Genomic DNA, 57,671 nt, shown 5'->3' on the forward strand with positions numbered 1-57,671 from the left:
ATTGAGCGATGCTAACCTGGAAGAAACAGACGGCTACGAGAGATCGAGGCATTCGTAAGGCTGAATTTCAACGATCGATCGCTCCGAGAACGGCTTGTAGAAGATTCCACCGCGCGATCGCCAAGGGTACTGTTCGGGAGTTCGCCATCGACTTGTAATCGTCGTTCGGACAACGCCGCCATCTTCAAATTGCTATCCAGATTCTTCGCAGTACTCCAGCCATAGCTGAAAGCTTGGCTGGAGTACTGCGAAGCACGACCGAGGGGAGTAACCTACAAAAGATTTGCTACAGTTTAGATATGCTAAACATGACATGGGAATTTAAGCTAGAGCCAACGGCGGAGCAGGTTTCAGAGATCGAACACATTCTTGATGTGTGCCGCAATGTCTGGAATTTTGCTCTGCGGGAACGTAAAGACTGGCTAAATTCTCGCAAGTCACCCGTGAATGCGTGCTCGATTCGGCAGGAATTTATCTTGCCAGCAGATGCACCCTTCCCGAACTACCACGTTCAGGCTAAGCGTTTGACCGCTGCCAAGACTGAATTTTCTCAGCTCAAGACGGTCAACGCTCAGGTTCTTCAGCAAGTCCTTAGAAAACTTGAGACTTCTTGGGAGTCGTGGCGGTTAAAACGTTCGGGTCTTCCACGATTCAAAAAGCCGAATCGAATGCGGTCGTTGGTCTTCCCCCAGATGCTCAAAAACTGTGTGTCTGATGAGGGTATAAAGCTGCCGCAACTGGGATGGGTTCGGGTTCGGTGGTCGCGGAAAATTCCTGATTTATTTCAGGTTAAGCAAGCTCGAATTGTGCGTAAGGCATCCGGGTACTTTGTCATGCTTAGCCTTCAGGCTGACGTCGATATTCCTGCTGTAGCCCCTCACGGACATCCGGTAGGGATTGATGTGGGTCTGGAGTACTTTCTTTCAACTTCTGATGGGGAACAGGTCAAGCGACCTCGCTTCTTTAACAATCTGCACCGCAAGCTGAAATTGCTGCAACGCAGGCTTAAGAAAAAGCAGAAGGGGTCAGCTAACTGGCTGAAACTCCAGAAGAAAATTGCCAGAGTCCATCAACGGATTGCCGATACGCGAAAAGACTGGCATTTCAAGCTGGCTCATCACCTCTGCGACGGTGCAGGGATGATTTTTGTCGAAGATCTCGACTTCCGCATTATGGCCAAGGGAATGTTGGGCAAACACACTCTAGATGCTGGGCTGGGTCAATTTGTGAATCAGATCCTTCCCTGGGTGTGCTGGAAGCGCGATGTGTATTACGGCAAGGTGGATGCTCGTGGCACTTCTCAGGAATGTCCCGATTGTGGGGCAGAGGTTCGTAAAGACCTCTCAACTCGAATCCATCACTGCCACAACTGCGGGTCAACAAAGCCCCGTGATGTGGCCAGTGGACAAGTCATCTGTAGCCGTGGGCAACGGCAAATCGAAAATGCCTGTGGAGTCGAGGCGACGGGGGATCGGGTCACTGATTCTAGTTGGCTGGCTGTGAAGCAGGAAATCTTTGGGGCGACCCAAGGAATCTCCCAGCAACCCGTTCCGGGTATGCAGGGAGAGGATGTCAACGGGTTGCCATGCTTTGATGCTCGACCCAACACAACCATGCGTAAGTTTAATCTTTTCCTCGCCAGTCTGCTAGCGGTCTGGTTCGTCAACCAGACGACGATCGATGTTAGAGAAAGACACCCAATACCCCAATTCGGCGTCGAAACAGCCGAAGCTAAACGGAGTAGCGGCGGTCGCAGTCGCGGCGGGTCGTTCTCCCGTCCGAGTCGATCGTCTCCCTCCCGTTCTCGCAGTTCCTCGCCGTCCTCGAGCGGTAGCAGCAGCGGTAGCAGTACGCGATCGCGCACCCCTCAGCCGCGCAGCACTCCAACACCTCAGCCGCGCAGTACTCCAACATCCCAGCCGCGCAGCACTCCGACACCATCTTCAAGTAATAGCGGCCGGACGGGTGGTCGCGTTCGGGGCGGGTCGTTCCAGCGCACGCCGACCCCCGCTCCTACCTCCACACCGAACGCCGTCCCGCGATCGACGCCGACTTCGACGCCGAGACCGGCTCCTACGGGCGTTCCCGATCGCACTTCTCCGACTTACCAGCGTAATAACTACGAGTTAGAAGTCGAAGTCGAACAGCCCTCGCGCAATTACTACACCCCCGTCGTTCCCAACGCGCCGAGTGCGGGACGGGCCGAACCGGCTAACGCCAACACCGAATCCGTTACCACCCCTACAGTCGATCGCCAAACGGACTCAGACGCAGCGATCCGAAGTCAAACTCGCCGGTCTTCGGGGAATTCCTGGGTGAAGTTCTTATTGCTGCTGTTGGTTCTCGGGGGCGTTATCTTCCTCGTTTGGTGGCTGATGTCTCGCCAAGATCGCAACGCGAGCGATCGCACGGCGGCCGGGGTCGCTCGGGAGTTGGAGAACGATATCGTGACTGTCACAAAACTCCAAGTGGCACTGCTGGCGGAAGCGCGAACCGTTCAGTCCGAGTTGACCGATCTGAGCCGCGATGCCGACCTCGACTCCCGCGAGGGATTAGCCCAATACTTACAAGAGTGTGCGATCGCCCTGCTACGTCAACCCGAATATTGGACGCACGCTCGGGCGAGTTCCGAAACCTTCAAGAGTCGGGAAGCGGCCGAACAGGCATTCGGCCGAGAGTCGATCGCCGAACGCAGTAAGTTTAGCGCCGAAACCTTTTCCAATGTCGGCGGTCGCGTCCGAGAACGAGCGGCCGACCTCGACGAAGGAGTCGAACCGGCTGAATATATCGTGGTGACGATGTTAGTCGGAACAGAAGACGACAAGCCGCTGTTTGAAGGGGTCAATTCGGCTGAAGATCTCGAACAGGCGATGCAGAAAATCGCCGCCGTGACGCCGGACTATCTGCTGGTGTTCGAGCTACTGTGGACGCCTCAAGCGGAAACGGACAGTTTGACCGCCGAGGATCTGTTGACGGAGTATTCCGATATGGTTCCGCTTTGATAGGGCGATACTGACGGGGAATCACCGTCTTTCTAGGGCGGTGGGGATGTCAACCACTTCCACAGGTCTTCTAACACCACGTACAACACCGGAACCACGATCGCACTCAACAGCGTCGAGGTCAGCAATCCGCCGATAATCGCCACCGCCATCGGTTGTCGCAACTCCGCCCCCGCCCCCAAACCGATGGCGATGGGCATCATTCCCAAGATCGTCGATGCCGTCGTCATTAAAATCGGACGCAACCGCACGACGCCCGTTTCTAAAATGGCTTGAATGCGGTTTTTCCCGGCTTTCCGTAACTGGTTCGCGTAATCCAACAGCAACAGGGCGTTTTTATCCAGCAATCCCAGCAGAAAAATTAACCCCAGTAGGGAAATAATGCCGAAGTCGCTTTGCGTCACCAGCAACGCCAACAACGCCCCCACCATCGCCAGGGGAAGCGATAACCCCACCACCAGCGGTTCTAACAGGCGTCCGAAGGGTAACACCAGCAACGCCAACATACAGGCGACGGATAACGCCAGAGTTCCCCCGAAACTACGAAAGACTTCGTTACTGCGTTCGGCGTCTCCGCCTAAATCCAACCGCACGTCGTCGGGGATGACGGTTTGGGCGATCGCGACAACTCGATCGGTGGCGTCTCCCAACGCCTGACCCCCGCTGAGGTTGGCTTCGATATAGGCGACCCGCTGTCCTCCCTGACGGGTAATCACCTCGATGTCTCCGTTTTCGTTTCCGCCGATAACCTCCACATCTGCAAGCCCCGGTAACGCCTCCATTTCTTCGGCGATATCTCGGGCGGCTCGATCGAGACTCTCTACATTTTCCCCGAACAGGGCAATTTGTAAGGGTTTGGTGTCGCCGATTTCCACGAATTGGATGTCTTCGACACTGAGTTTCACTCCCTCGAGTTGTGGTAAGTCTTCTCGCAGTTGTGCTTGGAGAGTGGCGGTGTCGGTGGTGCGATCGCCTGCGAGTCGAACGTAGAGTTTTCCTCGGTTTGGTTCGCCACGATAGCCGACGATCGAATACACCGATTCGACATCCGCCACGTCTAACACCACGGGTTCCAATTCGGCGGCCACGTCGGCGGCGTTTTCGAGAACGAACAACCGAGGATCGAAGTCGATTTCTCCCCCTCTCCCCCTCTCCTCTTCTCCCCCTCTCTCGAGATCTTCGGGAATCCCGTCGGCGTCTGTTTGCGGTTGTGGAATTTCCGGTAACGGGGCAGTGTAGAGGATGTTGAACTCGCCGCGATCGAGTTGGGGAATAAAGCCTTTGGGAATTAGGGGAACTAACGCCACGCCAGCGGCGAAGGTCACGACGGCGATCGCCAGCGTCAACAGGCGGTTTCGTAACGACCACTGTAAAATACGACGGTACAAAATCTCGATCGCCCCAGGGGGAATCTCTTTTTTCGCTTGAGATGGCGTCGTTCGGTTTTTGGCTTTCAACCAATACACCGCCAACACGGGGGAAAGGGTTCTCGCCACCAACAGCGAGGTGAGAACCGCCGCTGCTACCGTCAAACCGAAGGGTTTGAAAAACTGTCCGATCGTCCCTCCCATGAACGCCACCGGGAGAAATACCGCCACGATGGTTAAGGTAGAGGCCGAGACGGTCAAGCCGATTTCGTTGGTGGCGGCGATCGCTGCTTCGCGAGGGGTTTTCCCTTCTTCGAGGTGACGGGCGATATTTTCCACTTCCACGATCGCGTCGTCTACGATAATCCCGATCGTCAACGCCAACGCCAACAGGGTAATCGTCTCTAAATTAAAGTCGTATATCGCCATGACGATGAAGGTTCCCAGTAAGGAAATGGGAATCGCCAAGGCGGTAATTAGGGTGGCGGGGACGTTGCGGAGAAAGCCGAAAATCACCACCACCGCCAAGGCGATCGCCAACCACAACGCATCGATGGTAGATTGGGTGGCTTCGCGAATGTAGTCGGCTTGGGTGGCGGCTAAGTCGAATTGAATCTCGGGAAATTGGCTGTCCCAGTCGGCGACGGCGTTCTCGACGCGACTCACCACATCTAAGGTATTGGCGTCGCCCCGTTTGATAATTTGGAGGGCGAGGGCGGGTTCTCCGTTGAATCGCGTTAAGGTGGGAGGATTGGGATCGAAACTCTCGATATTTTCAGCGGTTTCGGCGTCGTTGGGTTGAGATACCACCGCATCGCCGAGTAAGTCGACCCGCAACACCCCTTCGATCGCCTCGAGTTCTAGAAGCAGTTGCGATCGTGCGGTTTCGGCTAACTCGGAAATCTCGAGACTGTCGCTACGCAAGGCGTAACTTATCGCCGCCGATTCGTTGAGGTTGAAGGGGATCGCGTCGTATTCGGCGGAGTCGGGAAGTTGTAACGTGGCGAGACTGTCCTCGACTTCTGCGGTGGACGACTCTAAATCCGTTCCCACGTCGAATAGCAAGTTCACCACCGTTCGCCCTGCATAGGTGGTGGATTTGACATCGTCGAGTCCCGTCACCGACTGTATCTGGGCTTCGATGGGTTCGGTGAGAAGGGATTCTGTTTCGAGGGCGGTGTCGATATCGGCGGAGGCGTTGACGACGACGACGGGGAACGTAATATCGGGAAACAGGGCGTATTTGAGCGATCGATAGGCGAACAACCCCGCTACCGCCACGATCGCCCAAATAGCGATCGTCAGCCATCCGTGACGAATCGCCCATTTAGAAACGTTTAACCGTTCTCTCCACGACACCTGTGACATTTTTGTTCCTAAACTGTTAGCCAATTTGTACGATCGAACCGGGCTTTACTAAAACTTTAAAAAAATAGCGTTCCTATTGTCTCGACCGGATTTCCGAGTGGCAAGTCCGAATAAGGATCGAGTCGATCGCCCCCCAAACACGACATAATGACAAAGTAGGAGGGTGTATCGTCCATTGTCCTCTCAATGGAGATACGCAAGGACTATGACACGCACGACTTCTCAATACCAAGACGATCGATCCCAAATACACTCTCAAGTGTATAAAGGGCATCTCATCGTACCTCGGTACAGTCGATCGTGGTGGTGGGTGACGGTCATCGATCCCTACGGTAACGAACTCAAAACCAACGGGTTCGCCACTGCTGAAGGTCAACCGTCCCTCGAGGCCGCCTTGGCTTACGCCAAGCAAGCGATCGACACCCAAAAAAGATAACAGCCTACAGTAAGAAGCGCGGGGGAGCAAGCCAAAATAGAAGACTGCGTCCGACGGGAGAACCGCTTTCGGGTAACTCGATACCGATGACGCCCGCCTTCTTGACGATCAGTCTTTCCTCCGCATCTCCCCAGACGAGAATTTCTGCCCAATTTCCTAAATCCGGTTGGTGTCCCACCAGGGCGATCGCACCTCGGTTTCCCTTTTCTGCTTTCCAGGTATCCCACCACGCCATCCACTCTTGAATCGCACCTTCGGGAACCAGCGGATCGAAGATTTCCACGTCGTCGCACAACCCCGTGTCTTTCAGGATGTCGGCGGTTTGTCGGGCCCGCACTAAGGGACTCGACAGCAAGAGATCGAATTTCAAATCGAACGCTTTGAGGCGGCTTGCCACTTTTTTCGTTTTTTTCTTACCGATCTCGGTCAAAGGGCGTTCTTCGTCGTTGCTGTATTCGGCGCGATCGGCTGCGATACCGTGGCGGATTAAGTAAAGTTGTGTCATGAGATTTCGTTGACCGTCAGATTTTCGATCTGATGTACGAGCCTATCGCAGTTTGGTGCGATACAGAACCCTCGCTTTGCCAAAGCCTTCGAGTTCTGTGTTGCTATTATACGCTTAGCGAGAGCGACATAAAAACTTAAAATCTTCTCGTATTCGCTGCGTTATTTGTGCTTTGTCGGCTTCTTTGTGTTGTTTTTGGTAATATAGATAAGCGATATCTTCAAATAACGGTGCAATTTTAACTTCGCCAAATTCATCTTTCCATCTTCCTGTTTTATATCGTAACTTATTGTAGAATTCAGTTATTTCTTTTCGCGAACATCTTTGAGCTATCTTTAAGAGTTTTTGAGATTTTTCGTAATTACTCAATACCTCGTCCGGTCGTTCTAGGAACGCTTCTAACATCGATCGGTCATCTCCAGATAATCCTTTCGGTTTTTGGGGAGATAAAAACGACCAGAGAAAAATCAAAAAACCAAACAGCAGTAAAAACTGTTCCATTATCGGTAAATCTCTGCTAAAACGAGACAGTTTGACGAATCGAACTGACACGATGAAATATTGACGATAATCGAGATAGAGAGCGCATCTTAAAAATGTAAATCGATCGCAGATAAGCTCGATCCTTTGATTTAGCTACTACCCCAGACCCATATTTTTACATCCATTGAGATGCACCCATCTTTAAACCCCAATTGATGAAATCAGAGTGCGATCGCGCTGTTTTCCCATTTTTCTAAAGCGTCCTCCTCCCGCTTGAGGAGAAAGATTGAAAGTGAGGACAATTCCCCACCAGGCGGCGTTCTTTGGTGTCTCGCACGATCGCCTCGAAACGCAAACTCCCTTAAAAGGGATAGCGATGTCTACCTAACATAGGGTCTTCGGAGTTTGAGGTGATAAGCGGATTTTATACCCGGTCAAAACCATCCCCCCAACCCCCCGCTGCGTTGGGGGGCTAAGGGGGGATGCGCCCCGGTTCGATTTCGTATTATTCATAACAAATTACACCGTAATCTCAGGAGACTCCCAACATAAGGGATCGACGTGCAAGTTCCGTCTGGTTTTATGGTAGCAACTCCGGTAAAGCGAGCGTCAACGCAAGACATCAAACAAGGCTACGACCCCTAACTTTCGCGATAGGGCATATCTCGCGAGGACACCACGTCAACGCCAGTTCCCAACGCATCTTGTAAAACCACTTCACCCATTTTGACGGGGGCTTTCAGGGTCAACTCGTGCAGTTTCTCACACAAATCCCACATTAATTCTTTCGGAATCGCGTCGGTGGTTTTCACCGGAAGCCTCGCCCAAAGACCGTTTTCGACCCGAACGGTCGTCGTCACCATCCGCTGCGGCGCAATATGTTCTTGCTTGGCGTAGGCTTCTCCTCGCCGACAGCTAAACCCGCGCACTTCGACAATATCGCCGTCGGCTTCTTCGACTTCTAACCGACATCCCATCGGACAGCCGATGCAGAGATAACGACTAATTTCGCGGTCTTGGTGTTCTGCTACAGTTGCATTCATGGTTCGTCCTCAATTGTGACCGAGAAGGGGAGAAGGGGAGAGGGGGAGAAGGGGAGAGGGGGAGAGGGGGAGAAATTGTTTTGTGTTAACTGTCTTCACTCTTCACTCTTCCCTCTTCACTGATAAAGTCTCATCCCTCTTGCGGAACGACATCCAGGCGCAAATTGTCGCCGTGGAAGTTCTGCAAAAACTTCGGACGGACTTTGACGTTGACCATTTCCGCTGGAAAGACGTACCGGATTTTCTTCTCGTAAACGTCGCCGAGACGCAACACGCAGTTTTCCATCGGTTTTCGGACACGCATATAAATCGTGTGGTCGCGATCGGTCGAAATGGTTTGCGGAACGCAGTATCCGACGTTTTCCCCCGGAACTAAACGCACGTTGTCCGGCGGCGGTTGTTGACCCGTGACGTACAATCCCGCGTTGTGTCCGGCCAGTTCCGATTCTTGACTGACGAAATCGACTAAATCGTGGATATGGACGGTGTTTCCACAGGCGAAGACGCCGTTTTTCGAGGTTTCCATAGTACTGCTGACCAGCGGTCCGCGCGTCACTGGGTCGAAGCGCAAGTTTAACTGACGGGCGAGTTCGTTGTCGGGAATTAAGCCGATCGACAGTAACAAGGTATCGCAGGGAATGGTTTGGCTGCGGCTGAGATCGGGGGTAAAGCCGTCTACGGGGGCGACTGTCACGGCTTCGAGGCGATCTTGTCCGTGGATATCGACGACCGTGGTGGACAAATGCAAGGGAATCTCGAAATCGTGCAGACATTGGACGATATTTCGATTTAAGCCGTTGGCGTGGGGCATAATTTCGTAAACTCCCACGACTTCGACGCCTTCGAGGGTCAACCGCCGCGCCATAATTAAACCGATGTCTCCCGATCCGAGAATGACGGCGCGATTTCCAGGGAGAACGCCCATGAGGTTGACGAATTTTTGGGCGAGTCCGGCGGTGAGAACGCCCGAGACTCGTTTTCCGGGGGTGCGAATCGCCCCTCGCGTCCGTTCTCGCGCCCCCATGGCCAATACGGCCGCTTTGGTCTCGATCTCCCGCACGCCATGACGACCGGACATTAGCTTGACGCGGTTGTTTTTGTCGATGTCGAGAACGTAACTGTCGGTGGCGAGGTCGATATCGGTTTCGAGAACCTGTTCGAGATAGCGTTGGGCGTATTCGGGGCCGGTCAGTTCTTCTTTGAAATGGTGCAGTCCGAAACCGGGGTGAATGCACTGCAACAAGATCCCTCCGGCTTCTTTTTCGCGATCGACCATCAACACCTTTTCCGCCCCGGCTTCCTTGGCGGCCAAAGCCGCCCCCATTCCCGCCGGACCGCCGCCGACGACGACGACATCGTAATCCGATCGCAAGCGATCGACGTTGGCTGTTAGCATGAGGCCACCTCCTCTTTGCGTGATCGCACCACCCAAGTCTCGCCGCCCCGTTTGGTAATCTCTGTCAGGGGAATTTCGAGTTCTCGCGACAGCAGTTCCATACAGCGCCCGGTGCAAAATCCTCCTTGACAGCGACCCATTCCGGCGCGAGTTCTAAACTTAATTCCGTCGAGGGTTTTAGCCCCTCGGCGAATGGCGTCGAGAATTTCTCCTTCGCTGACGAACTCGCAACGACAGACGATGCGGCCGTAACTGGGGTCTTTTTCGGCTAGGGCGATTTGTTCGTCCGTGGACAAGCTGGCGAAGTGGATCGGTTTGGGGACGGAGGGGACGAAATCTTCTTTTTCCTCCATCGATAACCCTTCGTCTTTGAGAATGTCCGCTAACATCGTGGCGATGGCGGGGGCGGCGGTGAGTCCCGGCGATTGAATTCCGGCGACGTTAATAAAGCCTTTTTTGGCCGTCGGCCCGATAATAAAGTCTTCGCCGTCGGCGACCGCCCGCAATCCGGCGAATTCGGCGATGCAGTCGCGGGGGCTAATTCCGGGAACCATGCGCGTGACGAAATCGAAGACTTTCTGTCCTCCCTCGGCGGTGGTGGTCAAATCTTCTTTGTCGTCTATCATTTCCGCCGTCGGCCCCACCATCAAGGTTCCGTCGAAGGTGGGAATGACTAGGGTTCCTTTGGAAACGGGGGTGGGACAGGGGAAAACGACCCGTTTGACGAAGCCTTGTAAGCGTTTGTCGAGAAGGTATTCTTCGCCTTTGCGCGGTCGGATGCTGAAGCTGCGAACTCCGGCCATTTCTGCGAGTTTGTCGGCGTAGAGTCCGGCGCAGTTGAGGACGAAGCGGCTGTGTAGGGTGGCGTCGGGAGTTTGTATCGTCCAGGTTTCGCCGTCGAAGGACAAGTCGGTGACGGGGCTGTCGGTATAGAGGGCGACACCGTTGGCCACGGCGTTTTCGGCCAAACCGAAACAAGCTTCGTAGGGGTTGATCACGCCGGTGGTGGGGGCGAAGAGGGCGGCGATCGCCTCTTCTGTGATGTGGGGTTCTTCGGCTTGGATGCGATCGCGATCCCAGCGTTCTAACCCCGGAACGCCTTTTGCTTCTCCTTGGCGTTGCAGTTTGTCTAGAGTTGGCAGTTGGTCGGAATTCAGGGCGACGGTCAGTTCGCCGATGCGTTTGAAGCCGAATCCCAGTTCGTCGCAGAGGTCGTCCCACAGTTGGTTTCCCTCCCATTCCAGTTTTCCCTTGAGGGTGTTTGGAGAACTGTGGTGTCCGCCGTGGATAATGCCGCTGTTGGCTTTACTGGTTCCGAATCCGACTTCGCTTTCTTTGTCGATAAGGGCGGTGGCGATGCGATATCGGCTGAGTTCGCGAGCGATCGCACAACCGATTACGCCGCCACCAACGACGACGACATCGTAATACATGGGTCTGAATAGTGTTTACAATCTACGAGTTACGATTTACGAGTGTTGGATGGAGGTTGAATACTCGATTGTCGTTTCGTTTGGAGCGACAAAGTAACGGACGACTCTCAAAAACAACGGAAATTTTACTTTTTTTTAAGATAGCAAACACCGCAATTTTTCGGATCTCGGTCGAAAAATGCCGAAATAAACGACTTGAATCGATCCGTTTTTTGCCTCTGTTTTCAGTATAGTCATCCTCGCTTTCTAAAGCGAAGCCTTGCGTGTTAAGTGTTTTTAAGATGCGCGATCGCTAAAACCGCCCATCGAACCCTAAGCGATCGCGCCAATTCCTCTCACCGACAGAAATTACACCATCGAACTCCCTTATTTCCTTTTGCTACTTTACTGCAACGAGGCTATTGCCATGTCATTTAACGATCGATGTTGCGATTTTTCGATCTTTTTCAAATAGGCTAAATCCTTCTTTCTTTTCTAAATAATTGAGAAGATTTACTAAGTTTTCTTGAATTTCAACAAGACGTTGATGACTTCCTAAATCGCTAGATGTTCGAGCATCTCGTAGAGCTTTTAAAGTTGTTTGAACGGACAAAATATCTTTGCAAAATGGCTGATTTAAGATTTCGATAAAATCGTAAAGTGAAATACTTTCAAGTGCAATATTTTCCAATTCAACATCGCTGAGCCTTTTCCGAACGACCAATTTTCCTAAATCGATTTGTTCTTGACGTCGAAAACAGAACGGATCGAGAGTCGTATCGCGCATATCGCGAGCGAAAGCCGATCGAATTCGGTTTGTACAAGCAATGACGTTTGGATCTCGGGTATAAGGTCCGTAGCGAAAAATGTAATGTTCCCAACCGAAAAAATGTGCGATGAGATAAAGGGTTTCTTCAGCATATTGACCGTCAGGATAGCGCTCTCGTAAGTATTCTATACCTTGTCGTTCTAGAATGTTATAAATCCGACTTTGTAACTGGTCGCAAGCCACTAAAAATGGATTGATGTAAAGGGCAGCAATTTTATCCCGTTTTTGCTGTTGTTCCCGATTATATTGTTGTCTCCACGTCCAAATCCCCCAAGCCGTTGTAAAGACAAAACTCAAAACAGACGTTACAATGTCGAAATTCTTCATGGCTTTAAAACAATAAAAAAAGCGATCGCAAGCTTCAAAACAATTTTTTACGACACAGTTGCGCTCTCGAAATTCATCGTCTTTCGGAAATATCAAACGTCGATCGCAGCCGTTACCGACTATGTCAGCGCAATTTCACACACAGTTGAAATGCCGTTTCGATGGGTGCGATCGCTCCCATGTTATACGGTTCGAGGTCTGCGATCGCACAAACCCCCCACTCGAGCGAAACCAGGCGATCGTCGTTCACCCGAACCCCCGACCCAGCAATTGCAACAGTTCCCACAACACCGACACGCTGGCGACAATTAACAACACCGCCACGACCACCAACACCAAGCCGAGAAATACCGCAAAGCGCACGTCAGCCGTCGAACTCTCTCGAGGCGCGCGCACGTGAGACTCCAACAGTTCGACGTTCTTGGCGTTGGCTTTCCATGCAAAATCGAACAGGTCTCCCAACACGGGAACCACTCCCAACAACATTTCTAACAGGACGTTGACGAACATTCGCCCCAAACTCGCTTTCGGCAGCCCCAGCCGCGCCGATTGCAGGATAATATATGCCGACAGCAGCGCCCCCACCACGTCGCCACCGCCGGGAACCATACCAATTATCGGATCGAGACCGAAACGATAGGGCGTTCCGGGAATGGCAATCGCGTTGTCGAGGAGGTGACTCAGGCGACGCAGTTGTCGAACCGTTTGCGTGTTATCTCGGTGACGCTGGGGGGGTTTGTGACTCGCTGGCATGGGATTCGTTCGATTTCTATCGATTCAGTGACTTGAGATGCCGTCGGTTCGGTGCGACGCCAGTTCGATCGCCAGTTCGATCGCCGCCACCGTACTCGTGGCACGGGCAATCCCTTGTCCAGCAATATCGAACGCCGTTCCGTGATCGGGGGACGTGCGGACGAACGGCAACCCGATCGTGGTGTTGACCGCCAAATCGAACGCCATGAGTTTGACGGGAATCAACCCCTGATCGTGATATAAGGCTAAATAGCCATCGGCAGCGTTAGCATTGGCATCCTCGAACCAGGCGCGACCGGGATTCACCCATAGGGTATCTGGCGGCACCAGCCCTCGTAACTTGACGGTCGGACGGCGGCGGCGTTCCGCTTCGAGCCAAGGTTGCAACCGTTCGACTTCTTCGAGACCGAGTTTTCCTGCTTCGCCGCTGTGGGGGTTGAGACCGGAAACGGCGATGTGAGGTGCGTCGATCCCGAAATCCCGTTGTAACGATTCCACTAGCAAGTCCAGTTTGCGCGTGAGGAGTTCCGGGGTGAGTGCCTCCGGTACCGATTTCAGCGGAATGTGAGTCGTCGCCAGGAGCGTCCGCAGCATCCATCCCGTGTGGGGAGATTTGGCGGCGAACATCATGCCGAAGCGATCGCTCCCTGCCCCTTCAGCGAGGCGTTCCGTTTGGCCGGGGTAGCAGTGACCGGCGGCGTGCCAGAGAGATTTGGCGATGGGAGCCGTGACGATCGCATCGAAGTGTCCGGCGACTGTGGCGGCGATCGCTTCGCTGAGATAAGCAAAACTGGCGTCTCCCGTGGCTGGCGTTCCCACACCGGGCGTTACGGTATCTGTATCGATATCGACGATCTCGAAGGTCTCGGGGTCGGCGAGGGGGTCGTCCCCGTCCCGCAATCGAGCGTAAGTTTTTTGCAAGAGCGATCGATTCCCGAAAACCGTGATGTCACAGGATGGGAATTCGCGAGCGATCGCTTTGAGTACGATTTCCGGGCCGATTCCAGCCGGATCGCCGAGGGTGATGGCAAGACGCGGTAGATTCATTTTGGGGAGAAGGGAAGAGAGGGGGAGAAGGGGAGAAGGGGAGAGGGGGAGACAAGGAATACCCTATGGAGTCGGTGCGTGACGAGTTGGCCGGTAAGACCGGATACTTTTCTTGTTTTTAGGTCACGCACCCTACGACTGCTGGTGACTGGCGACTGGTGACTGTAAGATCGCTCCCTGCCGCTTTATACTAACTATGAGATTTGTTACAGCGAGTTAAAAAACGATGAGCGGAGAGATTTTCAACGCAGCGATTTTATCGTCTACCCTGATTCTGCTGGGGCTGGCTCTGGGCTTCTTGCTCCTTAAGATCGAAGGTGGCGAAGAAGAAGCCTAAATGCTGACGAGTTGGGGGAAGCACGGCTCGAGTTCGACTTCCCTCAGCCGAAGGCGATCGCCTCTAACCCTCGTCGGGTTCGTCGAGATGTTCGGCCACGTCGCGATACAAATTGAGAACGTGGTGGTCTTTGAGATAGTAAAAAACATTGCGCCCTTGTCTGCGGTATCCGACAATGCGATGGGCCCGTAACGTGCGTAATTGGTGAGAAACTGCCGACTCGCTCATATTCACCACAGCCGCGAGATCGCATACGCATTGGTCTCCCAACGCTAACACCGACAAAATACGGAGGCGGTTCGGATCTCCTAAACAACTAAAGAATTCAGCCATACGTTGGGCTTTATCGACCTCGAGCGTCGCCGATTTGCGGGCGCGCACGTTGTCGAGATCGACGGGATGTCGGACGCTACAGTTGGGAACCTCCGAAGGCTGAGATCGAGATTTAGGCTGGGATTGAGGTTCGGGAGAATTGATGTGAGTCATGACTTCGGAGAAGAGAACGTGCGCTGCAAGGGGGCAGGTCGCTGTCGAACCGTCGGGCGATCGTAGGTTTTTTGCGATCGACAGGAAACGCCCAGGGAGAAAAATGAGAATTTTACGGAAACCCCGTTAATATATGTTAACATTTGACCCAAGCTACAGATTTTGCCATCGCCATCCGTCACGAGTTTCGTCGCCTTGTCTCAAGACGTCGGCTCGTGTGTTCGGACAGCCTGGTCTATCGAACCGGGCGAGCCGGGGCTGAACCGTTCCATTTCTCATTATTCCATTTCTCAAGGTACTGAGAGGATCGACCGTCGTTACCGAGAACTCCATGAGCTTATTAATCGTCGGTGCAACAGGCACGTTAGGAAGACAAATCGCCCGCCAAGCGCTAGATGAGGGCTATCAAGTGCGATGCTTGGTCAGAGGGTTTAACCGCGCTTCGTTTCTCCGAAAATGGGGAGCCGAACTCGTCCGAGGCGATTTGTGCGATCCGAGTACGCTTCCCCCCGCCCTAGAAGGGGTCACTCACGTTATCGACGCCGCCACCGCCCGCGTAACCGATTCTCTCAGCATTCGCCAAGTGGATTGGGACGGTAAAGTCGCACTCATCCAAGCGGCCAAAGAAGCGGGGGTCGAACGGTTTGTCTTTTGTTCGATTCTCGACAACCGCAACTATCCTCAAGTGCCGCTGATGGAGATCAAGCGGTGTACGGAACTGTTTTTGGCTGAGTCGGGACTCAACTATACGGTCTTGCAACTGTGCGGTTTCATGCAGGGATTGATCGGTCAGTATGCCATCCCGATTTTAGACAATCAGACCGTTTGGATTACGGGCAACACCGCCCCCGTTGCCTATGCCAACACCCAAGACGTGGCGAAATTTGCAGTACGCGCCTTGTCCGTCCCCGAAACTGAAAACCAAACCTTTCCCGTGGTGGGAACTCGCGCCTGGAGTGCTGAAGAAATCGTGGCACTGTGCGAGCGGTTATCGGGACGTACGGCGAAAATCACCCGCACTCCCCTCGGTTTGCTGCGAGCCGTTCGTAAAGCTGCTCGCTTTTTCCAATGGGGATGGAACGTCGCCGATCGCCTCGCCTTCGCGGAGGTGTTGGCCTCGGGAACCTCGCTGACAGCGGACATGACCCCGGTGTATCCGGTTTTCGGCATCGATCCTAACGAGATGACGACGTTAGAAGAGTATATGCGGGAGTATCACAGCCGCATTCTCAAGAAGCTCAAAGAGATCGAATACGAGCAAGAACAGGAGAAAGCGCGCAAGAAACGTCAGCGATCGCCTTTTAAGTCTTCCAAGTAAGTCGCGAAAAATGCGAAACTTAAAAGTTAAAGGTGAGTGTAAAGCATATAGGTGGACTTAGAGCGTGCCGAAAGTTGGCATTATCTACAACGATTGCAAGCCCGCTGCCTGTCGGATTTCGATCGAGCTGAAAGAGAAACTCGAAGCCCAGAATTCGGAAGTGAGAACGGCGACGGGAATGGGGGGGATTTTGGGTCACTCAAAGCCCGAAAGTCCCGTCTGTCATACACCCGTTGACGGCTTGGTTCCGCCGGGATTCGATCGCGACTTGGATTTTGGCGTTGTCCTCGGCGGCGATGGAACGGTTCTCTCGGCGTTCCGTCAAGTGGCACCGATCGAGTTGCCGTTACTGACGGTCAACACCGGTCACATGGGATTCCTCACGGAAACTTATATCAGCCAACTCTACCCAGCCGTCGAGATGGTGATGCGAGGAAAGTGCCAAATCGAAGAACGAACCACCATCGCGGTTCGCGTGATTCGCGACGAAACGACGATCTGGGAAGCCCTCTGTCTCAACGAAATGGTATTGCATCGCGAACCGCTGACCAGTATGTGTCATTTCGAGGTGGCAGTGGGACGACACGCTCCGGTCGATATTGCCGCTGATGGTATTATTATTTCGACGCCGACCGGTTCGACCGCTTACGCCCTTTCCGCTGGCGGTCCGGTGATTACGCCGGACGTACGGGTGATGCAGCTGGTGCCGATTTGTCCCCATTCTCTGGCATCGCGGGCGTTGATTTTCTCCGATACGGAGACGGTGCAGGTGTTTCCCGCGACCCGCGAGCGTATGATGATGGTGGTTGACGGTAACGCGGGATGTTACGTTCTCCCCGACGATCGCGTCGTGTTACAGAAATCGCCCTACAACGCTCGTTTTATACGGTTGCGCGCGCCAGAATTTTTCCGCGTTCTCCGCGAAAAGCTCGGTTGGGGCTTGCCCCATATCGCCAAACCCACTTCCGTAGAATTGCCGTAGCATCGGGTGATGGGGCGATACTCTGTCCGTGTCCGAGAAGCGGTAGTAATGAGGAGTAATGCTACTTTGGTTTTTGAATCCTTGCCACGCAAGGATTGTGACTGTTCAGCATCATTAGAGTGCAGCACTACCTCTCGTTTTACAGTGAACCGCGCTCCCTAGGATCCGGGAACGAACGCCCCAATTTCCTCTCCTTCGGGGTTGAGGACGTTTAAAGGAATGCCCGCGTTGAGGCTGATGAGTTCTAAACTGTCGATCGCCCGTTGGATATGTTCGTTGAGTTGGGCTTGGGCTTCGGCGTTGTTCTGACGCGCCGCTTCGAGATCGAGTTGGCGAACCCGTTCGACGTAATCGGGGAGTAGTTTGACGACGATGCGATCGCCGCTGACTTGGTACTGGCACATTTTGGGGGTTCCGCCACAGACTCGCGCTAAATCCCGTTTGGCGCGATCGATGGTCTCGTTAAGCTGTTGGGCGGCGATCGCCTGTACCAGAGCGTTAGTGTAGCCGCGCACTAACGGCGGAATCCGATCGGCGTAGGCGGTTTGACTGGGGATTTGTTGCGTGTAGCCGATGGCTTGCTGCCATTTCACCACGGCGCGTTCCCATTCTTGGCGTTCCTGAGCGGTTTTGGCTTCGTCGGCTAACGCCAACGCGCGATCGTAGAGGTTTTTCGCGATCTGTTCTTGAGTTTGTCGCTGTTGGGCGGTGTTAAGCTGCGGCCCGTAATTGCGAACGAGGTCGCGGGCGGTATCGGCGGAAGTCGTCCCTTTGGGAACTCGCATTAAGGCACGAATTGCCGTGCGCCAGGTGGCGTAAACTTGCTGCCATCCGGCGAGATCTCGAGCGCTATTCTGACGCGATCGCGCCACTTCCGCCGCCGATCGCGCGGCCGCTAACTGTTCTTCTCCCCGTCGTTCGAGGATGGCTCGCCGACGCACGGCGTCCAGGTTGTTCTGGTATTCTTCGGCTTTGGCTTGGGCGAAACCGTGGGCGGGATTGTCTGGGGGAACCGCTTCGAGCTGGGCGATCGCCTGTTCCCACAACCGTTCCATCTGCCGCCACTCGCTCAGGGAATGGGGCGGATTTTGACTCATTTCGGCAGCCCTCATCGCCAAATTAAGGGCGGGGTTGAGGGAGGTTAGTTCTTGAGATCGCGCTTGCAGTCGGTCTTCGAGCTGGCGCGTTTTACCGTTATGGAGCGACCAAGGGGGAATCGGTTCGAGTTCTGTCAGGGCTAACTCGAGTTCCTGACGCGCTCGCACGAACGAGTCGGTCGTGGGTTCGACTTCTAAGAGAGAAAGGGCGTTACGGGAGAGGGTCTCCGCGCGATCGAGGCGATCGCACGACCCCACGACGCAGGGACGGGTCAAGGCGTAAGCCCCCGCCACCAACGCCAGCACTCCCAGCGTTGCAGCCCCCGAGACGAGCGCGACCGTCAGCTGAGAGTCAGTGCGATCGCTCGCGCTTTGGGGTTTCCGCGACAGTGTTGAAGACGGGGGAGACGGACGAAAGGCTTCAGGGGTAGCGGGAGAGCTGTGCATCGACTCAAAACCTAAATTCGACGAGATGTTGAAAGACGCGCAAAAACACGACGAAGACTTGTCTTCGCTATTCTATTACATGGATTTGAATTTGCCCGTCTTTGGGGCGATCGCGGGTTTCTCTAATATTCGTTCAAAGAAAGATTAAACGAATAGCCCAGATCTCAACGACCTGTGCTAGAGTGTGGCAAGACATCTGTTCGGCGGTAAGATTGATTCTGGTGCTTAGTTTTTCCGGTCGTGCAATCTCCGCGAGCCTTTGTCTTTTCGTCTTTTCGGTTCCTGGAGTTGCTCCATGTCAATTTATATTGGAAATCTGTCCTACGACGCCACGCAAGAAGATCTCAGCGCCATCTTTTCTGACTACGGAACAGTCAAACGAACGCAAATTCCAGTCGATCGCGAAACGGGAAGGTCTCGCGGTTTTGGGTTTGTTGAAATGTCTTCTGATGAGGAAGAAGAGTCGGCCATTGAAGCGCTAAACGGTGCAGAATGGATGGGACGACAACTGCGGGTCAATAAAGCTAAACCGCGCGAACGCCGTCCTCGTAATGGGTTCAACGGCTCCGAACGTCGCGCGGCTCGCTACTAAACCGCGCTTTTAGACCGTTAGGGAAACGTTTTGTTTCTAATACAGTCTTTTGAGACTCGCTCCTTGCGGGGCGGGTCTTGTTGTTTGTTTTTCTCGATCGCTCGATTGCAAATCAGTTGTAAAACTGTTATACAAACTTGACGTTCGACGAAAACAACGCTCGATTCAAGTAACGAAATTTATCAAATTTTTTTCGGCGAATATCAATCGAGATATTATAAAAAGTTTGCATTGTCAGCGACTGAGAAAGCTATGACTCGTTTGCACCCCGACACCATCGAGGCGGTCAAACAACGAATGGATATTTACGACGTGGTGTCCGAACACGTCGTTCTCCGAAAACAGGGCAAAGACTTCGCGGGTTTGTGTCCCTTCCACGAAGAGAAAACCCCGAGTTTTACCATCAGTCCGAGCAAGCAACTCTTTTACTGTTTCGGATGCGGGAAAGGGGGAAACGCCATTTCCTTTCTCATGGAAATCGGACAGCGATCGTTTGCCGATGTGGTGTTGAACTTAGCCCAACGGTATCAAGTTCCGGTACGCACCCTCGACGAGCGGGAACAGCGGGACTTTCAAAAGCAACTGTCGCGGCGGGAACAGCTTTACGAGATTTTAGCGATCGCCTGTAGCTTCTACGAACACGCCCTGCGCCAACCCCAGGGAGAAGCCGCCTTAAACTACCTACAACAGCAGCGCCGTCTCAGCGACGCCACCCTCCAACAGTTTCAACTCGGCTATGCCCCCAAAGGCTGGGAAACCCTCTACGGCTACCTCGTCAAACAAAAAGGCTATCCGGCAGAGTTAGTCGAAGCGGCGGGGTTGATTCTCCCGAGGAAAAAGGGCGGGGGCTATTACGATCGCTTCCGCGATCGCATCACCATCCCCATCTGCGACGATCGCGGACGAGTTATCGGGTTCGGCGGACGCACCCTCGGCGACGAACAGCCGAAATATCTCAACTCTCCAGAAACCGAACTCTTCGACAAAGGACATACCCTGTTCGGCTTAGATAAAGCCCGTCAAGCCATTGCCAAAGGCGATCGCGCCGTGGTGGTGGAAGGCTATTTCGACGTTATCGCCCTCCACGCCGCCGGAATCTGCGAAGCTGTCGCCGCCTTGGGAACCGCTCTGAGTCAGGGACAAGTCAAACAACTGCTGCGCTACACCGAATCGAAACAAGTCATCTTAAACTTCGACGCCGACGCCGCCGGAACCCGCGCCGCACAACGGGCGATAGGCGAAGTGGCAGACTTAGCCTATCGGGGGATGGTGCAGTTGCGGGTGTTGAACCTCCCCGATGGGAAAGACGCCGACGAATTCTTACAAAGCGCCTCCCCCGAGGCGTATCGAGAACTCCTCGAGGCGACGCCGCTGTGGATCGACTGGCAAATCGAGGAAATCGTTGCCGAACGAGACTTGTCTCAGGCGGATGTCTATCAAAATATCGTGCGGGAGTTGGTGAAACTCCTCAGTCAAATTCAAAACAGCACCACCCGCACTTATTACGTCAACGCCTGCGCCCAAAAACTCAGTCAAGGGGATTCTCGGCGGGTTCCTCTGCTGGAAGAAAACCTCATCGCGCGGTTGCGACGAACCGTCAAACGGGATGTTAAACGGGATGTTAGCGGCGAGGTTGGAAACGAGGGAGACTGGGAAACCTCCCTGGAAGTCGAATCTCACGATGAAGACATTCCCGTTCCTGTTTTCGATAGCGATCGCAGCTTGCTCGAACGGGCGGAATCGCTATTGTTGCGCGTGTACCTCCACGATTGCGAAGCCCGAGCGATCGTGATTAGCGCCGTTGGCGAACTCGAAGAACAGGACATTTACTTTAGTTTGTCTCACCACCGCTGGCTGTGGCAGAGTTTGAGCGAACTGCAACTGACTCCCAGAGACGACGCCGCCAGCATTTTGGGCAAACTGCAAGAATGGGAAACCGAGGCGTCAGGACGGTTACAGCAAGTCATACCGCTGTTTCAAGCTGACGAGTTGCAAGAAATCGACATCTCTAGAGCGCCCTTAGCGGTGCGGGCTGCTGCTTCGGCGATCGAGCGAACGATTTGCCAAAAACGCTATCGTCAAATTTTACAGTTGTGGGAAGTCACCGATCCTCGCGAAGACCCCGAAACGGCGCGATCGTACCAAGAGCAACTGTACGCCGAAAAACGCCACATCGACGAACTCGATCGCCGTCGCAACACCGACTTAACCGATCTCGTCAGCCTTCCCTGGCAAGCGCCCCCAGCACAGTTATCTCCGGCCGACGACGCGATCGACGTATAATCGTGAAGTTCAACTAAAGGTTCGATCTGTAGCTGCCACCATGCCCGAAGCCCTCGAAACTAAAGAACAGCAATTTGCCGTCATCGAAGCCAACGCTCCGGACATCGGTGCCTGTGCCTATCGCGGCTACTCAGAAACGGGCGAAAAGGGAACTGTCGTCATCCTGCGCCAGTTGGACAACAACTCCACAGAACTCGAAGACTGGCAGTTACAATATCGTCCCATGAGTCGCCTAGACAGTATGCTGTCCGATTGGAAAGACGTGGGTTTGCAGGACATGATAGTTCGCTACAACCCGGAAGTCTCAGTGGTTTGTACGTTTCTCTATCCCAACGGCGCTCACGCCAGTTACCATTTCGCCCCGGAACCCGACCCCCCCCAACTGGCACAGTAACGCCCTCGTAGGGTGCGTGACTCGAAAAATAGGGTGTAAATCCTGAGACCGATCGCTCTGTCACGCACCGCCAATGTACACCGCCAACATACAAGGTTGCGTGACTCGAACAATAGGGCGTCGAACGCGAGACCGATCGCTCTGTCACGCACCGCCAATGTACACCGCCAATATACAAGGTTGCGTGTTTATCAGTTTAGAGTGCAGAGGGCAGAGTGTAGAGTGGGAATTCCTCTTTAACTCTTCACTCTAGACTTTTAACTCTTCCCTGAAAGAGGCGCACCGACTCATCATCCCATCACCTCATCACTTCCCGGTTGGGGGCAGTGCGTGACGCGGGAACAACATTAACCTGACTTCGACAGCATTTTCTGGCTGCGTCACGCACCCTACGGCACATCTCCCAAATCGTCCGTAAGAATTTCTGTGACGACATCGCCGCCGCTGACAACGAAGGTACGATCTTCGAGTTTCCCTTCTGCGCGAGGTCCCCGGAGATGGAACGGCGGATCGACTTGACGGTACACCACGTTTCCCTCCGCTTCAAACCGCTGAGAATCCACGAACCAAGTGAGGCTGTTCGCCGTCATTTGCGCTTCGTTAGCTTGTCCCAAGGCTTCGATTCCGTCTTTGAGATAAAAGGTTTCCTCGACGAAGTTCATCCAGCCGCGATTTCCGCTGAGGGTGACTTGGTTGTCTCGGTGAACGACGCGAATGGGAACGTCCGAGGACATCATTTCCCCTTCGAGATCCCAGTTCAACTCGTTACTGACGATATCGAGGGGCGGTTCCACGACGGCGATGCGGGCGTTTTGTTGCAGGGTGGCGATTTGGGTTTCTAAATCGACACGAAGGCTTTCGGAGGTGGCGCGATCGGTAATTTCTTCGTCTTCGTAGCGAGCCACTTGCACGGGAACTTCCCCGAGGACGAGTTGTTCGGGCATTTGCCACAACAGCCGTTCGCTGCTGATTTGTAACGGCGGCTCTTTGAAATTGGCGACGATGCTTCCGATGAGTTCGATATGTTGCGGGTCGCTGAGAAAGACGGCTTCGGCGGCGGTGATGTCCGCTCGTTCGTGGGTGGCGCTGACGTTTCCGCGCACGACGAGGCGATCGTCGTCAGGCGCCCAGTCCATTTCGTCCCCTCGCGCCACAGTTCCGTTTTGTTTGTCGATAATGACGACGTTGTCGCGCAGAAAAACCTGTTGTCCTTCTTGTTGAATTTCGCCGTAGGCGGCTTCGACTTCGTAAACGAGTTCGCCGTCGCGATAGAGTTTACCGCTGGGGTTTTCCAGACGGCCGATTTGACGGTCGTTGCTGTAGGTGACGCGATCGGCTTTGACTTCCCACAGTACCACCCCGTCGTCGTTGACTTGTTCGAGGGAGACGTTTTCAAAGGTGAGGCTGGGATCGATTGTTTGGGATGTGGGAGCGCGATCGGGGGTGGGTTCGAGAGTTGGTTCGTCGGAGCAGGCGTTCAGGAACAGTGCGAACACGGCAGCAAGAAGTAACGCCCAGAGACGGCGACCGCTGCGATCGAGAAGGAAACGGACACTCGAGGCGGGGAGAGGAGGAGTCATCACGAAAACGGGACGAGAGGACTATTTGGTTGAAGGTTTTCCTTCAGTGGGTTGGTGACTGACTCCGGATAGGGGGCGGTAGGTGTACGGATGGTGTCTCGGGCTTTTTTGAATGTCCTCTTTGATGCTTTCGAGGTCGATGTAGCGATCGGCTACGTTGATGAGGCTGTCGCTGGTCATCGATCGCAGGCTGACCACTTCGACGCGCACGCCGCGATAGCTCACTGCATCGACTGCGTAGGCGAGATCGCCGTCGCCGCTGACGAGAACGGCGGTGTCGTACGCCCCCACCAACGCCATCATGTCTACAGCGATTTCCACATCTAAGTTGGCTTTTTTAGAGCCGTCGGGCAGTTGAACTAGGTCTTTGGCGATGACGCGGTAGCCGTTGCGCCGCATCCACAACAGAAAGCCCTGTTGTTTTTCGTTGGAGCGATCGACCCCCGTGTAAAAGAACGATCGCAACAAACGAGATCCGGCGGTCAACCGACAGAGTAACTTGGTGTAGTCGATTTCCATGCCCAGTTGCATGGCAGCATAAAACAGGTTAGAACCGTCGATGAAGATGGCAACGCGACCTCGATTTTCCAGAACCTGTTCTGGGGTAAATATAGAGTCATGCTCGAAGTCGTTTATCATGGTTTGTTATCCTCAGTTTGTTATCAGTAATAAAATCCCTATGGAAAATGCCGCGATCTAGCTCGAGCGAGATCGGGCTACATTTTATATTATAATTTCTCTCTTGCCATCTGTTTGCTTTGCGATCTTTGGAAAATTCGACGCGTTGTCGGGGATCGCGAAGGGGTAGGCGATTGAGGGGATTTGTAAGACGCGATCGCTATTTCACCTCCAGTTCGATTCGTTGGAAAACTGGACTCGGCTGGTTCAAAATCTGCCCCGATCGTAGCGCTCCCCAACGGCCGTGAACCTCAAACGAGGCCGTTTTGAGAACTCGATCCCAGCGATCGAAATCGGTCTCGAATCCGAGTTGTCGGTAAATTTGGGTACTCAACTGCGGCACGACGGGAGAGAGGAGATAAGCCGCCAATCGTACCGATTCGAGAACGACGTAAAGAACTTCTTCAACGGCAGCTTGTTCTCCGTGTTTATACAGAGTCCACGGAGCGCGATCGTCGAGATATTTGTTACAAGTTCTAACTAAAGTCAAAATGGCTTCGCAGGCACGGTGAAATTCAAGGGCTTCATATGCCGATTTCACGGTTTCTGAAAGAGGGAGTCCCAACTCTTTCGGCGTGCAATCCTCGCCGAGACGATCGATGGCGATCTCGGGAAGGACACCTCCACAATACTTGTGCGCCATTTTCAAGGTGCGGTTGAGAAGGTTGCCTAAATCGTTGGCGAGATCGGCGTTGACGATATTTACGAAACGGGTTTCGTTGTAGTCACCATCGCGACCGAACTCGATTTCTTTCATGAAATAGTAACGAACGGCGTCAGCACTGAATCGATCGACTAACTCGCTGGGATCGATGGTGTTACCGAGACTTTTACTGATTTTGTGACCGTCTTTAGTTAAAAAGCCGTGACCGAACACCTGTTTGGGAAGGGGCAAGCCCGCAGAGAGGATCATCGCCGGCCAGTAGATGGCGTGAAATCGCAGGATGTCTTTTCCAATTAAATGAAGGTTAAACGGCCACCAGTATTTGACGGCGTTTTCTAAGGTAGCCTCCTCTTCGGGATCGAGTAGTCCGGTGACGTATCCTAAGAGGGCATCGAACCACACGTAAAGGGTATGGTTGGGATCGTTGGGTACGGGAAATCCCCAATCCATATCGACCCGCGAAATGGAAAAGTCTTTTAAGCCCTGTTTGACGAAACTTAAGACTTCGTTCCGGCGCGTTTCGGGTTGGATGAAATCCGGTTGGCTCTCGTAGAGGTCTTCGAGGGTTTGTTGGTATTTCGAGAGGCGGAAAAAGTAGTTTTCTTCGTCGCGCCATTCGGCTTCGAGGTTGGGATGAAGGGGACAGTGACGGTTTTCGAGCAGTTCCCGTTCGTCTTTGAATTCCTCGCAACCGACACAGTAGTATCCCTGTTGTTGTCCGAGGTAGATGTCGCCGTTGTCCCAAACTCGTTGAAAAAAGTCGCGCACGATCGCCTCATGACGGTCGGCGGTGGTACGACTGAAGCGATCGTAACGAACGTTCAGTTTTTTCCACAGTCCGTCGAAGGCTGCGACGACTTCGTCACAGTATTCTTGGGGATCGCGCCCTTTTTCTCGAGCCGTTTGCTGGATTTTTTGACCGTGTTCGTCCGTTCCCGTTACGAATAACACAGGTTTTCCCAACAAACGTTGAAACCGAGCGATCGCGTCGGCGGCGATCGTGGTATAGGCACTGCCAATATGGGGCAGCGCGTTGACGTAGTACAGCGGTGTCGTCAGGGAAAATCGGTTGTCTTCGGTCGGGGTAACAGTCATGGACGCAGTAGCCAAACAGATGCCAGCATTATTCATCATACACGGGTCAGTTTACACTTCTTTATCGTTTTGTGAGGCACTACCCCAGCCGAAACGAGACAGTCTCAGAAACGCGATCGAGCTAGCCAAAACCGATCTCGCGCGAGGTCGGGTTCCCCGTTGAGGGGGATCGTCTTTCATCTCATCGGAACTTTTTGACTTTGGAGGTTAAGAAAATCTTCCAAACTTGGAGATCGGTTGTGGAAAATTGAGAATAAAACTCAGTACGACCTCGGGCGATCGCAGGCGATCGAAGAAACGTTAAAATATGTAAAGCGAGCTTAAGCAAAGATTGCGCGATCGCGCAAACTCTCCCTAAACGCACTTGAAACGAAATTTCCCTGACGAACGCCCTGTATGTCTTCTCAACATCCCATCTATCTCTCTCGCTGGTTGTTATCGAGTTTGGGAACTCGGATGTTTGTCGAAGGCGAAGATCGGATTCCCCGCCACGATTCGGTGTTAGTCGCGAGCAACCACCGTAGTTTTATGGACGCTCCGGCGTTGATGGCTGCCCTCGATCGCCCGTTGCGGTTTGCCTGTCACCACTACATGGGGGAAGTTCCCGTAATGCGGGAAATCGTCACGGGAATGGGCTGTTTTCCCCTCGATACCCCCGAACGTCGCAACCAGAGTTTTTTACGGCAAGGGACAGAACTCCTCAGCGATCGCGAGGCGGTGGGGGTGTTTCCTGAAGGCACGCCGCCGATGGTGACACCGACGCATCCGGCACAGGTAGGGAAGTTCCATCGCGGCTTCGCTCATTTAGCCCTTCAGTTTGCCTGTCAGCATCCGCGCAACGCGATCGCCGTGCTACCTGTAGCGTTGGTGTCCCTGCAAGAAAGCAACTTTCGATCGATTCCGATTCGCCTGTTGAGCTTTTTCGACCCCAGCGAACCCCTGTTCGATCGCTCGGGATTGCATCCGGTGGTGGTGTACCACCATCTCGTCGTCGCCGTGGGACGTCCTTACTGGATTACCCAGCGCGATCGCCAACGCTATCGCGGCACCGAAGCCAGACGAGTCGTCTCGATGCTGGCGACAACCTGCCGAACGGAAATCGAACAGTTACTCGCCAAACACCGAGGAGAGGACGCGCTCCCCACCTCATAACCGAAATCGACGTTTTCTTCTGTCAACCTTTAACGTTCAGCAAATTGCCCGTTCACGATAATGCGCCTAATTGCTCCGACTGCGATCGCTTCTGACTTACCGCTGTTTGTCTATTTACCGGGAATGGACGGTAGCGGCCACCTACTGCGCTGGCAACTGCCCAAACTGTCGAGAGCCTTCGACGTGCGTTGTTTGCAGATTCCGCCGAACGACTTGCGCGGGTGGGACGAACTGACGCAACACACCATCGAACTCATCGAACGGGAACGGCGAAAAACCGAGCAACCGGTGTATTTGTTCGGCGAGTCGTTTGGGGGGTGTTTGGCGTTACAAGTGGCCATGCGATCGCCGCGATCGTTCGATCGTCTCGTGTTGAGCAATCCCGCTTCGTCTTTCAACCGCCGCCCTTGGTTAACATGGGGATCTCATCTCGTCGGCTGGATGCCCGATTTCCTCAACACCGTGTCTGCGTTAGGCTTGTTGCCATTTCTCGCCGCCTTAGAACGGATTCCCAGCCACAATCGCCAAGCCCTCGTCGATGCCATGCAGCACGTTTCGCCTCAGGCCGTCGCTTGGCGCATTCAGATGTTGCGGGAGTTCCAATTGGATTGGGAACGGATCGATCGCATCGAACAACCGACGTTAGCTATTGCCAGCGCCCGCGATCGCCTGTTACCCTCTGTCACCGAAGTTCGAGAATTGGTCGATCGCCTTCCCAACGGCCGACTGCGCGTTTTGCCCGAAAGCGGACACGCCTGTTTGCTCGAGAAAGGGGTAGATCTCTACCACATTTTACAAGAAGCGAAATTACTACCCGAGCCGGTTTGTGATGGGGTAATGAGGGGGTGATGGGGCGATGAGTTGGCCAGAGGCGATCGACCAACTCCGATACAATAACACTCGTACAGAAGAAATCGCCCTCTGTGTCCTCAAGCCCTGGGGTGGTGAAGGCAGCAGCATCAAAGTTTTTCACGTTTTTAAATTATGCTCGACCAGCATTTGGATATCGATATCGCCCCATTTATCGACCATTCGCTCCTCAACCCCTGCGCCACTCAACAATACGTCGGCCAGTGGTGCGAAGAAGCCGATCGCTTCGGCTTTGCCTCCGTTTGTATTTATCCGTCTTACGTGCGCTTTGCCCGAGAACTCCTCCAAGGAAAACGCCCCAAAGTCTGCACGGTTATCGGATTTCCTACGGGAGCCACCACGTCTACAATGAAGCTTTACGAAGCACAAGAAGCGGTGGAAAATGGCGCGGAAGAACTCGATGTGGTAATTAATCTTTCGTGGTTGAAAATGGGTAAAACCAACGAGGTACATCGAGAAATAGCAGAAATTTGTGAAGAAACCAACGTGACAGTTAAGGCGATTATTGAAACCAATTTATTGAGCATCGAAGAAAAACGCATCGCCACGGAAATCTGTATCGATTCGGGCGTTCAGTTCGTGAAAACCTGTACCGGGTGGAACGGCGGCGCGAAAGTCGAAGACGTTCGGCTGTTAAAAGAGTTTGCTAAAGGACAAATTGGTATTAAAGCATCCGGTGGAATTCGATCGTTTGAAGATGCAGTTGAGTTAATTGAGGCGGGTGCATCTCGGCTCGGTACGTCTTACAGTATTCAGGTTTTGAAAAGTCGAAGAAAAGAGGAGGAAGAAGAGGCGGAAACTCAGCCGAGTTAATGTTGGATGTTTGGCACGAGATCCCCGGACATCTTGAAGATGCCGGGAATCTAGACAGAGATACTTTCGTTTCAATAGGGGTTTAATACGGAATCCGTTCCCGATAAGCTAGGTTTCAAGAAATCTTCACCACAGAGACACAGAGGACACAGAGAGGGATTGGTCGGGTTGGTCAAAATAGATATTTGAGTCCTCGACTCCGCTCGGACTCAACGCTGAGCGGAGTCGAAGCGTTGAGATTCGGATTCCGTATAAGCTGAGAATTTTACACATTTTAAACTCAAAAAAACAATCAAAAAAAATATTTTTAATGATGCTTTTCTAGATGAATCTACATATTTTACGGCGATTTTTGATTTAATTAAGAATCACCTATAAAAAAGCAAAAAAACTCGATCGATCCTCAAAAAACAAATGTCTAAAACCTATCGCGCAACCGGAATTAATTTAAAAAGTATGCCCTTGGGTGAAACCGATCGCCTGCTAACCATTCTCACCCGAGAACATGGATTCGTGAGAGCCGTCGCACCGGGTTCGCGCAAGCCGAAATCGAAACTCGGGGGACGAAGTGCGCTGTTCGTCGTTAACGAACTGTTGCTGTCGCGGGGAAAATCCCTCGATCGCATCTCCCAAGCCGAAACCATCGCCACCCATTCTGGATTGAGCCGTCATTTCGGCATTCTCACAGCGAGTCAGTATCTCGCGGAAATTGCCCTGGCGCATACCCTTTCTGAAGGTGTGAAATCGGAACTTTTCGACTTACTAACCGAACACTTAAACCGTTTGGAACAGTTGCCGAAAAATGCCGCGTTATCCGAAGTTTTGTCGCGGTTGGTTCACGGTACGTTTCACCTGCTGGCGTTAGAAGGTATCGCGCCGCAAGTCTACGCCTGCTGCGTTTCCAAACATCCCATCGTTCCCGAAATCCATCATCCTAACTGGCAAGTGGGGTTTAGCATTCGCGCCGGAGGCGTAGTGACGCTGGCGGAGTTCGATCGCCTCAAACTCGAACAAATGCAACAGTGGAACGCGACGTGGGAAGATGACAGAGAAGCGATCGCCAACCGCGCCGCCTATTTACCTACCCCCAACCGCTACCTCGACGCCACCGAACTTACCCTGCTGCAACAGCTTTCGCAACCGCAACTGTCGCCGACGCCGCCGCTGGCGCAGATCGATCGCGCTTGGATTACCCTCGAACGACTGCTGCGAGAATACGCACAGCATCATTTGGGGCGATCGATTCGCTCTGCTACCTTAATGAATAGTTACATTGCATCCGCTGCGGCAACGCCGTTATCGACGTCCACCGGATGAGAAGATATAGAAAATCTTTATCCAGCCCCAATTCCGATCGCTCGAGTATCGAAGCTCGCTCCTACATTAAAAATGAAACAGCTTTCTGAACCCGACCTGACTCCAGAAGAAACCATTCCAAAAAACAGCTCGCCCCCTCCACCCAAAGAAGAAACGGGATTCGGACCCGTTTTTAAAAACAAGAATTTTTTGACCTTATGGAGCGGTCAAGTTTTTTCTCAAATCGCCGACAAAGTGTATTTGGTGATGGCGATTTCCATCGTAGCCAGTCGGTTTCAGGCGGCGAATCAAAGCATTAGCGGTTGGGTGTCTGCCATTACCATCGCCTTTACCATTCCTGCCGTCTTGTTCGGTTTCCTGGCGGGAGTCTTGGTCGATCGCTGGCATAAAAAAGAAGTTCTCGTGGTAACGAACCTGTTGCGCGGTGTCTTCGTGTTGGTTCTGCCGGTGTTGTTTTGGCTGACGCGAGAACAGAGTTTTGCGGGGCTTTCTTGGGGATTCGGCGTGTTGCTGGGCATTACCTTTCTCGTTTCCACGCTAACGCAGTTTTTCGCCCCTGCCGAACAAGCGGCGATTCCCCTCATCGTCAAACGAAAACACCTCCTCTCGGCGAATTCCCTCTACACCACCACCATGATGGCGTCTGCCATCGTCGGATTTGCCGTAGGAGAACCCATGTTAGCGATCGCCGATCGCGCCTTACAAAACATTGGTTTCAGTCAAGAGTTAGTCGTCGGTGGCAGTTACGTGTTAGCCGGGATGGTGTTGCTGCTGCTGAGAACGCGGGAAAACCTCACCAATCTCCAAGCCGCTTCAGCTAAACGCCACGTGTGGGAAGACTTCAAAGACGGATTGCGGGTTCTCAAACGTCAACCTCGGGTTCGCAGTGCCTTAGTTCAATTAATTGTCTTATTCTGTATCTTTGCCGCCTTAGCAGTTTTGGCGGTGCGTTTGGCGGAAATTATGCCCGCCTTGAAATCCTCTCAATTTGGCTTTTTACTGGCTTCCAGTGCGGCGGGAATGGCAGTCGGTGCGGCGTTAGTCGGACAAATCGGATCGCAGTTTGCCCCCCGTCGCTTGAGTCTTTACGGTTCGATGGGAATGGCAGCCTCGTTAGTGGCGTTGAGTTTGTTAACCCAGCAGTTGGTGCCGTCGCTGGTGGCGATCGCCGCGTTGGGATTTTCCGCCGCCTGGGTGGGAATTCCCATGCAAACCATAATCCAAGCCGAAACCCCCGAAGAACAGCGAGGCAAAGTGTTCGGCTTGCAAAACAACGCCGTCAACATCGCCTTGAGTCTTCCCTTAGCCTTAGCCAGCGTCGCCGAATCCTTCTTCGGCTTATCGGCGGTTTTAGCCAGCTTAGCCGCCATCGTCGTAGCCGCAGGGTTGATAACCTGGTATATTGCCGATAAAAGTTCCCGTTCGGCAGCTAAAGCCAAAACCGCTCGTTAAACGCGCCGCTGCGGGCGTTAAAAGAAGGGAACGGTTCGATTCGATCGATCGGCGCGATAGGTGGCGATCGCGACTGAATTTGTTGTCTTTCGAGTATCTTTAAATTCAGTTGAGGTTCTCGCAATCGTCGCCGATTTCGAGTTGCCACCGCTTCCCCTTACCGAATTCTCCTAAATCCCGAATGCACATCGCTTGGCTTGGAAAAAAATCGCCCTTTTGCGGTAATGTCACCTATAGCCGCGAGGTGACGAACGCACTACTCGATCGAGGGTATCAAGTCAGCTTTCTGCACTTCCGACAAGACAGTCACGACACTCACACCGACACCCGTGCGACATCGATCGTTTCGGATGCTTCCCACGATGCTACTGCTTGCGAAGTCCCCCTTCCCTGTTTTTATAAATCGACGCTGTACACGATTCCTACCCTCAAATCCAGTAAAGTCCTCAGCGAAGCCCTGCGTCAGTTAAAACCGGATTTGGTTCACGCTTCCCTTACGCTGTCGCCGTTGGATTTCGTGTTACCGGAGATTTGCGAGGAGTTGAATTTGCCGCTGGTGGCGACGTTTCATCCGCCCTTCGATCGCCGTCGCCGCAACCTCACCTCCAGTACGCAACATTTGATGTATCAGCTTTACGCCCCGTTTTTGGCAAATTACGATCGCACCATCGTTTTTTCTCACATTCAACGGGATTTACTGATACAACTGGGGGTTCCGCCGGAACGAGTTGCAGTGATTCCCAACGGCGTAGACGCCCTGAAATATTCGCCGGGTGCGTCCAATTTAAACGCTGAAATCGGTGCCGAACGAATTTTTGTCTATCAAGGGCGAATCGCCCTGGAAAAAAACGTCGAATCGCTGTTGAAAGCCTGGAAACATTGCGAAATGGGCGATCGCAGCCAACTGTTAATCGTCGGAGACGGGCCCCTCGCCGCCTCGTTTATGGCAACCTATCACGAAGAACATGGCGTGCGTTGGTTGGGTTACATCGCCGACGAACAGCGACGCATCGAGATTTTACGGGGTGCAGACGTTTTCGTGTTACCCTCCTTTGTCGAAGGCTTGTCTTTATCGTTGTTAGAAGCCATGTCGTGTGGCTTAGCCTGTCTCGCCACTGACGCCGGGGCAGATGGGGAAGTTCTCGAAGACGGGGCGGGGGTCATTCTCAACTCGCAGCGAGTAACCGCACAACTTCAAACCCTGTTACCGCTATTTCGCGATCACCCGGAAATTACCAGTTTGTTGGGTTACAAAGCCCGTCAGCGGGTTCTCGAACGCTACACTCTCGATAAAAATATCACCCAATTAGAAGAGTTGTACGCCGAAGTCTCGGGCTGTTCTCGCAATATTGCCGTCAGTTCTGCCTAGCGGCGTATCGCAGACATTTCGAGAAATCCCAAACGCAACCCAACCCCCAAACCCCGTTCCCGATTCCCCCTTGACTTGTCCGATCGCCCCCCGACCGTCGAAAATGGGAAGACTCAAACGCGCGAACACAAATAAAATGAGTCAAGAGTTCGATTACGATCTCCTTATTATCGGTGCGGGTGTCGGCGGTCACGGGGCTGCCCTCCACGCTGTCAGCCACGGGTTGAAAACTGCGATCGTGGAAGCGGGAGATATGGGGGGAACCTGTGTCAATCGCGGCTGTATCCCCTCGAAAGCTTTGTTAGCGGCGTCGGGGAAAGTTCGAGAATTCAGCCAAACCCAGCACTTGCAAGAAATGGGAGTGCATATCGGCGGCGTTCAGTTCGATCGCCAGGCGATCGCCGATCATGCCCTCAACCTGGTTGAGAATATCCGAGGCAACATGACGAACAGCCTCAAACGCCTCGGTGTGGATATCATCCAAGGCTGGGGGAAAGTCGCCGCCTCGCAAAAAGTCACCGTGGAAACCGCCGACGGCGAGAAAACCTACACCGCCGAAAACATACTTCTCGCCCCCGGTTCGGTTCCCTTCGTTCCGCCGGGTGTGGAAGTGGACGGTAAAACCGTTTTCACCAGCGACGACGCCATCAAACTGGAATCTCTCCCGCAGTGGATTGCCATTATCGGTAGCGGGTACATCGGGTTGGAATTCGCCGATGTCTATTCGGCGTTGGGTTGTGAAATTTCGGTCATCGAAGCGTTGGATAAGGTGATGCCGACTTTCGATCCCGATATCGCCAAAATTGCCAAACGGGTGTTGCTGGATTCTCGCGATATCGAAAGTTACGCGGGAGTATTTGCCACGAAAGTTACCCCAGGCGCACCGGTTACCATCGAACTGACGGACGCTAACACCAAGGAAGTCGTCGAAGTGTTGGAGGTAGACGCCTGCTTGGTGGCGACGGGGCGCGTTCCTTACACGAAAAACCTCAATTTAGAAGCGGTTGGCGTGGAACTCGATCGCCGAGGCTTTATTCCTGTCAACGATTCTTTGCAAGTCGTCGCCAACGATGAAGCGGTTCCCCATCTCTGGGCGATCGGCGATGCTACGGGTAAGATGATGTTGGCGCACGCGGCATCTGCCCAAGGGGTGGCGGTTGTCGAAACTCTTTGCGGGCGCGATCGCACGGTGGATTACCGCAGCATTCCCGCCGCCGCCTTCACCCACCCGGAAATCAGCTTTGTGGGTTTAACGGAACCCCAAGCCAAGGAACTCGGGAAGTCGGAAGGGTTCGAGGTGGCCAGCGCCCGGACGTATTTTAAAGCCAACTCGAAAGCTTTGGCAGAGAAGGAAACCGACGGTTTGGCGAAAGTCATCTATCGCAAGGATACCGGCGAACTCCTCGGCGCCCACATCATCGGCATTCATGCGGCGGATTTGATTCAGGAAGCCGCCAATGCGATCGCCGAACGGAAATCGGTACGGGAACTGGCGTTTAACGTTCACACCCACCCGACGCTGTCGGAAGTGTTAGACGAAGCCTACAAACGGACGTTGGAAACGGCGTAATCGCGATTTTGGGTTTCATCTATTTTGTAGGGATGTTGGATATCGCGTCCCTACTTTTTTTATGGTTGGGCGATCGCATCGCTGGTTCGATTTTAGCCAAACAACGGATCGGGGTAAGGTGCATCAGCCGGTAAGAGATGTGCTTGACTCAAATCGACTTCCGGCGGAATCTGTGCGTCACCGTAGATATAGGTATTTGTGAAGTCGGTATGTTCAAACTGACAGTCTCGAAATGATACGTTTCGTAAGTGGGAATTTTTAAAACTTGCGTATCGTAAGCTCGATCCAGAAAAATCGGTATCTTTTATTGAAGTTGCAATCACTTGACAAAAATCAAGTTGAGCTTGCTGCAAGTTTCCTCGATGTATGCGTAGTTTTATTAAAATAGAATGTTTTAAATTAGCATAACTTAGATTCAGATTCGGGAAGTACATAGGAAGAGCCTTAGCTAAATTAAACTTGTCTAAGTCAACATGACTCAGATTGACTCGACTTAAATTAGCATGACTCAAATCAGCATGGCTCAAATCAATATCTCCAAGATAACCAAAATCAAGAGATTGAATAACACCTGGAATTTGGCTAAAGTCAGCATGACTTAAGTTTGAATATGGTTTTAAAATATAAGCTTTTGCGAGCTTATTTTCGGGTATATTAGGAACAGAATAATATTTTGTATTTGTACCTACTTCAATATAATTAAAATTATCATAATAGCGAAATAAGCAACCTTCAAAATCCACATTTTTAAAAATGCAATCTCCTAGCATATAGGCATCTATAAAATTAGCATAATTTAATACTGTTTTTTCAAAATAACAGTTTTCAAACCATGTATCTCTTGCTTTACAATAAGATAAGTTGGTTTTAGTCAAATTAGCACCGATCAACCACATATCACCAAAGTATGAATACCTTAAATCTGAATTTGATAAATCAATATAGTAACCTAAACCATAAATCTCTGAATGCTTCAAGTTAGCCCTGTTAAATATAGTACCCTCTAATCCACAATCCATGATACGAGATCCTTCCAAATTTGTATCTGTAAAGTTTGCATCTTCCATGCTCATTCCAGTAAAATGAATACCTGGTAAATGAAATTTTTGGAAGCTTTCATTACTTATGTCTTTAAATTTAAAAATTCTTATTCCTTTATTGTATTGTTCGTGTAACTCTTCTGCTGTAAGCTTCTCATAACTCATCGCTCTATTTACCTTTGTTCTATGGTTGGGCGATCGCATCGCATCGCCAGTTCGATTAGCCAAACAACGGATCGGGGTAAGGTGCATCAGCCGGTAAGAGATGTGCTTGACTCAAATCGACTTCCGGCGGAATCTGTGCGTCACCGTAGATATAGGTATTGGTGAAGTCGGTATGTTCAAACTGACAGTCTCGAAATGATACATTTCGTAAGTGGGAATTTTTAAAACTCGCGTATCGCAAGCTCGATCCAGAAAAATCTGTATCTTTTATTGAAGTTGCAATAATTTGACAAAAATCAAGTTGAGCTTGCTGCAAGTTTCCTCGATGTATGCGTAGTTTTATTAAAATAGAATGTTTTAAATTAGCATAACTTAGATTCAGATTCGGGAAGTACATAGGAAGAGCCTTAGCTAAATTAAACTTGTCTAAGTCAACATGACTCAGATTGACTCGACTTAAATTAGCATGACTCAAATCGGCATGGTTCAAGTCAAGATCGTTGAGTCCAGAAGCGATTAAACTATCTAAATTTGGAATCTGGCTAAAATTAGCACAACTTAAATTAGAGTGTGGCTTTAAAATATAAGCTTTTTCAAGATGCTCTTCAGGTATATTAGGAACAAAATAATATACTTCATCTTTAAAAGGAGTACAATAATTAGAGCCATTGGCAGCATAACGAAACAAACAGCCTTCAAAATCTACATTTAAAAAAATGCAATTTCCTAAAAAATAAACATCTAGAAAATTCGCATATTTAAGTTCCGATCGACTAAAATAACAATTGTCAAACCATGTTTCACTGGTTTTACAATAAGACAAATTGGCTCGAAAAAAGTTTGCGTGACTAAAAGTTGTCTTCCCAAAAGCCGAATATCTCAAATCTGCATTTGAGAAGTCAGTATACTCAATCTTTTTTCTATAAAAGTCCGAATGTTTTAAGTTAGCCCCATCGAATATAGTTCCGTTTAATTCACAACTATAAAACTCGCATTTTTCTAAATTGGCCCCTCTAAAGTTTGCGTCCTCCAAGTTTACACGATCGAATCTAATGCCTGGAATATGGAAATCTTGACAATTTTCTCCCGACAAGTCTTTAGAGTCAAAAATCCTGACACCGCGATCGTATTGTTCTTGTAACTCTTCTGCTGTAAGCTTCTCATAACTCATCGCTCTATTTACCTTCGTTCTATGGTTAGGCGATCGCATCGCTGGTTCGATTTTAGCCAAACAACGGATCGGGGTAAGGTGCGTCAGCCGGTAAGAGATGTGCTTGACTCAGATCGACTTCCGGCGGAATCTGTGCGTCTCCGTAAATATAAGTATTGGTGAAGTCGGTATGTTCAAACTGACAGTCTCGAAATGATACGTTTCGTAAGTGGGAATTTTTAAAACTTGCGTATCGTAAGCTCGATCCAGAAAAATCCGTATCTTTTATTGAAGTTGCAATAATTTGACAAAAATCAAGTTTAACCTGTTTTAAACTGCCTCCATAAATGTATATTCTTAGTAAGAGCGTATGGCTTAAGTTTGCACAATTTAGATTTATATTATTAAACCTCATAGGGGGGATCTTGGTTAATTTAGTATTTCTTAGATGAGTGTTGCTTAGATCGGCTAGACTCAAGTTAGCATGGCTTAAATTAGCATAGCTTAAGTCAAGTTTATCAAGTCCACCAGTACCGACTTCGTTAGCTAAACATTTAATTTGGCTAAAGTCAGCATGACTCAAATTAGAGTGTGGCTTCAAAATATAAGCTTTTTCAAGACAATCTTCAGATATATTAGGAACAAAATAATGTCTCATGTCTTCAGGATCTTTATTTTTGCAAAAATTGAAATAATTAGAACCCTCAGCACTGTAGCGAAACAAACAGCCTTCAAAGTCTACATCAGTAAAAATACAATTTCCTTCAAAACCAACTTCTAGAAAATTAGCATATTTTAGAATTGCTTGACTGAAATCACAATGCCGAAAGCTGGTTTGCTCAGTAGTTCTACAGAAAGATAAATTGGCTCGATAAAAATTGGCACTATCGAAAGTCATCCTGCTAAAAGTCGAGTATCTTAAATCTGCGTTCGAGAAATCAGCGTAAGTAGCTGTAGTTCTATAAATATCTGAATGTGTTAAATTAGCTCCATCGAATATGGTGCCGTCGATCGATCCACATTCAACAATCGACAAACCTTCTAAGTTTGCACCCGTAAAATTTACATCATTCAAGTTCGAGTGAGAAAATTTAACACCTGGAATATATAATCCTTGAAAATCTTCACCCGACAAGTTTTTGTAGGCAAAATATCTGATACCTTGTTCGTACTGTTCTTGTAACTCTTCTGCTGTCAGCTTCTCTTTACTCATCGCTCTATTTACCTTTGTTCTATGGTTAGGCGATCGCATCGCTGGTTCGATTTTAGCCAAACAACGGATCGGGGTAAGGTGCATCAGCCGGTAAGAGATGTGCTTGACTCAAATCGACTCCCGGCGGAATCTGTGCATCACCGTAGATATAGGTATTGGTGAAGTCGGTATGTTCAAACTGACAGTCTCGAAATGATACGTTTCGTAAGTGGGAATTTTTAAAACTTGCGTATCGTAAGCTCGATCCAGAAAAATCGGTATCTCGTATCAAAGTGGCAATAACTTGACAAAAATTAAGTTGAGCCTGTTGTAGATTTCCTTGAACAATCATTTGTTTTATTAAAATAGCATGATTTAAATTAGCATGACTAAAATTAACTTCTTTAAAGCCTGTAGGAGGGATTTTAGTCAAATCGAGTTCGCCTAAACTAGTGTGACTTAAGTTAGCTAGACTTAAGTTAGCGTGACTCAAATTAGCGTAGCTTAAGTTCAGTCCACCAAGATAAATTTTGTTGAGATTATCTAAAGCTTGAATTCGGCTAAAATCAGCATGACTTAAATCAGAGTGTGGTTCTAAAATATAAGCCTTTGTAAGCTTATCTGCTGAAATATTCGGAACACTATATTTTTTGAATTCTTCACGTTCGTCATCTCCAGTGTAGTTTCCAAAACATCTCGAACCATTGTGAGTATGACGAAATAAGCAACCTTCAAAATCGACTTCTTTAAAAAGACAATTTCCTCTAATATGAGCCTGTAAAAAATTAGCATACTTCAGAATAGTTTTTTCAAAATAACATCCGTCTAAATCTACCACCTCCATCAAGCAAGAAGACAAGTCAGTTCGACTAAAATTTGTAAAATCCAATCCCATGCTAGAAAATTGCGAATAGCTTAGATTGGAATTTGAAAAGTCAGTGTATCTACTAGAATTTCTATGAATGTCTCCATAACTCAAATTCGATTTTTCAAATATAGTGCCATTCAATTGACAATAATATATCGAGCATTTTTCTAAATTAACACCTATAAAATTGGCATTATCTAAATTTGAATAATTGAATATAGTACCGGGGATTTGCAATCCTTGGAAATTTTCATCTGAAAAATCTTTGGCACTAAAATCTCTAACACCGCGATCGTATTGTTCTTGTAACTCTTCTGCTGTAAGCTTCTCTTTACTCATCGCTCTATTGACCTTCACTCGATCGCTTCAATTTTTCAGTCCGCCAACACTACAATCTTATGCTGGGCGTTGTGGCTTCCTACAACACAAGATAATTTTCCTCAGTAGACCGATCGCACTCCCGATCGCATCCCCCAAACCCACACGATCGCCCCCACTCAGCGATCGCGACGAATCGGGGAAAACAGTAAAATCTGCTGCGTCGAACTCAACGCCACGCCGTCGATATTGGCTTGGGCGAACGCATAATCCTTAGTTTGCCACAAGGGAATATACGGAACTGCTTCGGCTACCATTTCCTGTAACTCTCCCAACAGGCGATCGCGCGTTTCTACATCTGTCGTTTGACGCTGGCGTTCGATCAGTTCGTTGGCGCGATCGCTATAGTAAAAAGAGCCGTGATACTGACTCTCGCCATCTTGACATCCCATTTCCGGCGAACCTTCACTACAGTCGAGAAACGGCTTGAGATAGTTGTCGGCGTCGAAAAAGTCCGCATACCAAGACAACATAAACGTCGGATACACCCCTTTGTCCAAATACCCGTAAGCGGTGGCGGCTTCCACGCTGCGAGGTTCGATGCGGACGAGTCCTTCTAAATCGCGATCGGCTAAGGCTTTTAAGACTGTCGCCGCGAGTCGGTTTTCGTTGGAACTGGAGGCGAACCAAATTTCGATTTCTAAGGGATTGTCTGTGGAAAACCCCTCCTCTCGTAACAGGGTTTTAGCGGTGTCGAGGTTTCCGTCGCCGTAGCGGGTGGCGAAGACGGGTTCGGAGGCGTCGAACGATCGCGGAAGCAGGGTATATAGCGGTTCGGCTTGTCCGTAAAAGACGCGATCGCTCAACAGCGGGCGATCGATAATGTAGGCGAGGGCTTGTCGGACTTCCAGGCGATCGAGGGGCGGTTGTTCTACATTTACCACCAAATAGGAAATCGTCGGACTGTCGGCGGTGACGATGTGCCATCCCTCTTGCGGCGCGAGTTCCTCTAAACTATGAATTTGATCGGGATCGAGATCTTGATACGCGACATCGATCGCCCCCGTCCGAAAAGCGTTGTACAAATTGGCTTTGCTGGAAAACCGCTGTACGTCAATTCCCGAGTTTTGCGGCGTCTCGCCCCAGTAGTCTTCAAATCGGTCTAATTGCAGGGCGTCGGTTCCGTAACTTTTCAAGATATACGGCCCCGTTCCCACGAACTGGTTCGGTTGAAATTCCCCTTCTCCAATGTTGTAGGCGTTGGGAGAAACGGGACAAAAACCGGGAAACGTCAGTAAGGCGGTAAACGCCGCAAACGGATAGTTCAACCGCAGGGTGAGTTCGTATTCGTCTGTGGCTGCGACGGATTCCACGAGATCGGAGAGTAAAAACGACGGACGCCCTTTGTTTTTCATAAACCGCGTCAGGGAAAACACCATCGCTTCGGCGTCAAACGGGGTTCCATCGTGAAACACCACGTCGGAACGCAGGGGAATGCGGTATGTTAAGCCGTCGTCGCTAACTTCGGGAAGAGATGTCGCCAGTTGCGGGACGATTTCGGTGGCGTCGCTGGCGTAGGTGTAGAGGCGATCGCCTAAATTGGAAATGGCGATAAACGACGAGAGTTCGTAGGCGTCGGCGGGATCGAGGGTGACGACTTTTGCAGTGGTTCCGAGACGAACGCGATCGCTGGTTTCCGTCGGCGGTAACGAGGGGCTACAACTGGCGAGTATGGCGATGCAGAAACTCAGAATTCCCGCGACGATAGCGATTCGCCGTCCGATTTTTGCTGTCATCCTCAATTGTCCCGACTCCTAGCGCGATCGATACAACCGCATTACGATGATAATTGTTACGATATGTTAAAGACTTGCTGCTAACAAACGTTGTCGCGAGGGGCGCGATCGCAAGTCGTCAAACTCAGCTTTCAATCTTAACTTTCAATCTCAGCTTTCAAATTCTATGACCGTAAAATCCATCGTACCGATTCGAGCGATCGAAAAACAATTTTGGACCTGGCGAAACCATCGCATCGCCTTCACCGCCTCGGGTGAAGGATCGCCGCTGCTGTTAATTCACGGCTTCGGCGCGTCCATCGGACATTGGCGAAACAACATCCCCGCCTTCGCCGATGCGGGATATCGCGTCTACGCCCTGGATTTGCTGGGTTTCGGCGACTCCGACAAACCCGCCTTGGAGTACTCTTTGGAACTCTGGCGAGATTTAATTGCGGACTTTTGGACGGAATTCATCAAAGAACCGACGGTATTCGCCGGAAATTCCATCGGGGCGTTGCTGGCGTTAATGTTGGCGGCGGAATATCCCGATCGCACCGAAGGAATCGTGTTACTCAACTGTGCGGGAGGACTCAACCACCGCCCCGAGGAGTTAAATCTTCCGCTGCGGATGGTTATGGGAACCTTCGCGAAATTGGTATCCTCGAAATGGTTCGGGTCGTTTCTGTTCGATCGCGTCCGTCAACCCCACCGCATTCGCGGAACCCTGCGTCAAGTCTACGGAAATCGCGAGGCGGTCACCGACGAATTAGTCGAAATGCTCTACGCTCCTTCCTGTCATCCCGGCGCACAACAGGTCTTCGCTTCGATTTTAACTGCCCCCGCCGGACCGAAACCGTCGGAATTGTTACCGCAAGTGCAATGTCCGATGTTGGTGTTGTGGGGTGAAGACGATCCCTGGACGCCGGTAAAAGGGTCTCAGATTTTCCAAGATTGGGGAAAACGCCATCCAGTGACGTTTCACTCGATTCCGAAAACGGGTCATTGTCCCCACGACGAACGCCCGGAAATCGTCAATTCTTTGGTGTTGGATTGGTTGGGCGATCGCGAACGTTTCTGAATTGAAAGAAATACTGAAAGAACCCCGGTATATTAAAAATACTGGGGTTCTAGGGTCTAGAGTAGGATTTTTTTAAAATAGAAAATTCTTAACGCCCTGAGTTAGTTTCCTTCGCCATGTTTAGAAAGTCTTTCATGTTGGCGCTGGGACGGCGACGGGGCGTTGCTGAGTTGGGCATGAGGTATCTCGTCGCAAAGCCCGTTTCAACGGTTTTTTGAGCGGCTGCGGGCTTAACTTTCGGCTGAGGTGCAGGCGCAGGTTTGGCAGCTTTTTTAGCTTTAGGTGCTGCGGTTTTCTTTTCAGCTTTCTTCTCAGCTTTTTTCTCAGCTTTTTTGGCTTCTGGTTTAGATTTCTTTTCGGATTTTACAGTTTTTTCTGGTTTCTCTTCTTTGGCTTCTGGAGCCGCAGGTCGAGCGGGTGCGTCGTCTGTTTTCGCCCCTTGGGTATCTTCAATTTCTACGAAAAAATCTTCTTTTTTAGAACCAAACAGTTTCTTTAACATGGAATCGCAATCCTAAAATCTCGGTTCGGAACGTGAGTTCGAGGCGGCGATCGGACGAACTCGACCCTCGAGCGACGTTCTTAAGCTGCAAGCTCGAGGCATAAATGCTGTCCAATCTCGTCCTTAATCATACGTCTGTATGAGAGTTTTTTTGACAATTCTTAATATTTTTTTACAAAAAACCGTAAAGTTCGACGGTTTTTTCGGAGGTTTGGGCGTCTTTGTGTGAGACTTATCTACAATTCCTTACACTTATTTACAGAGTACTCATTTCCAGAACGTCGATCGCCTCGAGAGATCGAGCCGGTTGACAAGCTGTCCCGGCGATGGCGAGACGTGCGATCGTCGAGTCCGAAAATTCCAAATTGCAGGAGTTTTCGTCGCGTCCAAGGGGGTGAAGAGTCGAGTGAGCAGACATTCCGGTGGGTTTAATATTGAGAAATTTTATCAACTTTAGTCCCCGAAATTATGGAATAGCGAGCCGATCGCCCCTTGTCAATCATTGACATCCTCTCCCAGCAACCCTATCGGGTGTGCAGGGAGATTCCCTGGTTCACACCAAGAATTTCCTGCTTCTCAACCTCTTGACTAGACTTGAACTCAGATAACTTCAAGTCCCCGCCAGAACGATTCCACAGGCTTTTTGTTTTACGTCCACTTGGTGCCCCCAAGCCGGACGGATCTGATTTTTGGTTTTGGGCTTTATGCTCTATACAGGTTGCCAGTGTCTTAACCGTTACTTCTGGGCTGCCTACTGGATGAGCTATCCGTATGTTTTCAGCGTGTTACCACCTTATCAATTATATTTGATGGCTCGTTTCGGCGCTATCCCCTTCTCTCGCTATCGCATTGTTCAGGGGACGCACCTCAACTCACCGCCGCTTCACCACCCCCTAACCGCTTCGCGGTATAGGCGGAGTACTGCGACGGATCTTGATAGCCGTTGTCCTAGCGTTTATCGCGGTGGGGCGTTCTCGAACTCCCGCGCCCAGACTGCTGCAATGTTGTCCCAAGTTTCCTGTTTGGCAATGTCTTTGAACTTCTCGCGAATTTCGGCAAGTCGATCGGGATTTTGGAGCAGTTCGACGATTTTATAGGCGATCGCTTCTTGAGTTTCCCGGGCCATCGGTTCGCCGGGAACTTTGACGCAATAATCTTTTTCGGCAAAAACCGCAAAATCCGTCGTGACGGGAACGCAACCGACGATCGAAGATTCGCGTACTGAAATACAATCGATCTCACCGTAGGTACAGCCATAGTAGTGAATCGAGGCGGAGGCTTTTTCTTCCATGAGGCGATCGTATCCAACCAAACCGCGATCGATAACCCCCGGTTGCGCCATCAGTTGTTTCATTTTTTCGCGCCAGTCCGTCCGATCGGGGTGATTGTCGTATTTCGTAAACCCATAAAACAGATGAAGTTCGGCTTCGGGAATTTCGCGTTTGACGATCGGCCATCCATACTCGAGCATATGTTCTAAACCTCGGTAATACCGGGAAGCATAGACGAGTTTGTAGGGTTGTTTTTTACGATCGGAAAACTTGAGAATTTCGGAATCGTAGCCGTTCGTCACGATCGTAAACTTTTCATCGGGCAGATCGGGCAACATTCGGCGTTGATACTGACTCTTTGAAAAAATTTTGTCGAATCGTTCGAGGATTTCTCTGGTATAAAATTTCTCGGGATAGGTGATATCTTGCCATTCAAAACCAATCAAACGTGCTTTAGCTTGCGGCTCGAGATAAACTGGGTGTCTGGCAATCAGAAGAATATCGAAGCGATCGTACCAGTTCATACGGCGAAAATTGCGATACCGAACGCCGTTGTAAGTTCCCTCCCGATCGCCGCAGTTGGCATAAACGGTAACTTCATACCCTTGTTTAGCCCAAGCTTGCGTTAAATAAATAACGGCAGCTTCCGAACCGCTGGCGCCTTTTTCCCGGAGTTCCGACTCAGTCACCATCGGATAGCTTCCCCGAAAAAACGCGATCGAACGGTTCGGCCAAGTTTTAGCGGTCAGTTTTCGTGTAATACCATCAGTCCAGGGAAGCTTAGATTTAATCCAGGTTTTGAGGGAGTTAAAAGCCACGATCGTCATGTCCTATAAATCGTCGAACGTTCCTGAGTGTGATAGGGTGAATTTCAATTTCGTAGAATGACCCCTCCGCACCTCGACTGAGGCTTCGACGGTGAGCGCTCAGCGGCTCGACTGAGCTCGCCGAACGTCCGAACCGCGATCGCCGAACGTCCTTCGGCACCTCCCCGAGTTTGCGGGGAGGATGGGTGGGGTTCCGATCTCCAAAGTGAGAGGCACTCGTGCGATAGATGCTTGTTACTCACTCGAGCGTCTCGCTCGATCTGGGTTAGATTAAGTTTGAGGTAACGGGAAAATGTTCGAGAAATCTCAAACGATTTCTGATGGCGATCTCTTCAAAACCTTCCTTAGAGTCGTATCGATCGGGGCAATTTCCATGAAATTGAGATGACTGACATCACTCTTCCATTAGACCTTCACACGATTTGACTCGAAATTTCCAGGTTCGATATAAACCGTAAAAATATAGCTAGAGAATCCACCTATCAGCCTAGCACCCACTACACGGATTTCGCACTGTTTTCAAGAAACTGTAACGTTTTGAGCAAGCGAACAGCAGCTTCGTAAGCTTCGTGAGTGAGTTCTTGGCGTTCTTCAGACGAATCCACCATATCGTCAACGAGGAGATTGAGAAATCCAATCATCGGGTTGAGGCGAGTTCGCACCTCGTAAGAGGTATTGATGAGGGTTTCGCGACGCGCCCGTTGAATGGCGTCTCCACTTTCGGCGGAAAATTGAGCTTGATAGAGTTTGGCGTACTGGCCGCCTCGAGTGAGGAGTTCTTCGTGATTGCCAACCTCGAGGACGCGCCCCCGTTCCATGACCACGATTTTGTCAGCTTTGCGAATCGTAGACAAGCGGTGTGCGATAACGAGCGTCGTGCGATCGTGACAGAGTTCGTCGATCGCCTCTTGAACCAGACGTTCCGACACCGTATCGAGGGCGCTGGTGGCTTCGTCGAGGATTAAAATTTCGGGATTGCGAATTAAAGCCCGCGCGATCGCCAACCGTTGGCGTTGTCCGCCAGACAGCATCACGCCGCGATCGCCGATTTCCGTCTCGAAGCCGTAGGGCAAGTTCATAATGAACTCATAGGCGTTGGCGCGTTTCGCCGCGTCGATCGCCTCTTGTTCCCCCGCCCAAGGACAGCCGTAAGTCAAGTTGTAGCGCACCGAATTGTTAAACAAAAAGGTATCCTGACTGACGACGCCCATCGACCGACGGACCGTCGCGACATCGAAACTTCGCAAATCCTTCCCGTCCAACAAAACCGACCCCGAGGTCGGATCGTAAAATCGCGGCAGTAAATCCGCCAGCGTCGATTTTCCAGCACCAGACGTTCCGACGAGGGCAATCGTTTCCCCACGTTCGATCCACAAGTTGATGTCCTCCAGGGCGATCTCGTCGTGGTCGGGGTAGTGAAACGTAACGTTGTCAAATCGAATTCCTTCGTGGAGTTTCTCGAAACGTTCGGTACCGTTTTGCATGATCGGTTTGTTCTCGCGCCGCAGGTAATCGGACACCACGAGAACACTCGGGGCGGTATTAGCCAGACGGCTACGAATGCCGTTGAGTTGTCCGACCACCGGTAGCAGTCGAAACAGGACGAGAAGGTAAGTCAGCAAAACGGCCGAAATGGCTTCGATCTGTTCGGAAAATAAATAGCGACCGCAAATGACGATGAGTAGAAGCGCAACGATCCCCGAGGTCTCGTTAATGGGGGAAATAATTAAATAGTTGGCTTGAGATTGAAATTCACTCTGCTCTCGTTCTCGAATCAGTTGTGCGATCTGTTTGTATTCATTTTTTTCGTTGGCGACTGTTTTAATGAGGCGAATTCCTGCCAACGTCTCGAGAAGTTTGTTCGTTAACGCACGGCTTTTTTCAGTTAAAGTTTCTCCATAGATTTTGGCTCGCCTCACAAAAAATTGATTGAGAAAGGCCACTATCATCAACACGAAGGTCGAGGCTAGTGTGAGCTGCCAAGAAATCGAAGTCAAAATAACAATAAAAACTAAAATGGTAATGCTATTGATGGCCACTTGTGACAGGCTGCGGATCGAATTGGCCGTGCGACTCATTTCTGTATTCAGGCGGTTGACAATGTCTCCCGTCTTCATTTTTGCGTAAAAATCGAGATCGACATCCAAAATAATTTTGATACCGTCGAGCCGTAGGTTTCGTACTAAAGACTGAGAAAACCGAACTGCAATCAATCCACTTAAGTAAGTGGTTACGTTTTTTAAAAAAATAGCGACCAAGACTAAAAACGTGAGAATCGCAACTTTATAATCTCCCGCAAACGATCCAGACAGATCCATTACGTTCTGAATCAACGGTGGCATACGTTGCGTGCTAGGTAAGTCTTGTCCGATCAGGCTCAGAATGAGGGGAACGATCAGTGTAATACTAACTCCGTTAAAAATCGCACCGGAAAATCCGAAAGCAACGGTCAAGACCATGAGCCACGGGGATTTCAGAGCGAACTTGAACAATAATTGGTTGGGAGACATGAGAAAAAATCCAAGCCTGGGAAGTCAGGATCGGTGCAAAAGAATCACGCGATCGCGTTACGAACAGTCTTTGAAAGGATATCTGACATAGCATCGAGGCTATAGTATTTTATACACCGATCGCGAGCTGTTCGACCTCGCTTTTTTGCCAGTTCGTAATTATCAAAAATCCACACAATTTTCTCGGCCAGTTCGTGAGGGGCATTAGGCTCGACGATAAATCCCGTGTCTTCGAGAACCTTCGGTACGTCGCCGACGCGGGTGGCCAAAATAGGTTTGGCCATGGCCATGCCATCGGTCAGTTTAATGGGAAATTGAGCGCGAGCGGTCACGTCGTCTCGTTGGGGAACGACGACTAAGTCAGCAGCGGCGACGACTTCTGGCATTCGATCGACGGGCATCGAGGGTAATTTGATAACCCAACGAGACCACTTGTCCATCAAATACTCGACGTAGCCGTCACCGATCTCGCGTCCTCCCACTAACACGAGGCGAAATTCCTCGCGATCGAGGAGATCGAGGGCAGTTAAAACGTCCTCTAGCCCCTTATGAGGTCGAGCCGTCCCCGGAAACATCAGTACGCGGTATTCCGAGAGTCCGTATTTGCGCCGACTCTCTTCGGCCTCGAAGTGTTCCGGGTCGAACAGACGAGTATCTTTGCCGTTGGGGAGATAAGTTCCCCCATAGCGCTCTTGCAAAAACGTCGTATCGACGGTCACGGCGTCAGCCCGGTCGATCGCTCGTTCCATCCACTTTAAATACAAAGGATATTCGGGATTTCGCAACGCCCCGTTAGGTTTGAGAACGTCCCGCAAGAACTGACGGGGCGTCGGCCGGTACGTCCACTCGTCTCCTCCGAACCAGCTCGTTTCCCAATCGTCGATATCGAGTAAAACCGGTTTGTGGTGAAAGCGTCGGTGCAGCAAGGCAACACCGAAACTTGTGGGGCGAGGCTTAATAGCATAGAGAAGATCGCCGTCGATTTGTTGCAGAAGCTGGCGAACCGATCGCACGAACTGGGGATAGTCACATCCAGCCACCCACCGCACAGACAGACCGGCCGGAGGTTCTGGATAAAGGCGATCGCCGAACAAAAACCCAAAGACCGTGACCTCGAAATTGAGGTATTTGAGAACTTGTGCCAGAAGATAAGCCCGAGTTCCCCCTCCTCCTGATAAATCGGGTGCGAGTAGCGAAATTTTCATCAGTCACGCATCGTCGAGCTAGAGATCCCGTCAATTCTCAAAAGATTGTTTCCATGTTACCCCAGCAATTTGAGCTTTGGGTCTCGCTCGGCGATCGCATCTGTCTTCAAGGCTCTCTCACCGCCGAGACGGAGAGGAGGACGAGTCTTCCGAGGCGGCCGACTCCTCGAAACGCTCCAACTCGCGATGGGGATTCCGACGGTGGTGGCGATACCAAGTCGATCCTGCCACGAGTAACCCTGTCAAACTCAACGCCCCCAGCAGCGGCAGAATCTCCCCAGTGCGGAGTGCCTTCAACCCAGAACTACCTAACATGACGAAGGGGAACACGCCGGGAACCGTTCCGAGTAGCGTTCCGATCAGATAATCGCGAAACCGAATCGCCGTCAGTCCGGCCGCAAAATTCACCAAGCCGTAAGGAATAATGGGCAACAGGCGAATCGCGAACATATAGAACGTTCCCCCGTGGCGAATTTCGGCATCCATCGCTTGCCAACTGCCGGCCATGCGGCGGGCTGCCCATTCCCGTCCCACCGTGCGCGTAAAGGCAAAAGCCGCGATCGCCGCCACGACCGCCCCTACACTGGTCCACAGCGTCCCCAGCCAAGGACCGAAAATCGCCCCTCCGCTGAGGTTGAGAGGTGTCGAGGGCAGCAGTAGCAGCGTCCCCACCGTGTAGAGAACGATATAAACGATGGGGGCCCAAACTCCCGCCCGTTCGAGCCAGGTTTCCACGGTGGCGGCGTCGAGGCCGCCCAGCCAGTAAGCCCCGATCGCCGTTAGGAGAATGCAGATCCCCAGCACGAGAACGAGGGTCAGCTTCGGCGTGAGTTTGAGTTTCACAGTTCCATTTCCATATTGCAAACCGACTCGGCATTTATCGAGACGCGAGCGATCTCGCTCTAGGAGCGCGATCTGGCTGGGGAGTCGAGAGAATTGGGCCTCGCTTTCACCCACTGAGTACTAAAGACGGCAAACACGACGAAACTGGCCAAACTCGCTGCAATTCCGAGGTTAAAGGGGAAAGTGCTACCGTATTCGAGCCTCACCTCAGAAGACCCCGGTTCGACGACAAACTCCATCGTTCCGTCTGGGGGGCGTTCGATATCCCGACGCTGGCCGTCGATCGTCAATTTCCACGCGGGATAGTAATACGTTCGCGTGCGAACGGTCGCCGAGCTGCCAGCGTTGACTTGTAACTGTCGCACGTAACTTCCCCACTGCTCGATCTCGATCTCTGCATCTCCTTCAACCACGCGCACTTTTGGCTGGTTCGGAGACGGTGCGGGAGGAGGACTGCCATCGGGCAGTAGGGGACGGTATTCAGGAACGTCAATCAGACTGTCGCTGTAAGGATCGTACAGCGTAGTTTTTAGGCGATCGAGCGTCACGATCTCACCTCTTCCCGGATTGTGTAGCACTGGCATTGCTCTCGAAAGTTTATAAGAGTGCCTCAAGCCAAACCCAATCGCCAAGGTGAGAAGGAGTGCCAAGAAAATTTTTAGCGTTTTTTTGACTTCTAAACTGAACTGAGTGGCTGTGGCTGCCAATCCCGCACTACAAAAGGAAAATAGACTTAAAAATCGAGTTGGACGCTGGACTTTTTGTAGGAATGAAAATTGTTCCCAGATCGGTTCAGACCATTGACTCATTATAAAGACCAAAATCGTTAAAGCGATCGACCAACCGATCGCCTCTCTAAATATTTTTTGCTTTTTCTGGGTTTTCTTAGTCGTTAGACTAATAGCGAGGAGGGCGAGAAACAGCGCGATCGCACACAATACACCGTAAGCCACCACCGAATTTGGTTTTCCGGGAGAATTTAAGACGAAGAACGGTAAACTGTCACTCCCCAGCATATTCTCGCGCCATCCTCCTTTGGAGTCAGCCATATAATCGATATTTATCCATTTCTGCTCTAAAATTGCAGGGATTAGATAAAAAGAAGCCATACCAAATCCCAAAAATGCCGAGCTGGCAGGGGCAACAATTACTTTCCATTTTTTTTGGAGTCCTAAAGCTAATAAATAACCAAACCAGGCTAATGTAAATAGAAGCAAGCTCGGGGCATGAGTCAGAGCGATGAAGAACCAAAATATTGCGAGAAATATACACCAGCTTTGGCGTCTTACAGCGCGATCGGTAAAGTACATACCTAGAGGAATTAAAGACGTTGCTAAAGCTGAGGCAAGTGCGCCATAGAAAACGGAGTTAAAAATCCCCGGAAGGCTCATATAGTAAATTCCACCGACAATCCCAGCTATTTTCCCCCATCGATATCTTCCGTATATATAAAAGTTAAATCCCGCGAGAAAAATACAACCTGTAAATAAAACAGATAGAGTTCGATCTATATTTAAGCCCAGACTTTTAAAAAAAGTTCCCAGATAGTAACTTAAAGGTGGATAAAAAACGAAGGTTGGGCTTCCATAGCCGTAGTTTGTTCCCGCCAGCCAACGAGGATAAGCAACGCCTTCAAAAACTTGGTGTGAAAAGTGTTGAATCCAAGTGATATGCCAGAGCAGATCTCCTAAGCCATTCGATCCATAACGCACCATTCTTGAGTTGATGAAGGTTGCCAATAAAGCAAACCCTATGATAATGAGGAATTCAAAGAGCTTAGATTGAATTTTTTTTGTGGGTAACATCGCTTGATCGTCTAATGTCATCGCTCTTAAATCTCAAACACGCTTATAAGCCGTAAGTATCCCGAACAAAATAAAGCGGCCGTTTCTTGACTTCTTCGTAAATGCGCCCTAAATATTCTCCGATCGCCCCCAAACTAATCAATTGAACGCCACCGAGAAACAAGACTGCAACCATTAACGATGCATATCCCGGTACGTCGATTCCCGAAATAACCGTTCGGACGATCAAAAACCCCGCATAAATCATAGAAAGTAGCGAAATCGCCAAACCGAGGTAGCTCCAAATTTTTAACGGAAGCGAACTAAACGCAGCGATACCGTCGAGTGCGAAGTTCCAGAGTTTCCAGTAATTCCATTTCGTGGTTCCAGCGTAGCGGCGATCGCGATCGTACTCGATCGCAATTTGCTCGAAACCCACCCATGCAAACAACCCTTTCATAAACCGATTGCGTTCGGGAAGTTGTTTGAGAGCCTCGACGACTCGACGATCCATTAAGCGAAAATCCCCTGTGTCTCGCGGAATGGGAACGTCGCTCATTCTACCGATAATGCGATAGAAGTTGTTCGCCGTGAACCGTTTGAACCAAGTTTCACCCTGACGCGCTCTTCGCTTAGCATAAACGACATCGTAACCTTCTTTCCATTTATTCACCATGATTTCGATCAGTTCTGGAGGGTCTTGTAAATCGGCGTCAATGGGAACGACACCTCGACCGCGAGCGTAGTCAATACCGGCTGTGAGCGCAATTTCTTTACCAAAGTTTCGCGAAAGGTTGACGACTTTAATAGCAGAATTTTGTTGGTGGTGACGAATTAACTCAACCAAGCTTCGATCGCGGCTTCCGTCGTTGACACAGACGATTTCGTAAGTCAAACCAATTTTGTCGAGATTTCGACAGAGGCGATCGAATAAATAATCGAGATTCTCTTCTTCGTTATAAATAGGAACGACCACAGAGATGTCGATCTCACAGGGTTGGTTCATGGAAGTTTAAATCAGTTGAAAAACGATCGATAGTAGGTTTCGAGAAAGCCTTCGAGACAGCGTGCCTTTAACGTTTTTTACGTAAACGCAATAGTCGGTCAAATTACAAAGGTCTGAGGTTTAACCTCTTATCTTCTCATATCGATTGACGTTTCTGAGATGCGCCCTTTTGGACATATCGCAACCTTAAAATCTCGATCGCTAACAGAGCTGTGGCGATCGGGAGTCCTCAACTCCCCAATCTACAGCACTCGATTTAAACTTCTCCGAACTTAACTACTCGATCGCTCGTCTACCACCTTCAACCGTCCGAGTTGAAAGCGATCGAACACGCTGTTCAGTTGGCGATAATCTTCATCTGTCAGCCCTTTCCCCGCTAACATGGCAGAGGTCAACTGGAGATAGTCCTGACGGCTAATGCGGTTCGAGTCGAGAATACGTTCGATCGACTGCTGAAGCGTCACGTTGGGTTTACCCTGAGAAGCTTTAGCCATGTTGCGTACGAACGAGTTGAGAGGGGATACGAACGAAGGTCTCGACAGCAGACAGACATTCAAGAGACGGTGAGTCGCCTCCATCACCGGTTGCGAATGACGGTGGGTCGCTTCCATCGGCAGTTGCGATAGGATTTTGAAGTAAAGACCTAACAACGCTAAGCCTACCAGGAGATCGGAGCCATGCAGATCTACCGACTTCCCGCCCTATCCGATAACTACATTTATCTTATAGTCGATGGAGATCGTCAAGAGGCCGCCGTTGTCGATCCCGCCCAAGCCGACCCCGTACTTCGCCAACTCGAAGCACTCGACTGCACCCTCGTCGCCATTTTTAACACCCATCACCACGCCGACCACGTGGGCGGAAACCGCCAACTGATAAAGCGTTTCCCCAATCTCAGCGTCTACGGCGGTGCTGAAGATCGCGATCGCATCCCCGGACAACAGGTCTTTCTCAACGAAGGCGATCGCGTCTCGTTTTCCGACCGAGAGGCCGACGTGTTTTTCGTTCCCGGTCACACTCGCGCCCACATCGCCTATTACTTCCCTCCCGTTGGCGACGGCGAACCCGGCGAGTTGTTTTGCGGCGATACCCTGTTCGCAGGGGGATGCGGGCGACTGTTCGAGGGAACCCCCGCCCAGATGGTCGATTCTCTGGCGAAGCTGCGATCGCTCCCCGACAAAACCCGCGTCTGGTGCGCCCACGAATACACCCTAAAAAATCTCAAATTCGCTCTCACCGTCGATCCCGACAACCGGGAGTTACACACGCGATATCGCAACGTCGAAACCCTGCGGAAACGCCACGAAGCCACCGTTCCCTCGTGGTTGGGGGTCGAGAAACGCACCAATCCGTTTCTCCGTTGGGACAGCGAGGCGTTACAAACCGCCGCCAACAGCCACGATCGCGTCCGAACCTTCGCTCGCATTCGAGACCTCAAAGATCGCTTTTAGAGGTGCGATCGCCGGACTCCCAGCCCAGGGGAATCCACGTCACCTCGATCTTCGGCGCGTAAACGAACTGATTGTCTGTTTCAAACGCAATCGACGCCACGGGAGCGGGGAACGGCAGATCGGCGCGATCGAGGGATTGGAAAAAGACGAGAGCTTCGTCGGATTCTCGGGGTAAGTGACTGACGATCGGCGCGTTTTCAGCGTTGCCGGGAAGGAGGCGATAGGTGGCTTCTCCACCGTCGCGATACACCGCCTTGAGGCGCACGGGAGCGGCGCGAAACAGCGTTTTGTAGAGTTTGCCCCAGGGCGAATACGATACCGAAATCGAGGCTCTGACGGGCGATCGCGCGGCTTGGGGAACGGTCGCCGTCTCGCCCCATCCTACCGACTGCGAGCTGAGGGGGTCGGCGATCTGACAGGGGGTCGTCTCTCGGAGATCGAACACCATTAAATCGGAGACGGCTTCCGTTTGGGTGAAGGTTGGAAACTGGGGCGAGAGGCGATAGCGACACAGCAGCGACGAGAAGGTTTCGGGTTCGTCAAAAAAGGCGTGTCGTCCGTCGATCGCGCGAAATTGATAAAGAAAGTGGTCTCTCGGATGGGCGTCTAAATTGGCGGCGTTAGCGCGATCGAGAAATTTCGTATAAGACGAGTAGGATTGAAGCGTCGGTCGCGGTTGCCAGTTCAACTCGTTGGCCGGTGCGAGGGTGAGTTCCCAAGGAACGATATCGACGGTTTCGTTGCCGAGATGTTCTCGCACGTCGGCGGGAAGTTTCAATCGCTCGAAATTCCATTGGTTGGCGTCTTCGAGAACGCTCGCCACGCGATCGACATTGAAACTGAAAATTTGGTTGTGGACGTATTTGGGGGTGAAGCTCTGCCAAAACGGCCAGGGTCGCAGACCGACTTGTCCTAACACGTCGGGTTTCGCCACATACAGCACGGCAACGGCGATCGCGATCGCGCTGACGACGCGTCCCCAGGAAGACCGACGCGAAACGTTACTGCGACCGGCACAGACAAGGGAGGCGATAAAGGGAACGCAGAAGAAATACAGCAGAACGTGGGCGTCTTGGCGGACGAAACCGTGTTTGAACGCGATCCACAGGACGAAGGCTAGACTCAGGTAAAATCCCGATCGCCGCCAATCACACCGCTGCCCCATGACACTCGCGACGAGTGTGGCTTCGAGCAGGGCTAATCCTAATTCTAACGGCGAGCTGATGTAACTCATCGCACTGGAGTATCCCGAAGAAACTTCGAGAGACCCTCGGACGAAATCGAGGAGCGAGCGATCGAACACCAACACGGTCGCCAACAGCAAAATACTGTAAATTCCATAGGCGAGGCCGCTGGTTCTGAAGAGAGCGAAACGTTTGTCAAAGAGCCGATCTCGATCGGTCTGACGAACTTTTTGCACCACTCCACTGACGACAACGGCGATCGCCCCGTAGAGCAGGAGTCGAACCGCGTTGTCCGGCGGGTTCACCGCGACAAACACGAACGCCGTCGAGGTCGCCCCGACGACGGAATCCCAAACAGCCAGGATCGCTCGGTTTCGCTCTGAGAGGGTTTGCGTTTTAGCGATCGACACGGCTCGAAAAAACTGCACGAGAAACAGCGCACCGACCGTCGCGACGCCGAGCGTAAATTTAATTAAGGCTAAAAAACCGGCGACAATTCCTAAAAAGAGAGAGTAACCTCTCGATATCGTCGATCGCTTTGAGGGTTGAAAGGGCGGACGAACTGACCACAATAGAAGAATTAAATACAAAAATAACGCTTTGTAGTCTATTGAAAACGCCACGTGAAACACGAATAAAGAAGAAACGATCCACAAAACGCGATCGAGGTTATTTTTATATTGAAAAACACAAATAATAACTGCTAAAACTAACGCAATATGAACGCCGATCTTAAAAGTGACGGCAGTTAAAACGTTCTCTGGAACGATCGATCCGGCTGCCAAATAGCCGAGCGGCCCGTACGTGAAAATGACATCGCGTCCGAACTGTAAACCCTTCAGTACCGTTTCAGTTAACGCAAAGCTCCAAGAGGCATCTAAGCCGGGGGCAATAAAAATATACGGCGAAGGTAATGTGGCTAACGTGAAGTAAATCGCGACTGCAACACCCAAAATCCAAGGTGCGACGACTTGTAAGATTTGTCGGGTTCGATGACTCATGGTTAGTGCGACTCTCGAGCGAGATCTCACGGCTCAGTGGTGCAGAAAACTTTTCGAGATTGGGGATTGACAAACTACATATTTTATGTATTTAAATTTGAGCCAGATCTCGAGCCAGATCCCCGGCATCTCCAAGATGCCGGGGATCTCCGGCAGCCATTTACCGATCTGGGATTTTGCGGGCAACCCTTTAATACGGCGATATCTGTTCTAACAAGGGTTTCAGGACTTTTCTGCACCACTAAGGACTTCACGGTGTCAGCTCGAAACTTCCCGTTAAAAGATGCGCCCGAGCCGTCGTCGCGTCGAACGCCCAAGCTTTCACGACTAGCGAGCGGTTCGGGAGCTGCGATCGCGCAAATTCACCGCTCCAGCCGAGTTGAGTGTCTCGGGGAAGACCAGCGTGAAGTGCGTCCGGGCGAAACTCGCGATCGTCGATAATGGCAAAGGGTTTTTCGGCTCCAGAATCCGTCGTGTAGGTCAACAACACCAGATCGGCCGCCGACAGGGAACGTTCGGTGAGTTCGGCCCAGCCCCGAACTTGGTAGCGATCGCCCGACAGGGGAACGAGAGCGTCGAAGAATCCCCGAGCGGTTTCGGACTGCGGCGACGCACTAAAGTCGCGCACGTCGTCACTCTCGAGCAGCGGAGGGGAAAGATACCCCAAGTCGTTAATGGCGATCGCGTGGTCGTACAGGCGATCGGGGTCGGGATAAACGTAACGACGCAAACAATCGTCGTCTCGCAGCACGTCGATAACCAGCGTACAAGCCTGAGCGTGGAGCGTATCCGTTTTGCGAACGTACATCCCATCGAGGGCAAAAGCGCTCGTTTTAAGATGTAATACCAGTCCGATACCGAGTAGTAAGTAAACTCCCCGAGAAAGCCAACGACGCCGAGGCGGAGACACTTCAACCGTCGTATTTCGTTCGGCCAGTAACGCCCCCAAATAAATCGCCGAGACGATCGCGTACAGCGAAAAGGTCGTATAGCGTGGCGAAATCGCCTGTTCGATTCCAAATCCCACGCGACCCAATGCCGCAAACAGACCGCTGAGGATAGAATATCCCCCCAGCATTATCCAGCTTTTGGCGCGATTTAACTCAGAGAGATCCCAACGGCGCTCTAGAGCGTTCTCGAAACCGGATTTTCCGTCCTGCGAGGTCGTCGCACTGTTCCACAGGAGAGCCACCACCATCGCCGACCAAACCCCAAACACGATCGCCCCCACGACCGTCGCCGCTGGGATGTCGTGAAATCCGAGCGGTCCACCTAAGAAGACGAAGAAATAACGAACCGCCTCGAGTGGGTGTCGGACGGCTTCGTCCCAACCGGGATGACCGGGGGGTTTGACGTAGTTGCGAAAGTAAAATCCGAGATTGACTGCCATCGCCGCGATCCAGACTGTCGCCCAAAACAGACGCCGCCCGATCTCCCGCCAGCGTAGGGTTTCGGGAAAGAAAATAGCGGGAAAGACCACGACCCAACTGAGTACGCCGTTAGAAAACGAATACGTACTGACGAGGCACAGTAAAATACCCACGAGGGTTTTCAGCCAGAGAGGAAAGCGAGTCTGCGCCACGAGCAACCCCAAGACGATCGCGCTCAAAGACAGCAATACGCACACTTGCAGTCCGAAGAGAAAGTTGTCGTATTGAATCAGAGAAAAGACGAGGAGGTTGGCGACGATCGCCAGTTCGTTGAGGCGAGATCGCGGGGTACGGGTGAGGGTTAGGCGACTGAGGGCGTATAGGGTGAGAGCGATCGCGGCCATCAAACCCAAAATCAGGAACATTTCCACTTTGATGTTCCAGTTCGTCACGGACGCCAAACTTACTAAAATCAGTCTCGGAAAGAATTTGCGGCTTTCGTTGTGCTGGGCGATCCAGTAGCCCCAGTTCCACCGACCTTGACTGAGATCGATCGTGCCGTCGTGGAGTTTGACGAACATCAGTCCGGGGGTGTCCCACTCGTCCCAAATGGGAAAGTTGACGCCGAAATAGGCGATCGACGCTGCCACGAGACTGGCAAAGA

General features: G+C 51.3%; 48 protein-coding genes and 2 pseudogenes (1 of these 50 cut by a window edge). 18 read left to right on the forward strand and 32 right to left on the reverse strand.

Going from position 1 to position 57,671, the window contains the following annotated elements; all coding sequences use genetic code 11:
- Nucleotides 1–11 precede the first annotated feature (11 nt).
- Nucleotides 12–173, reverse strand: coding sequence for a hypothetical protein (locus GEI7105_RS38355; RefSeq protein WP_158413185.1), 162 nt, complete (start codon nucleotides 171–173; stop codon nucleotides 12–14).
- A gap of 126 nt (nucleotides 174–299) precedes the next feature.
- On the opposite strand from GEI7105_RS38355, the pseudogene GEI7105_RS39775 reads away from it, so the two are divergent.
- Together GEI7105_RS39775 and GEI7105_RS39780 are read left to right on the forward strand one after the other, a co-directional pair.
- A pseudogene (locus tag GEI7105_RS39775) lies at nucleotides 300–1,577 on the forward strand (RNA-guided endonuclease InsQ/TnpB family protein); the annotation flags it as partial.
- Between the two features lie 882 nt (nucleotides 1,578–2,459).
- A pseudogene (locus GEI7105_RS39780) lies at nucleotides 2,460–3,002 on the forward strand (DUF1517 domain-containing protein); the annotation flags it as partial.
- 32 nt (nucleotides 3,003–3,034) lie between these two features.
- Here GEI7105_RS39780 and GEI7105_RS0108725 read toward each other — a convergent pair.
- Entirely contained in the window at nucleotides 3,035–5,737 is a 2,703-nt protein-coding gene (locus GEI7105_RS0108725) for an efflux RND transporter permease subunit (protein ID WP_017660092.1), read from the reverse strand.
- A 205-nt stretch (nucleotides 5,738–5,942) separates the two neighbouring features.
- Here GEI7105_RS0108725 and GEI7105_RS36985 point away from each other — a divergent pair, with 205 nt between their 5' ends.
- Nucleotides 5,943–6,173, forward strand: a complete 231-nt coding sequence (locus GEI7105_RS36985; protein WP_144053726.1) for a hypothetical protein — start codon at nucleotides 5,943–5,945, stop codon at nucleotides 6,171–6,173.
- Nucleotides 6,174–6,177: 4 nt separating this feature from the next.
- On the opposite strand, the gene sixA is transcribed toward GEI7105_RS36985, so the two are convergent.
- From sixA to pdxA, 9 genes are all read right to left on the reverse strand, one after another.
- Nucleotides 6,178–6,678, reverse strand: coding sequence for a phosphohistidine phosphatase SixA (gene sixA / locus GEI7105_RS0108735; RefSeq protein ID WP_017660094.1), 501 nt, complete (start codon nucleotides 6,676–6,678; stop codon nucleotides 6,178–6,180).
- 114 nt (nucleotides 6,679–6,792) lie between these two features.
- Complete coding sequence (locus tag GEI7105_RS0108740) at nucleotides 6,793–7,179, reverse strand: hypothetical protein (protein WP_017660095.1); 387 nt, start codon at nucleotides 7,177–7,179, stop codon at nucleotides 6,793–6,795.
- A gap of 623 nt (nucleotides 7,180–7,802) precedes the next feature.
- Complete coding sequence (locus GEI7105_RS0108745; protein WP_017660096.1) at nucleotides 7,803–8,204, reverse strand: DUF1667 domain-containing protein; 402 nt, start codon at nucleotides 8,202–8,204, stop codon at nucleotides 7,803–7,805.
- Nucleotides 8,205–8,334: 130 nt separating this feature from the next.
- Nucleotides 8,335–9,600, reverse strand: a complete 1,266-nt coding sequence (locus GEI7105_RS0108750; RefSeq protein WP_017660097.1) for an NAD(P)/FAD-dependent oxidoreductase — start codon at nucleotides 9,598–9,600, stop codon at nucleotides 8,335–8,337.
- A complete protein-coding gene (locus tag GEI7105_RS0108755; protein WP_017660098.1) occupies nucleotides 9,594–11,033 on the reverse strand; it encodes an NAD(P)/FAD-dependent oxidoreductase in 1,440 nt (479 codons plus the stop codon). The genes GEI7105_RS0108750 and GEI7105_RS0108755 overlap by 7 nt, the downstream gene beginning before the upstream one ends.
- 409 nt (nucleotides 11,034–11,442) lie before the next feature.
- The gene (locus GEI7105_RS29745) at nucleotides 11,443–12,168 is read right to left on the reverse strand and encodes a hypothetical protein (protein WP_144053727.1); all 726 of its coding nucleotides are present in this window, start codon (nucleotides 12,166–12,168) and stop codon (nucleotides 11,443–11,445) included.
- 124 nt (nucleotides 12,169–12,292) lie between these two features.
- Nucleotides 12,293–12,418, reverse strand: coding sequence for a hypothetical protein (locus tag GEI7105_RS40415; protein WP_017660100.1), 126 nt, complete (start codon nucleotides 12,416–12,418; stop codon nucleotides 12,293–12,295).
- Nucleotides 12,415–12,921, reverse strand: coding sequence for a DUF4112 domain-containing protein (locus GEI7105_RS0108770; RefSeq protein WP_017660101.1), 507 nt, complete (start codon nucleotides 12,919–12,921; stop codon nucleotides 12,415–12,417). Before GEI7105_RS0108770 ends, GEI7105_RS40415 begins: the two co-directional genes overlap by 4 nt.
- Before the next feature lie 24 nt (nucleotides 12,922–12,945).
- Entirely contained in the window at nucleotides 12,946–13,968 is a 1,023-nt protein-coding gene (pdxA, locus tag GEI7105_RS0108775; RefSeq protein WP_017660102.1) for a 4-hydroxythreonine-4-phosphate dehydrogenase PdxA, read from the reverse strand.
- A gap of 226 nt (nucleotides 13,969–14,194) precedes the next feature.
- Between pdxA and petM the strand changes: the two genes are divergently transcribed.
- Nucleotides 14,195–14,305, forward strand: a complete 111-nt coding sequence (gene petM / locus GEI7105_RS0108780; RefSeq protein ID WP_017660103.1) for a cytochrome b6-f complex subunit PetM — start codon at nucleotides 14,195–14,197, stop codon at nucleotides 14,303–14,305.
- 63 nt (nucleotides 14,306–14,368) lie between these two features.
- Here petM and GEI7105_RS0108785 read toward each other — a convergent pair whose 3' ends face one another.
- Nucleotides 14,369–14,791, reverse strand: coding sequence for an ArsR/SmtB family transcription factor (locus GEI7105_RS0108785; protein ID WP_017660104.1), 423 nt, complete (start codon nucleotides 14,789–14,791; stop codon nucleotides 14,369–14,371).
- A gap of 331 nt (nucleotides 14,792–15,122) precedes the next feature.
- On the opposite strand from GEI7105_RS0108785, the gene GEI7105_RS0108790 reads away from it, so the two are divergent.
- Nucleotides 15,123–16,109 (forward strand): SDR family oxidoreductase, encoded by a 987-nt coding sequence (locus GEI7105_RS0108790; RefSeq protein WP_017660105.1) that lies wholly within the window; start codon nucleotides 15,123–15,125, stop codon nucleotides 16,107–16,109.
- A 64-nt stretch (nucleotides 16,110–16,173) separates the two neighbouring features.
- A complete protein-coding gene (locus GEI7105_RS0108795; RefSeq protein ID WP_017660106.1) occupies nucleotides 16,174–17,091 on the forward strand; it encodes an NAD(+) kinase in 918 nt (305 codons plus the stop codon).
- Nucleotides 17,092–17,249: 158 nt separating this feature from the next.
- Here GEI7105_RS0108795 and GEI7105_RS0108800 read toward each other — a convergent pair whose 3' ends face one another.
- The gene (locus GEI7105_RS0108800; RefSeq protein WP_144053728.1) at nucleotides 17,250–18,635 is read right to left on the reverse strand and encodes a hypothetical protein; all 1,386 of its coding nucleotides are present in this window, start codon (nucleotides 18,633–18,635) and stop codon (nucleotides 17,250–17,252) included.
- Between the two features lie 295 nt (nucleotides 18,636–18,930).
- Between GEI7105_RS0108800 and rbp the strand changes: the two genes are divergently transcribed.
- From rbp to GEI7105_RS0108825, 3 genes are all read left to right on the forward strand, one after another.
- Nucleotides 18,931–19,227, forward strand: coding sequence for an RNA-binding regulator (gene rbp, locus GEI7105_RS0108810; protein WP_026097527.1), 297 nt, complete (start codon nucleotides 18,931–18,933; stop codon nucleotides 19,225–19,227).
- A 252-nt stretch (nucleotides 19,228–19,479) separates the two neighbouring features.
- A complete protein-coding gene (gene dnaG / locus GEI7105_RS0108820) occupies nucleotides 19,480–21,510 on the forward strand; it encodes a DNA primase (protein ID WP_035492870.1) in 2,031 nt (676 codons plus the stop codon).
- A gap of 40 nt (nucleotides 21,511–21,550) precedes the next feature.
- A complete protein-coding gene (locus tag GEI7105_RS0108825) occupies nucleotides 21,551–21,904 on the forward strand; it encodes a hypothetical protein (RefSeq protein ID WP_017660112.1) in 354 nt (117 codons plus the stop codon).
- 389 nt (nucleotides 21,905–22,293) lie between these two features.
- Here GEI7105_RS0108825 and lptC read toward each other — a convergent pair whose 3' ends face one another.
- The 3 genes from lptC to metG form a co-directional block, all read right to left on the reverse strand.
- On the reverse strand, nucleotides 22,294–23,484 hold the full coding sequence (gene lptC / locus GEI7105_RS29750) for an LPS export ABC transporter periplasmic protein LptC (protein ID WP_017660113.1): 1,191 nt from the start codon (nucleotides 23,482–23,484) through the stop codon (nucleotides 22,294–22,296).
- 21 nt (nucleotides 23,485–23,505) lie between these two features.
- Nucleotides 23,506–24,123 carry a LabA-like NYN domain-containing protein gene (locus GEI7105_RS0108835; RefSeq protein WP_017660114.1) on the reverse strand — a complete coding sequence of 206 codons (618 nt, stop codon included), beginning with the start codon at nucleotides 24,121–24,123 and terminating at the stop codon, nucleotides 23,506–23,508.
- 199 nt (nucleotides 24,124–24,322) lie between these two features.
- Nucleotides 24,323–25,921, reverse strand: a complete 1,599-nt coding sequence (metG, locus tag GEI7105_RS0108840) for a methionine--tRNA ligase (RefSeq protein ID WP_017660115.1) — start codon at nucleotides 25,919–25,921, stop codon at nucleotides 24,323–24,325.
- A gap of 396 nt (nucleotides 25,922–26,317) precedes the next feature.
- Between metG and GEI7105_RS0108855 the strand changes: the two genes are divergently transcribed.
- The 5 genes from GEI7105_RS0108855 to GEI7105_RS0108875 all read left to right on the forward strand — a co-directional run bounded on the left by GEI7105_RS0108855 (nucleotide 26,318) and on the right by GEI7105_RS0108875 (nucleotide 31,525).
- Entirely contained in the window at nucleotides 26,318–27,073 is a 756-nt protein-coding gene (locus GEI7105_RS0108855; RefSeq protein WP_017660118.1) for a lysophospholipid acyltransferase family protein, read from the forward strand.
- A 60-nt stretch (nucleotides 27,074–27,133) separates the two neighbouring features.
- On the forward strand, nucleotides 27,134–27,922 hold the full coding sequence (locus GEI7105_RS29755) for an alpha/beta fold hydrolase (protein WP_017660119.1): 789 nt from the start codon (nucleotides 27,134–27,136) through the stop codon (nucleotides 27,920–27,922).
- A 135-nt stretch (nucleotides 27,923–28,057) separates the two neighbouring features.
- Complete coding sequence (deoC, locus tag GEI7105_RS0108865) at nucleotides 28,058–28,756, forward strand: deoxyribose-phosphate aldolase (RefSeq protein ID WP_017660120.1); 699 nt, start codon at nucleotides 28,058–28,060, stop codon at nucleotides 28,754–28,756.
- A 414-nt stretch (nucleotides 28,757–29,170) separates the two neighbouring features.
- Nucleotides 29,171–30,073, forward strand: a complete 903-nt coding sequence (recO, locus tag GEI7105_RS0108870; protein WP_017660121.1) for a DNA repair protein RecO — start codon at nucleotides 29,171–29,173, stop codon at nucleotides 30,071–30,073.
- Between the two features lie 72 nt (nucleotides 30,074–30,145).
- A complete protein-coding gene (locus GEI7105_RS0108875; protein WP_017660122.1) occupies nucleotides 30,146–31,525 on the forward strand; it encodes an MFS transporter in 1,380 nt (459 codons plus the stop codon).
- Here the strand turns inward: GEI7105_RS0108875 and GEI7105_RS38360 are convergent.
- Nucleotides 31,503–31,673, reverse strand: coding sequence for a hypothetical protein (locus GEI7105_RS38360; protein ID WP_158413186.1), 171 nt, complete (start codon nucleotides 31,671–31,673; stop codon nucleotides 31,503–31,505). The genes GEI7105_RS0108875 and GEI7105_RS38360 overlap by 23 nt on opposite strands.
- 33 nt (nucleotides 31,674–31,706) lie before the next feature.
- Here GEI7105_RS38360 and GEI7105_RS29760 point away from each other — a divergent pair, with 33 nt between their 5' ends.
- Both GEI7105_RS29760 and lpdA read left to right on the forward strand, forming a co-directional pair.
- A complete protein-coding gene (locus tag GEI7105_RS29760; RefSeq protein ID WP_035492482.1) occupies nucleotides 31,707–32,894 on the forward strand; it encodes a glycosyltransferase family 4 protein in 1,188 nt (395 codons plus the stop codon).
- A gap of 136 nt (nucleotides 32,895–33,030) precedes the next feature.
- Nucleotides 33,031–34,464 carry a dihydrolipoyl dehydrogenase gene (gene lpdA / locus GEI7105_RS0108890; protein WP_035492874.1) on the forward strand — a complete coding sequence of 478 codons (1,434 nt, stop codon included), beginning with the start codon at nucleotides 33,031–33,033 and terminating at the stop codon, nucleotides 34,462–34,464.
- A gap of 92 nt (nucleotides 34,465–34,556) precedes the next feature.
- Here the strand turns inward: lpdA and GEI7105_RS0108895 are convergent, their stop codons facing one another.
- From GEI7105_RS0108895 to GEI7105_RS0108920, 5 genes are all read right to left on the reverse strand, one after another.
- Nucleotides 34,557–35,732, reverse strand: a complete 1,176-nt coding sequence (locus GEI7105_RS0108895; RefSeq protein WP_245555391.1) for a pentapeptide repeat-containing protein — start codon at nucleotides 35,730–35,732, stop codon at nucleotides 34,557–34,559.
- The gene (locus GEI7105_RS0108900; protein WP_245555392.1) at nucleotides 35,725–36,900 is read right to left on the reverse strand and encodes a pentapeptide repeat-containing protein; all 1,176 of its coding nucleotides are present in this window, start codon (nucleotides 36,898–36,900) and stop codon (nucleotides 35,725–35,727) included. The genes GEI7105_RS0108895 and GEI7105_RS0108900 overlap by 8 nt, the downstream gene beginning before the upstream one ends.
- Nucleotides 36,893–38,092, reverse strand: a complete 1,200-nt coding sequence (locus tag GEI7105_RS0108905) for a pentapeptide repeat-containing protein (protein WP_245555393.1) — start codon at nucleotides 38,090–38,092, stop codon at nucleotides 36,893–36,895. The genes GEI7105_RS0108900 and GEI7105_RS0108905 overlap by 8 nt, the downstream gene beginning before the upstream one ends.
- Entirely contained in the window at nucleotides 38,085–39,218 is a 1,134-nt protein-coding gene (locus GEI7105_RS34620) for a pentapeptide repeat-containing protein (RefSeq protein WP_071591993.1), read from the reverse strand. Before GEI7105_RS34620 ends, GEI7105_RS0108905 begins: the two co-directional genes overlap by 8 nt.
- Nucleotides 39,219–39,376: 158 nt before the next feature.
- A complete protein-coding gene (locus tag GEI7105_RS0108920) occupies nucleotides 39,377–40,993 on the reverse strand; it encodes an ABC transporter substrate-binding protein (protein WP_017660131.1) in 1,617 nt (538 codons plus the stop codon).
- A gap of 166 nt (nucleotides 40,994–41,159) precedes the next feature.
- Here GEI7105_RS0108920 and GEI7105_RS0108925 point away from each other — a divergent pair, with 166 nt between their 5' ends.
- A complete protein-coding gene (locus GEI7105_RS0108925; RefSeq protein WP_017660132.1) occupies nucleotides 41,160–42,053 on the forward strand; it encodes an alpha/beta fold hydrolase in 894 nt (297 codons plus the stop codon).
- Nucleotides 42,054–42,141: 88 nt separating this feature from the next.
- Here GEI7105_RS0108925 and GEI7105_RS38365 read toward each other — a convergent pair whose 3' ends face one another.
- From GEI7105_RS38365 to GEI7105_RS0108970, 8 genes are all read right to left on the reverse strand, one after another.
- A complete protein-coding gene (locus tag GEI7105_RS38365) occupies nucleotides 42,142–42,555 on the reverse strand; it encodes a hypothetical protein (protein ID WP_017660133.1) in 414 nt (137 codons plus the stop codon).
- A 955-nt stretch (nucleotides 42,556–43,510) separates the two neighbouring features.
- On the reverse strand, nucleotides 43,511–44,653 hold the full coding sequence (locus GEI7105_RS0108940; RefSeq protein ID WP_017660135.1) for a glycosyltransferase family protein: 1,143 nt from the start codon (nucleotides 44,651–44,653) through the stop codon (nucleotides 43,511–43,513).
- Nucleotides 44,654–45,150: 497 nt separating this feature from the next.
- The gene (locus GEI7105_RS0108945) at nucleotides 45,151–47,163 is read right to left on the reverse strand and encodes an ABC transporter ATP-binding protein (RefSeq protein WP_017660136.1); all 2,013 of its coding nucleotides are present in this window, start codon (nucleotides 47,161–47,163) and stop codon (nucleotides 45,151–45,153) included.
- Between the two features lie 44 nt (nucleotides 47,164–47,207).
- On the reverse strand, nucleotides 47,208–48,368 hold the full coding sequence (locus tag GEI7105_RS0108950) for a glycosyltransferase family 4 protein (RefSeq protein WP_017660137.1): 1,161 nt from the start codon (nucleotides 48,366–48,368) through the stop codon (nucleotides 47,208–47,210).
- 117 nt (nucleotides 48,369–48,485) lie between these two features.
- Nucleotides 48,486–49,211: a TVP38/TMEM64 family protein gene (locus tag GEI7105_RS0108955; RefSeq protein WP_026097528.1), complete on the reverse strand. Its 726-nt coding sequence runs from the start codon at nucleotides 49,209–49,211 to the stop codon at nucleotides 48,486–48,488.
- Between the two features lie 59 nt (nucleotides 49,212–49,270).
- On the reverse strand, nucleotides 49,271–51,037 hold the full coding sequence (locus GEI7105_RS0108960) for a 6-pyruvoyl-tetrahydropterin synthase-related protein (protein WP_017660139.1): 1,767 nt from the start codon (nucleotides 51,035–51,037) through the stop codon (nucleotides 49,271–49,273).
- Between the two features lie 22 nt (nucleotides 51,038–51,059).
- Nucleotides 51,060–52,001, reverse strand: coding sequence for a glycosyltransferase family 2 protein (locus tag GEI7105_RS0108965; protein ID WP_017660140.1), 942 nt, complete (start codon nucleotides 51,999–52,001; stop codon nucleotides 51,060–51,062).
- A gap of 272 nt (nucleotides 52,002–52,273) precedes the next feature.
- Nucleotides 52,274–52,495 carry a hypothetical protein gene (locus GEI7105_RS0108970; protein WP_017660141.1) on the reverse strand — a complete coding sequence of 74 codons (222 nt, stop codon included), beginning with the start codon at nucleotides 52,493–52,495 and terminating at the stop codon, nucleotides 52,274–52,276.
- Nucleotides 52,496–52,678: 183 nt separating this feature from the next.
- On the opposite strand from GEI7105_RS0108970, the gene gloB reads away from it, so the two are divergent.
- Nucleotides 52,679–53,452, forward strand: a complete 774-nt coding sequence (gene gloB, locus GEI7105_RS0108975; RefSeq protein WP_017660142.1) for a hydroxyacylglutathione hydrolase — start codon at nucleotides 52,679–52,681, stop codon at nucleotides 53,450–53,452.
- On the opposite strand, the gene GEI7105_RS0108980 is transcribed toward gloB, so the two are convergent.
- The gene (locus GEI7105_RS0108980) at nucleotides 53,436–55,637 is read right to left on the reverse strand and encodes a hypothetical protein (protein WP_017660143.1); all 2,202 of its coding nucleotides are present in this window, start codon (nucleotides 55,635–55,637) and stop codon (nucleotides 53,436–53,438) included. The two genes, gloB and GEI7105_RS0108980, sit on opposite strands and share 17 nt — an antisense overlap.
- Before the next feature lie 250 nt (nucleotides 55,638–55,887).
- Nucleotides 55,888–57,671: the 3' portion of a hypothetical protein gene (locus tag GEI7105_RS0108985; RefSeq protein WP_144053730.1), read on the reverse strand. 52 nt of this gene lie beyond the right edge of the window; only the last 1,784 of its 1,836 coding nucleotides appear in the window; its start codon lies off the right edge, out of view; the stop codon is at nucleotides 55,888–55,890.

It is taken from the genome of Baaleninema simplex PCC 7105 (assembly GCF_000332355.1).
Classification (GTDB): Bacteria; Cyanobacteriota; Cyanobacteriia; order Cyanobacteriales; family Geitlerinemataceae; genus Baaleninema; species Baaleninema simplex.

Coding starts and splice junctions, on each gene's coding strand:
- GEI7105_RS0108725 (WP_017660092.1), bottom strand. CDS start 5,737: ATGTCACAGGTGTCGTGGAGAGAACGGTTAAACGTTTCTAAATGGGCG.
- GEI7105_RS36985 (WP_144053726.1), top strand. CDS start 5,943: ATGACACGCACGACTTCTCAATACCAAGACGATCGATCCCAAATACAC.
- sixA (WP_017660094.1), bottom strand. CDS start 6,678: ATGACACAACTTTACTTAATCCGCCACGGTATCGCAGCCGATCGCGCC.
- GEI7105_RS0108740 (WP_017660095.1), bottom strand. CDS start 7,179: ATGGAACAGTTTTTACTGCTGTTTGGTTTTTTGATTTTTCTCTGGTCG.
- GEI7105_RS0108745 (WP_017660096.1), bottom strand. CDS start 8,204: ATGAATGCAACTGTAGCAGAACACCAAGACCGCGAAATTAGTCGTTAT.
- GEI7105_RS0108750 (WP_017660097.1), bottom strand. CDS start 9,600: ATGCTAACAGCCAACGTCGATCGCTTGCGATCGGATTACGATGTCGTC.
- GEI7105_RS0108755 (WP_017660098.1), bottom strand. CDS start 11,033: ATGTATTACGATGTCGTCGTCGTTGGTGGCGGCGTAATCGGTTGTGCG.
- GEI7105_RS29745 (WP_144053727.1), bottom strand. CDS start 12,168: ATGAAGAATTTCGACATTGTAACGTCTGTTTTGAGTTTTGTCTTTACA.
- GEI7105_RS0108770 (WP_017660101.1), bottom strand. CDS start 12,921: ATGCCAGCGAGTCACAAACCCCCCCAGCGTCACCGAGATAACACGCAA.
- pdxA (WP_017660102.1), bottom strand. CDS start 13,968: ATGAATCTACCGCGTCTTGCCATCACCCTCGGCGATCCGGCTGGAATC.
- petM (WP_017660103.1), top strand. CDS start 14,195: ATGAGCGGAGAGATTTTCAACGCAGCGATTTTATCGTCTACCCTGATT.
- GEI7105_RS0108785 (WP_017660104.1), bottom strand. CDS start 14,791: ATGACTCACATCAATTCTCCCGAACCTCAATCCCAGCCTAAATCTCGA.
- GEI7105_RS0108790 (WP_017660105.1), top strand. CDS start 15,123: ATGAGCTTATTAATCGTCGGTGCAACAGGCACGTTAGGAAGACAAATC.
- GEI7105_RS0108800 (WP_144053728.1), bottom strand. CDS start 18,635: ATGCACAGCTCTCCCGCTACCCCTGAAGCCTTTCGTCCGTCTCCCCCG.
- rbp (WP_026097527.1), top strand. CDS start 18,931: ATGTCAATTTATATTGGAAATCTGTCCTACGACGCCACGCAAGAAGAT.
- dnaG (WP_035492870.1), top strand. CDS start 19,480: ATGACTCGTTTGCACCCCGACACCATCGAGGCGGTCAAACAACGAATG.
- GEI7105_RS0108825 (WP_017660112.1), top strand. CDS start 21,551: ATGCCCGAAGCCCTCGAAACTAAAGAACAGCAATTTGCCGTCATCGAA.
- lptC (WP_017660113.1), bottom strand. CDS start 23,484: ATGACTCCTCCTCTCCCCGCCTCGAGTGTCCGTTTCCTTCTCGATCGC.
- GEI7105_RS0108835 (WP_017660114.1), bottom strand. CDS start 24,123: ATGATAAACGACTTCGAGCATGACTCTATATTTACCCCAGAACAGGTT.
- metG (WP_017660115.1), bottom strand. CDS start 25,921: ATGACTGTTACCCCGACCGAAGACAACCGATTTTCCCTGACGACACCG.
- GEI7105_RS0108855 (WP_017660118.1), top strand. CDS start 26,318: ATGTCTTCTCAACATCCCATCTATCTCTCTCGCTGGTTGTTATCGAGT.
- GEI7105_RS29755 (WP_017660119.1), top strand. CDS start 27,134: ATGCGCCTAATTGCTCCGACTGCGATCGCTTCTGACTTACCGCTGTTT.
- deoC (WP_017660120.1), top strand. CDS start 28,058: ATGCTCGACCAGCATTTGGATATCGATATCGCCCCATTTATCGACCAT.
- recO (WP_017660121.1), top strand. CDS start 29,171: ATGTCTAAAACCTATCGCGCAACCGGAATTAATTTAAAAAGTATGCCC.
- GEI7105_RS0108875 (WP_017660122.1), top strand. CDS start 30,146: ATGAAACAGCTTTCTGAACCCGACCTGACTCCAGAAGAAACCATTCCA.
- GEI7105_RS29760 (WP_035492482.1), top strand. CDS start 31,707: ATGCACATCGCTTGGCTTGGAAAAAAATCGCCCTTTTGCGGTAATGTC.
- lpdA (WP_035492874.1), top strand. CDS start 33,031: ATGAGTCAAGAGTTCGATTACGATCTCCTTATTATCGGTGCGGGTGTC.
- GEI7105_RS34620 (WP_071591993.1), bottom strand. CDS start 39,218: ATGAGTAAAGAGAAGCTTACAGCAGAAGAGTTACAAGAACAATACGAT.
- GEI7105_RS0108920 (WP_017660131.1), bottom strand. CDS start 40,993: ATGACAGCAAAAATCGGACGGCGAATCGCTATCGTCGCGGGAATTCTG.
- GEI7105_RS0108925 (WP_017660132.1), top strand. CDS start 41,160: ATGACCGTAAAATCCATCGTACCGATTCGAGCGATCGAAAAACAATTT.
- GEI7105_RS38365 (WP_017660133.1), bottom strand. CDS start 42,555: ATGTTAAAGAAACTGTTTGGTTCTAAAAAAGAAGATTTTTTCGTAGAA.
- GEI7105_RS0108940 (WP_017660135.1), bottom strand. CDS start 44,653: ATGACGATCGTGGCTTTTAACTCCCTCAAAACCTGGATTAAATCTAAG.
- GEI7105_RS0108945 (WP_017660136.1), bottom strand. CDS start 47,163: ATGTCTCCCAACCAATTATTGTTCAAGTTCGCTCTGAAATCCCCGTGG.
- GEI7105_RS0108950 (WP_017660137.1), bottom strand. CDS start 48,368: ATGAAAATTTCGCTACTCGCACCCGATTTATCAGGAGGAGGGGGAACT.
- GEI7105_RS0108960 (WP_017660139.1), bottom strand. CDS start 51,037: ATGACATTAGACGATCAAGCGATGTTACCCACAAAAAAAATTCAATCT.
- GEI7105_RS0108965 (WP_017660140.1), bottom strand. CDS start 52,001: ATGAACCAACCCTGTGAGATCGACATCTCTGTGGTCGTTCCTATTTAT.
- GEI7105_RS0108970 (WP_017660141.1), bottom strand. CDS start 52,495: ATGGCTAAAGCTTCTCAGGGTAAACCCAACGTGACGCTTCAGCAGTCG.
- gloB (WP_017660142.1), top strand. CDS start 52,679: ATGCAGATCTACCGACTTCCCGCCCTATCCGATAACTACATTTATCTT.
- GEI7105_RS0108980 (WP_017660143.1), bottom strand. CDS start 55,637: ATGAGTCATCGAACCCGACAAATCTTACAAGTCGTCGCACCTTGGATT.